Source organism: Bacillus sp. UMB0728, assembly GCF_002858875.1.
Classification (GTDB): Bacteria; Bacillota; Bacilli; order Bacillales; family Cytobacillaceae; genus Bacillus_AB; species Bacillus_AB infantis.
This window is the reverse complement of sequence record NZ_PKLA01000009.1, coordinates 1-56,857: the sequence shown is the minus strand read 5'-3', so window position 1 is coordinate 56,857 and position 56,857 is coordinate 1. Positions and strand designations below refer to the sequence as shown.

Here is a 56,857-nt window from a genome sequence, read left to right as displayed (position 1 = left end):
AAAGGTTTTCCCTATTTCCAACGGGTACTTGGGTTATTAACATTACAGGTTCATTTTTGCTTGGATTCATTGCGAACCTCCATCTGACACACCAAATTCATGATTCGTTATGGTTTCTTTTGGGAGTTGGCTTCTGTGGTGCATATACGACTTTTTCTACCTTTGGATATGAAACTATAACTTTAATCGGATCAGGAAAAATTAAAATAGCAATAATTTATGTAACAACATCAGTATTTTTAGGTGGTATTTCAGCAACGATAGGTTTAATTATTTAAACGGTTCTATGCCTTTTACCCTTATAAAGAATAAACAGAGAACCTCATGGTTGTATTTTTGTTAGAAATGCATTCATGGAGGTTTTTTTGTGTACTTTTTTACAAAGTCAAAAACCTATTTTATTTAGGGTAACAAGATTGAGAATAAAGTTCTCTTAAACTCATAAAAAAGATTGCTGAGGATATTGAATGTGTCTAGCCGGCCCGTTAGAATCGAGTTACTAAAAATTCACTAGAGTACTAGATACTTATCGCAGTAGAGGATGTGGAATATGACTAAACGTAATCAATCTTGGAGTGAGAATAAATATAATCGGTTTGTTAAAGAAGGAAGGGGACAAGGAGCAGGTAAAGAATATAAACCGTGGTTGACCATTCAGGATTTCCCTTCTATGGGAAGGGTATCTCGAATATTAGGGTGGAAGAGTGGTAGAGTACATCATTTATTTTCAGATTTGCAGGCTCGCTATTTTTATATGTTGGAGTGGCAAGATACAGTTGTAGACATACGAGAACATTTTCCCCTACTGGATCTTGAAGATACAATACAACAGAAATCAGATTTGAAATTCAAACTATTTACGGATAAGGAAAGTGGATACCCATATACACTAAGCACTAATTTCCTAATAACGATAAACAGAGCCGATGGTAATTTGTATTTAGCAAGAAGCATAAAGATGGCTTCGGAACTTGAAAAGAAAACGACATTGGAAAGGTTAGAGATTGAACGCCGATATTGGACGGAAAAAGGAATAGACTGGGGAGTTATTACTCAAAAGGAAATTTCTAATGTGCTTGCAAAAAATATTGAATGGGTGCATTCCTGCTTATATTCATATGCTGAAAGAGGCTTTACAAAGGATGAACTGATTTATTTAGGTAACGCCTTAGTAGAAAGATTAATAGATGCCAAGCATTCAATTAGAAAGATAACTTCCGAATTTGACAAGGAGTTTAATTACGATTCAGGTACAGGATTATTTGTGTTCAAGTTCTTAATTGCTTCAAAACAGATTGGAATAGATATGACTAATCAAATTGACGTAAATCTATCAAATCCAATTATTGAAGTAAATCCACGAATTACGCATGAGGAGGCTGTAAGAAAATGCTTGTAGTAAATAAACTTATTTCCTTTACTACGTCAGGAAACGAGAAAGTAGTTGAAAGGATATTATGGCTTAATAAAGCACATGATTATGGGTACTTTTTCAATATTTATTCCACCTCTCAACCCTATGAAAGGAATATTTCTGACGTAGAAGACGGGCTAAACAAGGGGAGCATAGTTATTGTTGAAAAGGACCCTTTCAGACGGCTGATAAATGAAAATGATATTCCTGAAAAGCATCTGTCCTTACGTGACTGTGCTTGGGAAATCATAAAGGACATTGTGAAATTGGAGCCATTTGTTTTCCACTCAACTGAAAGAAGAAAATTAATACTAAAAAAATGTGAAGCACACAATGTCCACGAGAGTACTGTTATACGCTATTTAAAAAAGTATTGGCAACGTGGTAAAACAAAAAACTCCCTTTTACCTGACTATTATTTGTGTGGAGGTAAGGGTAAGGAAAAGAAGGCTAGTGAAGTAAAAAGAGGGAGACCTAGAAAACATGGACAAGTAACTGGCGAAGGAATAAATATTGATGAAAATATCAAGAAAATATTTAGAACGGCTATAAACAAACATTATTACTCTTCTGCAGAAAAGTCCATAACCCTTACTTATGAATTAATGTTAAAAGAGTATTTTAGTATGGATAGTAAGGTGAAAGGGAAAGTTGAAATACCCATTATAAAATCCTTTGGAGATTTACCATCACTATATCAATTCAGGTATTGGTTTGAAAAGGAAAGAGATATCAAAAAAGAAATTAGCCAAAGAAAAGGTCGGAAAAATTATGATCAGAATCATAGAGCAATTATAGGTGAGTCAACAACAGAAGCACTAGGTCCCGGTGCAGTTTATCAGATTGACGCAACAATTGGCGACTTGTACCTGTTATCAAGATTTAATCGTGATTGGATAATTGGACGACCTGTAATTTATTCTGTAATGGATGTTTATAGCAGAATGATTGTTGGTCTATATATTGGATTGGAAGGTCCATCTTGGGCGGGTGCAATGATGGCTTTGGCTAATGCTGCTTCTGATAAAGTTAGTTTTTGTCGGGACTTCGGAATTGAGATTGAAAAACATGAGTGGCCTGCCGAACACCTTCCAGAATCTATTTTGGCTGATCGGGGGGAATTAGAGGGAAGTAAAGTTGAGCCCTTAATTAATAACTTCGGAATAAAAATTCTGAATACACCTTCTTACAGGGCTGATTTAAAAGGAATAATTGAGCAACAATTTCGGGTAACCAATACAAGAACGAAGGCCTTTCTACCGGGTGCTGTAAAGCCAATTAAAGAACGTGGGGATCGTGACTATCGTTTGGAAGCACAATTGGATATTTACCAGTTTACTCAAGTGATTATTAAATGTGTTTTATATCATAATAATCAACATTATCTTACAAACTATCAGCGAGAAGAAATGATGGTGGAGGACGAAATAGAGTCAATTCCAATACAACTCTGGGAATGGGGGATAAACAACAAATCAGGAAAGTTACGTCATGCTTCGGAAGATGTTGTAAAACTCAATCTCATGCCAACAGGCAAGGCTACTGTGACTGCAAAGGGAATTGCGTATAAAGGGTTACTCTATGGTTCAAAACAGTCATTAAAGGAAAGATGGTTTGAAAAAGCACGGAACCGGGGCACTTGGAAAATTGAAATAAGTTATGATCCAAGAAATATGGATTATATATACTTACGGGATGAAAATGGTTTGGGTTTTGATAAATGTTTTTTATTGGAACATCAACAACGTTATAAGGGCAAGGTAGTTGAAGAAATAAATTATTTACTAGAATACGAGAAACAAAAGGAAAGGCAACACAAGGAGAAAACAATACAGTCAAAAGTTGATTTGAATACTGAAATCGAAGAGATTGTAAAACAGGCCAAAATGGAAACATCTCAAAAACAAACGGATGTAAGCAGTAAAAGGAGCAGAATAGGCAGCATTCGGGAAAACCGTGCTGTTGAAAAAATGATTCAGCGTGAAGAAGAGGCCTTTGAATTAAATAAAGTTAATATAGAAAACACTAAGGTTGTTCCTTTTAATCAATCTGATAGTAACGAATTTATGGGGGATACAGGGTTTGATTTGTTGTTGAGAAAGCAGAAGGAGGCCTTAAATAAAAAAAATGAATAAAGTTATCATTCCAAACGGTTGTGATGCTGTTGTTGCTAGATACGGGGAACAGGTTATCAAGGAATATAGTGGGAATCCTTTCATTGAAGCACTTCCTTCAATCCTCTCTACAGAAGAAGCGATTGAAAAAATGGCTATATATGCTGAATACAATCCAAAAGAAAGAATGCTAGATAAACATTATCGAATTCATTTGGTTCAAAGATTATTCCAATGCTTTCAGCCGTTATGGATACACTTGGATTTGGAAAGTAGAATCTCTAGGGTAATTCGACAGGGATATTTGGCAAGAAATCCTTTTCGGCCCGGGTATGCGCAGGGCTTGCAGGAAGGACATCGAAATATCAAGGGCTTGCAAAGTGAATTAAGCAATAACAGTGTTTTTAGAACAACCGCAGCAGGTTTTACTATAATCGGTGTGAGTGGCATGGGAAAAACAACTGCTATAAATAGAATTTTATCCTTATACCCTCAAGTTATTGTCCACAAAGACTATAACGGAACAAATTTCAGTATGTATCAACTTGCATGGCTTAAACTCGATTGTCCTTTTGATTCTTCCTTGAGAGGATTAGCATTGGAATTTTTCCGTAAGGTAGACGATTTGTTGGGAACAGAGTATCACAAAAAATTTGGTCTAGGTAGAAAAACAATAAATGATATGCTGGTGATTATGTCTCAAATAGCAAGAAACACAGGGCTTGGTGTATTAGTTATAGACGAGATTCAGCATTTAAGCAAAGCCAAAAGTGGTGGAGATCAAAAGATGCTGAACTTTTTTGTAACACTAGTTAATACAATTGGAGTTCCAGTTGTATTAGTAGGAACACCCGCTGGATTGTCTATTTTGCAAAGTGAATTTAGACAGGCAAGACGGGGAAGTGGTCAAGGAGATATGATTTGGGATAGGTTGAAAAACAATCAAAACTGGGAGTTATTGATTAATGCACTTTGGGGTTATCAATGGACAAGGAAGCAGATTCCTTTAACAGATGATTTTAAAAATATCCTGTATGAGGAAAGTCAAGGTATTATTGATATCGCGGTAAAACTCTATGCCATGTCTCAAATTGAGGCCATTATGACTGGAAAGGAAGGAATAACACCGGAATCAATTAGTCAGGTGGCTAGTAAGCATTTACAACTTGTTAAGCCAATGATTCAGGCCTTGAAGTCGGGCGACATTAGTAAGATTGCAAAGTTTGAGGATATCAGTACAGTGGATGTAGATTTTTTAGGATTTATGGATAGAGAAAGGGCTTCTATTGATTTGCAAATGAGGATGGAGGCAATAAAAAGAACGCAAAAGAAAAAAGAACAAGAAATGAGTATTTCAATAAAAGAAAAGGCAATTTTGAAACTTATAGAATTGGATTTTGAACCTACCGAGGTTCAAAAGGTTGTAGAAGAAGTTACTGAAAAGGAGGCGAATTTGGATATCAACGAACTGGTTGTTAAAACCATACAGGGTATATCCGCTTCAACTAAACGAAATAAAAAGCGAAAGAAAGAAGAATCTTTTGTAGAGAATGATATAAGAATCTTAGTTGTGGAAGGTCGAAAGGAAAACAAAACAGCCTATGAAGTTCTTGGTAATGGTGGTTTTATCAAGAGTTATGAATGTGATTTTGGCAAGACAGGGTGATGTGAAATGATGACATTCTTTCCTGTGCCGTATAAAGATGAACTTTTATACAGTGTTTTGGCGAGATACCACGTTCGTAGTGGAAACGTCAGCATCAAAGCAACACAAAAGGATATATACGGAATAGACAGTATTACAGCAATAATGGACTTACCTTCTCATATATTTCGTATTATGGAAAACCTTCCTGTTGGACACCGCTATACTTCCGAATACTTAATTACAAACCATACACTGTATCCATTCTATGCTGCATTCCTTCCTGTTGGACATGCCGCTAAGGTTAAAGAGTCTATGATTGGGGACACTGGGGGCAGTATTTACAATAGGATTGGTTTAATGGCAAGTTCAGTTAAGTTTAATCAATACTTTAAATTTTGCCCCAAATGTGCCAATGAGGAGATGTATAATCTTGGTGAATTGTATTGGCATAGAATTCATCAAATACCGGGAGTTCTTGTTTGTCCAGAGCATAATATCCCATTGTATGATAGCCAAGTACCTGTTAGGGGTTATAACAAACATGAATATAGATTAGCCACTCCTGAGACTTGCAAAATAAATACACCTGAAATGAATTACGCTGATAAAATCACGGACAAGGTAATCAATTTTACAGAAGATATTGAATTTCTGTTAAATAATAGTGTGGCAAATAAGTCATTGAATTGGTTTAAAGAGCAGTATTTAACTAGGTTAAAAGAACTGGGTTTTGCAACTGTAAATGGTAGGATAAAACAAAAGGAGTTATTAAGGTCTTTCCTAGATTTTTATGGCCATAGATTACTGGAGATAATGCAATCGAGTATTGATAATTATAACAACAATTGGTTAAATGACATGCTCCGTAGAAACAATAGGACAAGCCATCCTATAAGACACCTATTACTTATTCAGTTCCTTGGAATATCTATTTCTGATCTTTTCAATAAAAAAGTCGAATATAAACCGTTTAGAGAGAAACCATGGCCATGTTTGAACCCTGCTGCTAGTCATTATTTAAAGCCTGTCATTACCGACATGGAATTAAAGTATGGCGTGGATAGTAAAAGTCCCATAGGGATATTTAGGTGCAATTGTGGCTTTGTTTATCTCAGAACAGGCCCTGATCACAATGATGAAGACAGATACAAAAAAACAAAGGTTAGGGAATATGGACCGGTATGGGAAGCCAAATTAAAACAACTTACTGAACAAAGGTTAAGTTTAAGGGAAACAGCAAGGCAATTGGGAGCAGATCCAGTCACAGTCAAAAAATATGCTAAGAAATTAGATTTAAAAACGTATTGGATAAAAAGAAGTGAGAAAGTGGAAAAAGGTAAAAGTCCCATTAAGCAGGATTCTACTGTTGAGAAGAGAGATGGATATAGAGGAGAATGGCTTAATCTAAAAAAACAGTATCCTAGCAAAAGTAAAACAGAATTACGACAACTTAATAATAGGGTCTTTACATGGCTGTACCGAAATGATAGAGACTGGTTGAATAGGAATTCTCCTAAATTAAAATCAATAGCCAATGATAATTATAGGGTTGACTGGGAGCGTCGGGATGAGGAAATTTACAATAATGCATTAGTCGCAGTCAATGATATGTTATCTGTCGGGAAGCCTATACGTATTACGATAAGTTCAATAGGAAGCAGAATAGGAATTAGACCATTATTGGAAAAACACCTCGATAAATTGCCAAAAACAAAATGGTATTTGGAGGGGAAAACCGAGAGTATTAAAGATTTTCAAATTAGAAGGTTACAATGGGCAGTAAAGGAGTTACAGGATGATGGAAAGGACTTATCTTTATGGAGAATCTTCAGGAAGGCTGGGATCAGGGAAAACTTTCAGAAAGAACTTATGGAAGAAGCCATAAAATTAGTTATTGGACAAAACGATATGTAATTATAGATTGACACATATCTTATCGTGATAATTCTGTAAACAGTAAATTAGCACAATGATAAAGAGCAGGATGGAAGTAAAGTAATTCTCTATCCTGCTTTTTTTTATTCCTTTTTTCCCTGTAAGCATCTTATTGCAATGTTCTCCTAACTTATATAAATCCCTTAAAAATGACGGAAAAAATGCCTTTGTAATCGAAGTTATGGGCTTTGCTATGTAATGGTATGGGCTTGAAATAAATCCCGTTTAAATGGCATTTTCTGCTACAAATAAAGGTCATTTGGTACTTACGGTCTAAGAGAGTATTATGCCCTGTGCTTAGATTGCATTTTTAAGGGAGAAGCATATTAGGTATCTTACAATGGCGTAATCCCCGACCGAGATTATTGTTTTTCGCATTTTCATATTCAGAAATCCCATTTATTGTAACTAGGCTCTACATATCTGGAATTTTACTTTAAGGAACATAGTATTTAAGAGTATAATAGAAAGGAGAAATATATATTTGAAGTGGGAGAGGTCGGTTTGCGTACAAATAAATACAGAACAAAACTGAAAGGTTTTAGGGGAATTTCAAATGAAAATATACCTAAGATGCATGAAGATATAGAATTAATAAAAGATACTAACGAACTCCTATCGGAATTATTTAATGAGATAGTGAAGAAAAATCAATACTATGGTATTCGTTGGTTAATGGGGCTAGAGAGATACGTAAAGGACCAATCTAAGCGTATATCTCACGTCTTTAGAAAAAACCTGTCGAGGGGCCATATAGTTGAAGTAGAATTGTTTGGGCATTTTAATAGAGAACTAACATTTTTACATCCAGCAGTGGTTCTTTATGATAATAATAAAGGGCAACTTCTTGTTGCACCGATTTCCTCAGGAAAACATGGAGATAACGATCCCCTTCATATAGATGTTGATTCTGCCGATGGATTGAAGCATGGAAGTGGTATTTGCTTAGAGGCTATTCGCGGAGTAGATAAAAATAGGATTTTATATCAACATGAAAAAGACGGTAAAAAGGCAAAGGTTAGACCAGAAGTGCTCGATAAGATTGATTTAGTAATCATGGAGCATTTTATGCCAAATATGTTTCATATATACTCTGAAACAAAAGGTAAGTTAGTCGAGGAGCAACAGAAAAATAAAGCGTTAATTGAAGAAATTGAAATATTGAAGGAACAATTAAAACAAAACGCTTATCAAACAACGGCTGCTACAAAAGAAGAATAAAGTATTGCAATTAATTGGAATATGTAGTACACTATTGGTGTATAATATAGTATGTTGTGCCTTAGCGCACCGCGTAATCGAACGCATTCAATGTTTGGGAACATTGAGTCCTAGCACTCCGCGCAACTGAGCGCACCGTTCCCATGGAACCCTCTTCATCATCGTATGAGGAGGGTTTTTACGTACATAGAAGTGTATTATTAGGGGGAACATTAAAGTGGAAGTTCAATGGAAGTCTAGAGAAGATGTATTTAATTACCTCGAAGAATACTCCCAAAGTACAAAAGAACAAATTGATAATTATAAAATGAAAAATACACTCTTAAAATCATATGTCTTTGAAACATTTGATGAGAGTCTTTTTGGTTCTGAGGTTGTTACAAAAGGGTTATTGGACTTAAAAAATTTATTTGCAGATAGCAATCACTCAATTCAGCAAATAGATGAGGAACTATTTTCCTTATACGAAAGTGATAAATTAATTGGGTTTATTGAACAAATAAATTCGCGTTTTTGTACATTATTTACAACAGAATCCTCTAAGTATTCAGATCATCTTGCACGGTCATATGTTAAAAAGTCCACAATTTTGGATTCATTATGGATCTCTGGAAAAATGTATGACAACTTTTTGGAGGAAATTACATCATACCATCATCCTGAACGCTTCACAAAAATGAAATTTGAGTTTAATGCTATGTTTGAGAAGAATCACCTGAATAAAGATGAAATCATTGAACATAAAGTCTCGTCAGTATCATTGGTAGAAGAGTTAGGTGGAATTGTTGATAAACTACAAGGAGTTAGACAATATTTTTCTTCTTTCCATTCAGTAGGAAGTTTAAGATTTCCAAGTCATGTTGGAAAAGGTGGTCATGATGTATATCAAAATGGAAAGTTTACAAATCGCTCTGATAGTTTTTCTGACCATCGTATGCAATTGAAACAAATTGTTTCAATCTATCAAAATATGACTGAGCGCTTGGAAAAGAAAACATGGGTAGAAGTAGAAAAAGTAAAGAGCAAAGATAGTCCAATCAATAATTCATTTAAGGCTAGTCCTGTTACAATTAGATTTAGTAAACCGTTAAGTACAAACGTATTTAATAATTTTGTAGAATTTACCTTTCCCAAAGGTAGAGAACCATTTAAAATTTATGGAGAAGTAAAAAGAATTAATGAAGAACGGGTTCATATTTACGGGGTAGACCTTCACCTTTGGCAAAACGTTGTTCTGGATTTAAGTCTCGTAGAATTTATTTTATTTCTACCAAAGGGTACATGCGGGAATACAATACATCGTTTAGTAACAAATATTCAGAAGTTCTTAGACCCACAAATTGATGTATTTATTGGTGACGTTCCCTATGAAAGCATACTAAACCAAGTAATAGGAGGTAAAGATTAATGAAAACGGAATTATCTCCATTATTTCAATTGAATTTATTAATACATTTAAGTTTGCCCTATCCTAACGGGTCTAATTTTTATCCGTATTTTAATAGACAAGGTTATACTTTAAAACATATTGAAAGGCCAATTCCTCTTGAACCGGTAAGTATAAAAAAACTTAGAGAAGTTTTTGGACAAAAAAAGGCAGTGACACCTGAGGTAATTTTATATAAAGATATTGATAAAGAGTACCTATTAATTGAATGTAAAGTTCGTACCTTTGATGTTGATTGGAGTCATCATGGAACAAGACAGGCTGCTGGATATTTAAGTCTTACACCCAATCATTTAAAGGACTTTTTTGGATTAGAAAGTAAGTCAAAAATAAATGCCAAAATTGTTTACGGTGTTACTCAGCAGAAACAACAAAAAATGTCTCATACATTGCAATCTATAAGCGAAACAGTTAAGGATAAGTTAGGACATGCTATGGACCATGAAATTTTTGGGATTGAAATTAAGTCTGATGGTCTATATCTTACTGTAAGAAAAGGGGAAAGAGTAGAGAGTTACAAGGTAATCAATGAAAAAACTTTGTTAAACAATGGTTTAATTTATATTGTCCCAGTTGATATTAATGGCCAGTTAGAGAAAGAGAATGAAGATATTTTACAAACACAGGTACGAAATTCTTTAAGGAGTGTTATTGGAAAAAATATTGGATCAAATCCTTTTTCTTTTAATAGCACAAACATTTGTGAAAAAATAAACCCCGTTTGGGGACAATTACCCGCTCCGTTTAAGCAGAAAATGAAGCGATGGGTCCATAATTATATAAAAGAAATTATCGAACAAATTGTTCAAATGGGGATAAATATTACAATTCATGAACAGAATTATACGTTTGGATCTGTTGAAGAGAAAAAGGTAAATAGTGTAAGGAGATACCTTCTTTCAGAAAGATTCCTTGAAACTGGGCAGCATATTTTTGAAAACTATGAGCAAATGACTATGGATGAATTTTTAGATGTTGTCTAAGATTGTATTATGATAAAAATGATTAGGTAAAACAATTCAATTATTTTATTAATACATTTTCGTGGAAATCAACAGGATATATAAAAGCCGTTAATTAACAAGTTCCCATACACTTGCTTATTAACGGCTTTTTCATACATCTATAAGAATGGTTTTTCAATAGTATTTAAATTACCAAAAGTCAGTGGTAAATAGCCTCTTAAATCAATTTTAGGGATCAAGGTAATACTAACCATTTGAAACATTTTTTCACTGTACGTCTACCAATAAAAGCAAGGTTTTTCCTTCATTATCTTGAAGAGTCGCATGTATAAATTTTCAAAAGATAATGGAGGAGATGAACATGCAACAAACAAATCACTCAAGAAAAGTAATGGAAAATGAAATTGTTGAATTCCATCATGAAGATTACCAATTTATTATTACACGCTTTAGAAAAATCAACTGGAAACAATACAAGGGGTTCGCTCAATATCAGTATTTTTTATTTGTATTCGACAAAAGGTTAGCAAAGGTTAATAAGGAGGACTCTTTAACCGAAGTTTTCAATACTGAGATTAGAGACAATGTTTTTGAAACCTTTGAAAACCTTACGCAAAATATAGATGCTATTTTGAGCGAGTATATTCTAGATGAGGATGCGATCTTAGAGTGTTTAAATGTAGTTGAAAAATTGAACCCCATTTATTTGGACAAAGACGAGGAGTGAAATCCTTGTCTTTTTGATTGCTTAAATTGCTAGATAAAATCAAAAAATGGCTTATAGTTTATTTATCTTAAAAAGAAATAATTGAATTTCACTATACCTCACAACCTAAGAATAGACCTAAATAAGGGGGAAATAGCCCCAAAATGGCCTCTAGAATGTGTTTTTTACAAGCCTTAGTGTGTTTGTATGTCCAAATGATTAATGATTGTTTAACCCCTTCTAAATATGTATATTAGCCTTCTAATTCTTTAGGAAAATCCCACCAGATTGAATATAATATAAATAATAAGTTCTTGTTAAACCATTCGGGGGTGGCGAAATGTCAATCAATCTTATTAGTAAGGATTTTGGGGAAAAGTTTTATAGTTTGCTAGATTCAACTGAAAAGAAAATTAATATTATTTCACCTTTTATAGGGCTTAAAACAGCGTTTGGTTTGGCTGAGTGGATAGAGGGTTTAGACGATATTAAGTGTTGTATAATTACTAGATTCAATAGGGAGGAATTTATAAGAGGTGCAAGTAGTATTGAGGGATTAGAGCATCTTGTGAGAGCAGGCGCTAAACTTTATGCATTACAGGATTTACATACAAAGTTATATATTTTCGATGATCAATCTGTAATAATGGGATCAGCAAATTTTACTTTTAATGGGTTTTATAAAAATCATGAATTTGGTCTATATATGGAAAATGAAAGAGATTTTACTAAACAATGCCAAGATTATTTTGATGGCCTACTTAATAAACTGACATCAAATGGAGATTGGCAAATTTCACTGGATAGAATTTTAAAAGAAAGACACTATGTGAATATAAGTGTAAAAAATCTTAAAGGCAAAAAGGGTATGAATGAGTATAATATTGCTAAATGGGGAGCAGTGTTAAATGATGTACCACAGCCAACACCAACTGATAGCAAAGAAAATGATATCCTAGAAGATGCTATTAGCGATATTTCGATTAGTAATGGAAAAACAGGGATATGGCTCAAGTTTGAAGGAACTAGTCAAGATAGAATACGTAATGATGAAATTTATCTTAATAGAAAAAGAAGAATAAATGAATATGTAAACAGAACATTTTTTCCAAAGAAGCCAACTGGTATTAAGACTGGAGACACTATCTTTTTAACTGTTGTTAGCAAAGATAAAGATGATAATGAAGTCCCGATTATTATTGGCTATGCGGAAGCCAGAGGTTTTACCGAAAACAATAAAATAGATGATACCGACAGTAGATATCTAAAATGGAATAAAAGATTTCCCTATTATATTGAATATACAAACGGAAAGTTTCTAAATGATAGAATTATGTATGGTATTTCATTGAACGAGTTATATAGGGAATTAAACCATAAGGTCTATCCCGCTACAGTTAATCAACCAAATATACGAATTGAAAACATAAAGAAAAGACACCATCAAAAATCACATTTACAAATAACAGAAATCGCAAAAGAATATTTAATAAAGAAACTTAATCTTTTATTTGGAAAACACGGGTATGAAGAACTATAAAATTTATATATTTCAGCCTCTAAAAGGACAGAAAAATTATTCTGTTCTTTTTGTTTTTCAGCAATATACATTGAAATAAAGGTATTTCTATTTTGCAAAGAACTGGTTTAAAGTTATGATAAAATAGTAGGTATATGGAAATATAAAGAAGTTTAGGTCGGAGGTTTCAAAATTGACTGTTAAAGCAGATATAGAGTTCCAGAAAGACTTATTTGATGCAGCAAATAAAATGAGAGGGAGTGTGGCTCCTTCTGATTATAAACATTATGTTTTACCTTTAATTTTTTTAAGGTATTTATCGAATAAATACGAGCAACGACGTAGCCAATTAGAACAAATGGTTAAAGATCCCGATAGTGATTGGTACACGGAAGACAATGATATACAGATGATAATTATTGAAGACCATGATCAATATAAGGCTGAGAATGTATTCGTTGTTCCAGAGGAAGCACAATGGTCTTATATAATGTCAAATGCAAAACAGCCCAATATTAAAGAAATATTGGATAATGCAATGAAACGAATTGAAGAGGAAAATCCCGAATTAGAAGGAATGCTACCAAGAACTTTTCATGGCTCTAATCTTCCTGCTGAAAACATTACAGGGCTAATAGAAATATTTTCTCGAGAAATTTTTAGTGCTAGAGCAAGTGAAAGTGTGGATGTATTAGGTCGTACTTATGAATACTTTATAGGCTCTTTCGCCTCTTCAGAAGGTAATCGTGGTGGAGAGTTCTTTACTCCATCAAGCATAGTAAAACTACTCGTAGCAATGCTTGAACCAATAAGTGGAAAAGTCTTTGATCCCGCTTGTGGTAGTGGTGGAATGTTTATACAGAGTGAAGAGTATTCCCCACGTAAAAACGCTCTCTCTTTCTATGGGCAGGAGAATGTGACAACAACTGTTCGATTAGGAAAAATGAACGTACTACTGCATGGAATAAATGCAGAGATTCGCTTGGGTGATTCTTTGCTAAACGATCAATTTCCAGATTTAAAAGCCGATTTTGTTATTGCTAACCCCCCATTTAACCAAAAGGACTGGGGAGCAGAGCGTGTCGCAAAGAACGATCCACGTTTAATTGGTCCAGTTACAAATAGCAATGCTAACTATATGTGGATGCAACACTTTTTACATCATCTTAATGATAATGGTACTGCCGGATATGTAATGGCAAATGGGGCAATGACTACAAGTGTTAAAGAAGAAAGGGAGGTCAGGGAACGTTTAATTGACGATGGGTATATTGACTGTATTGTTCAGTTACCTGAGAAACTATTTTTTACAACTGGGATTCCATGTTGTTTATTCTTTTTAAGTAAAAACCGTGATGGTAAAAGTGATTTCAGGAATCGTAAAAATGAAATTTTATTTATTGATGCCAGAAAACTTGGTTCTCAGGTTAGTCGTAAACAAAAAGCCCTAGCAAATGAAGAAATAAATAAGATTGCCTCTATATATCATTCTTTTAAGAATAAAAAATCAAATGGTTATGAAGATATTTCTGGTTTTTGTAGAGTAGCAGAATTAGAAGAAGTAAAAATGAAGAAGTATAAACTAACTCCGGGTATTTATGTAGGAACGGAAATTGAAGAAAATGATGATGTTCCTTTCGAAGAGAAATTTGTAGAATTAAATCAACAACTCTTAGAACATTTTGAGGAGTCTAATCGCCTGCAACAGTTGGTTAAAAGGGATTTGGAGGATTTACTTAATGAGTAACAATTGGATTAGAATGGAAATAAGAGATGTAATTCTAGACTTATTCGATGGTCCTCATGCAACTCCTAAACCTTCAGAAACAGGACCTGTATTTTTAGGTATTAAAAACATTACAGAAGAAGGAAGAATCGATCTAACTGATGTTAGGCATATCTCTTATGAAGAATTCCCCAAATGGACGAAACGAGTTACTCCAAAGGGTGGAGATATTGTGTTTACTTATGAAGCAACATTAAATAGGTATGCAATGATTCCTAAAGACTTAGAGTGTTGCCTAGGAAGAAGAGTAGCATTAATTCGCCCTGATAAATCAAAAATATATCCAAAGTTCTTATTTTATTACTTTTTTAGTCAAGACTGGAGAGAAACCATTGAAAAAAATCTTTTGATGGGTTCTACAGTTGATCGAATTCCCTTAAGTAATTTTAAAGACTTTAATATATCTGTACCAACATATTCGATTCAAAAACGAATTGGTGATATTCTTGGAAATATTGATGAGAAGATTCGAATTAATTTAAAAACCAATGAGATTCTAGAAAAATTAGGACAAACATATTTTCAAGGGTATTTTATTGATTATAAGTTAAACCAAAATTCAAATTTCAAAAATTCAGAGTTAGGATTAATACCTAATGGATGGAAAGTAATTAATCTTAGGGATATATTTCAATTTGAAAAAGGCAAGAAACCCAAGGAATTAAATACAGAAAAAGGTGAATCTAATTTACCATATCTAAATATTGAGGCATTAAATAGTGGAATTCCACAGCAGTTTGCCAAAGGTGAAAGACTAGTTTTTGCTGATCATAGTGATCTCCTTATGGTAATGGATGGTAATAGTTCTGGTACTATATACTCAGCCTATAAAGGTATTGTGGGTTCTACTTTATCTAAATTGAAAATTAAGGATAATAGTATATCTCCTTACCTATTATATTTTGTTATTAAATATCATGAAAGCAATATTAGATCAAATTTAACTGGGTCAGCAATTCCACATACGGATAAAGATTATGTATACTCCATTCAGTTTGCAGTTCCAACCGATGATTTGCTGATAAAAATGAATACGGTATTCAAAAATATACAATTACAGATTCAAAAAAATAAGAATGAAAATATTTATTTACTAAATCTTAAAAACCTTTTAATACCTCGATTATTTTCTGGTGAGATAAATTTTTAATGATATAAAAGATTTGAGTTTAAAGTTAATAATTTTGTTTTTATTACTAAGGAGGTGTATATCATCATGTCCAGACCTCTAGGTGAATCAGCATTTGAAGAAACTACAATAGAAAGATTGAAAAGGATTGGCTATGAATATCTTTATGCACAAGAATTGTTCCAGCGTGGCGAACGTGAACAACTGCAGGAAGTAATTTTATTTAATAGGTTTGAAGCCTTCTTAAGGAAGGCTTATCCTACTATACCAGAACAAGAAATAAGACGATTGACAGGCATATTTACTTCCCCAGATGGAGTGAATCTAATTCAGCGTAATCAAGAATTCCATCAAATGTTAGTAAAGGGAATAGAGTTTAGTTATGAATTGAATGGAGAGAGAGTTACTTATCACATTTTCCCTATTGATTGGGGAAACCCTGAGAACAATGATTTTCTAGTAGTTAATCAACTTTCAATTGAAGGAAGAATGTCGCGTAGACCAGATATAGTAATTTATATAAACGGTCTTCCGCTTATTGTTTTTGAATTAAAAAACCCTAATAGTGAACAGGCAACGGTCAAAGACGCTTATACACAAATTCAAAACTACACATATGATATTTCGCAATTATTCAATTTTAATACTTTTACGGTTGTATCGGATAATGTAGAGACTAAGCATGGAATGCCGTTTGCTGATTATGATTTCTTTGCTTCATGGAAATCAATTGACGGACGTAATGTAGATAATAATCGCGCTAATACAATGCGCACATTAATTGAGGGCCTTTTTCCTAAAGACCGTTTACTCAACTATATTCGGAATTTTATAGTCTTCCTTAAGGCAGGCGATAAAACTAAGAAAATCGGGGCAAAATACCACCAATTTTTCGGGGTTAATTTTGCAGTTAAGGAAACCGTTCGTGCTACAAGACCTGAAGGAGACCGTAAAATTGGAGTAATGTATCATACTACTGGATCTGGTAAATCACTTAGTATGCTTTTCTTTGCCGGAATATTAAGCAGACACCCTGAACTAAAAAATCCTTCCATTGTTATCCAAGTGGATAGAAATGATTTGGACGAACAATTGTACGATACCTTTGTTGAGGGAGAATCATTGATTGGCAAGGTTGAAAGGGCAAGCAGTACCGAGAAATTAAGGACAATCCTTAGAGGGGAAGCAACACCTGTTGTGTTTTCTACTATAGAAAAGTTCCGTTTGAAAGGTGAAGAGACAAAACACCCTGTGCTCTCAGAACGAAGAAACATTGTAGTGATAGCAGATGAAGCACACCGTACACAAGCAGGGTTTGAGGGTGGTTATGCAGCACAATTACGTTTTGCACTTCCTAATGCCTCTCATATCGGGTTTACGGGAACACCAGTTGATTTTGTTGGGAATAATACAGAAGAAATATTTGGTCACACCATTCACCGTTACGACATGGCTCAGGCTGTTGCTGATAAGGCAACATTACCAATATATTATGAAAGTCGATTAATTCCGTTAGATTTGACTGCTGAGGATATCGATGGTCAGTTAGAAGACATATTTGTTGATAATGGTGAAAATGATGACGCAGAAGGCTATAAAAGAAAATGGGCCGCTTTAGAAAAAGTCGTGGGAACTCCAAAACGGCTCAAACGCCTTGCAAACGATATCGTATCACATTTTAATTCATTGGCCAATCCTTTTCAAAAGGCAATGATCGTATGTATGAGCCGCCAAATTGCTGCTGACTTATATGATTGTTTAAAAGAAGTAGAAGGATGTCCTAGAATGGAAGTTATCATGACAGGTGATGTCTCGAAAGACCCACGGGAATGGAGAGAAATCCAAGAAGGAAGCGAGTATTCCCATATTAAGTCTAAGAAAGAACAAGAAGATGTTAAGGCTAAACTACGTAATCCAGAAGACCCGCTTAAGTTTGTTATTGTTGTTGATATGTGGTTGACTGGTATGGATGCTCAGCCACTGTCTTATCTGTATGTTGATAAGCCTATGAAGGGGCATAATCTAATGCAGGCTATTGCTAGGGTTAACCGCGTGTTCCCCGGTAAAGAAGGTGGAGTGGTTGTAGATTATATAGGGATTGCTACTTCACTTAAAGAGGCAACACATAAATATACTAATGGTGGAGGCACAGGTAATCCCGCTTATGATATTGCTGAAGCAATTCGGATTTTTAATGAGAATTTAGAATCAGTTAGAAATTATATACCTTCCAATATAAAAATAGACGGTTGGAGACAAAAAGGACAGATTGATAGAGAAGACTTTATAGCAGATATTGTAAATGTTTTATTAAACACAGATACAGAGGATTATATACAATATGCAACAAAACTAGAAAAATCATATCAACTTGTTAAAAGCCAGCCAGAAGTAATGGTACTAGCAGATGATGTAACTCTTTACTTAATGTTAAAAGCACAGTTAAGAAAACATCTACGTCCTCCGGGTGAAACTGCAGGAGGAAATAAAACTTTAGAGGAGCAATTATCGGTATTACTAGACCAAAATCTCCTTGCGAAAGAAACTGTGGATGTCTTTAAAGTGGCAGGAATTGAAAGACAAGATATTAGTATCCTTGATGAAAAGTTCTTAGCAGATTTAACAAAGAAAGAGCACGAGGATTTACGATTAAAACTTCTAAGAAAACTGCTTGAGGATAAAATTAAAGTTACATTTAAGCAAGGTAGTTCTCAATCTAAAACAATGCAAGAGTTATTGGAGAAAACGCTGACAGATTACCATAATCGTGTTATTCAAGCAGCAGATGTCGTTAGAATGATGATTAAAATGCGAAAAGAAATGGAAGAGGAAATTCGTCGACGTCAGGATTTAGGGCTTTCAGAAGAAGAGGTTGAATTTTACAAAGCCATTTCTTCATTAGAAGAAGGTGCCTTTTCAAACGAGTTCCTTGCCAACATAATTCATAAAGTTGTTAAGGAACTAAAAAAGAAATTAGACGTTGATTGGACTAGCCCGCACCGTCAAGATGTATATTCTAAGGTTAAACTTGCTGTGAAAATGGTTCTAATAAAAGAAAAAGTTAATGGCCAGCAATTGCAGTTTCTAACTAACCGATTTATGGAACAGGCTGAACAACAATATAAAGATTGGCCAATTGATGCATAGATAGTTATTTCAAAATCAGGGGAGGTGGTACTTACCGCTTGCTCTGATTTTGTTCTTAACAGAACAACAAATTTGTTAAATTTATTTTGGAGGAGAGCACTTAATGGATAATGAGTTTCTTTCTGCTTTTAAGATGTTTCAAAAAAAGCAAGACATGCTAAATAAGGCTCTAAGAAATCCAGCAATTGAAGCAATGCAAAGACAACAGGATAATATAAATAGATTAATAGGTAATTCAGCGACAGTGGGATTTGATCGATATCAGGGGATTGCCTCCATTATGAACAACCCGGCATTTAGGGAATTACAAAATCAACAAGATACTTGGAATAGACTAATTGGGAATTCTGCTGCAATTGGATTGAAAAAGTACCAGAGTGTTGCAAGTGTAATGCATAGTCCAGCATTTGATAATTTAGTTAAACATCAAAGTACTATAAATGGGATTTTTAAATCCTCAGCATTTGAAGCAATACAAAAGCACCAAGATACTTGGAGTAGGCTAGTAGGTAACTCAGCATTTACTGGATTAGAGAAGTATCAGGGGATCACTAGTGTAATAAGTAATCTTGGTTTAGATAATTATCAAAATAGCATAACTCAAGTCATGAATAATTCCACTTTTGAGATATTACAAAAGCACCAAGATAGATGGAGTGAACTTTTTAACAAGATTTCAGATTTAGGTATTAACTCAAGTACTTTTTCAGAAATGGTTGAAGAATTACAAGAGGTATATGACGAAATAGACAGTAGTTCATCAGTTTCTGAAGAAGAGAATATAAATGACAAGGAAATCAAAGAAGTTATTCAAGGGATTATTTCGTATTGTATGCATATTGTTACAGTCTTCCATGTGGTCGATACAAAATATATTTGGGATATTCTAACTAAAATATCAGTATTAATGACAATTCTATTGCCTCTCGTACCTGTGGATGAACCGAATACGCAAGAGGAAAAAGTTCAGATAATAAACGTTAATGGGGATAATAATACAATTAACATTGAAAATACCGATTCTGGAACTATTATCATTAACACAGGTGATAGAGAAACTGATGTGAATGTTATTAAAGATAATACCGAAAGTGTAGAGGAACATGGAAATAAAGTTGAAGAACTGGAAAAGGACAAACTTGATATTTCAGCAGGGCTAAAAACATAGACAAAGAGTGGGACTGTTTACTAATTTAAATTGATGCCAGAAGTAGGCTCTAGTAAGTTACGTTTTCACTAGAGCCTTAAATATTCCTAAATACTGGGTAATTGCTTAGAATACCTATCCTAAGATATATAGTCTTTCTTATGAGGAACTAGGACAATGTCCGCTACTTCGTATCTAGCATTTATGTTTTTTTGATCCCAATTCAAGGGCATCACCCTTCTAGATAATGATTTGTGTTCTTGTGAAGTTACTGTCGCTGTCCATAAATATCGATCTAATAAACTCCTAATAAATTCCTCTGTTAAAGTTCCGTCTTTTGCTTTTTGTTCACAAATATCTTGTATGTATTTTTTCTTAGGTATAAGATGTTCGTATTCTAACCCAGTTACCGTGTTAGTCTTTAATACTTCTAATGCAGTAGGAGTTGCAAAGTCAGTTGAATAGCGCTTGTCATTCCACTTCTTTGGCAAGTCCTTTGTGGCTAAATAGATATGGAGGTTAGCAAGAAACTTACCTTTTCCTTCATGAATTCCCTTCATAAAGAGCGTATCATCAAATGGCAGTGTATTTAAAAAATAATAATATTTGCTGGCTAATGTATTAATAATAACTTCTCTTCTTTTATCCACTAAAAATCATCTCCCTCTTAAATAAAGAAAAGCCAATTAACATTATACAGTATAAATCTAGTACCTTTATTTTTATGTTGATTTATAGCATCCTAATTGCATCCTAGTTGTAAAATACTAGAAAGGTTTTATGATAAAATAAGAATAAAATTGCTCGTGTTAATATTATTTTGAGGTGATTCCATTTGGTAGGTAAGAAACAAAATTTTATAGGTTCTCCAAGTTCCGTAGGAGAACAAGGCAATTGGCAACTTAAGCCTTATACACCAAAAAAGATCGTAAAAGAATTAAATGAGTACATGGAGCATGAAAAGCCTGAACTACCAATAAAAGAAATAGAGTTAGCAGAACTAGATTTTAAAGCATTCTATAATATTGAGAAATACCTATTCGATACCGTACATGAAAGATTTAAAGATCAAGGCCATTTAAGTGCTCCTGATTTTTTCTTGATTGTCATTTGGAAATCAAACCGTTCAAAATCGAAAATTGCCAAACGCTTATTAGAGATGGGTTATTCTAGCATACAGGAGGCTGTAAAGTCGATAACGGCTGAAGTTAATAAATTGAATGATTCAAAACAAAGATTAAAATTTCTAATGGCAAATTGCGAACTCAGGCTACCGATGGCAAGTGCTATTTTAACTGTGTTATTTCCCGAATCATTTACTGTCTACGATATTAGGGTGTGTGATGTTCTTCAAGAAATGGGGTACCATTTTCATAGTTTAACGGACCGAAAGTTTTCAGAAGGATTATGGGATGATTACACGGCTTATATAAATGCCGTTTCAGTTACCGCTCCTGAAAAATATTCTTTAAGGGACAAAGACAGATACCTATGGGGTAAATCCTTTTATGAGCAGTTAGTAACAGACATCAGCAACAATTTTAATGTATGCAATGAGGGTGAGTAATGAATATCGATACGATAAAGACAATAGATAATGCTATAAAAGAAATCTGGTGCAATAATATAAAATATGACTATGAAAATTTTAGTTTACTCAAGGAGGACACACTAAAGAATTCATTTTATTTCCATCTAAGAAACAAGTTGACTGATAAGTTCTTAGAAGAAAATATGCTGAAAATATATACTGAATACTATCATGATGGATTACGAGCAGATCTAGTCATAGCACAGTTATGTGAAGAACCCGGTTTAAATGGGCATTTAAGGAATGATGTGGTTGATATTTTAGCAGTGGTTGAAATGAAATATAAGTACGATACTAATGATGATCCTTTCAAGCAGGATATTGTGAAAGTACAAAACTACATTAAAAACCTTAACTATAAAAATTGCCTGTATTATCTAGCGTTTATACATGAGGTTATTAACCCCGATAAAGAATATACATGGTTAACTCAAAAAGACTTGAAGTGGGCCGTGGGTAAAGTAACGGAACTTAATGGCTATTTTATTGAGGGAAACGATGCTCCATTATTCCAAGTTACTTCCTATTAATACTTCAAGATGATATTCCCGGATTTAACCAAAATAATTCAAAGGATTAATAAAGATATATTTGTAAACTTGTGAAAAAACAATGAAAAATTAAATAGCCACATTTCATAGGGTAGGCAAATAATTTCTACTCTTTGAAATGTGGGCTAAAAGGAAAGTGATTATTGACATGATTAAATATGACTGAATTAATTTACATACAAGTACTTAATTATTATTCTTTAGATTGTTTTTCCAGCGCTATATTCAATAACTCACTAATATTCCACCATTCATTATTAGGGAATAACTTCAAGATGAGTTGAATTCGCATATTACGATAGGACTTTACATTATCCGCCATGACACTAATAGAAACTTCCTTATCTACATTTAGCCAATTAAGATTTAGTTCATAAATATTTGGATGGCTTTCAAGTTTGTTTCCTCTTACATATATAGGTGATCTTGTAACCCTAATAATGCTTTCTTGCTCAAGTAACTTAATATGGTTTATGGCTGTTTTGATGGAGCAATTAGCAGCCAACGCGATTTGTTCGTAAGTCATAAAAAACTCATTATTTCTATCTGCAAACCGTTTTGAATGAATAAATAAAGCAGTAAGAGTTTTTTGAAATTTTTTTGGATACTGACACAGTGTTAACAATTCACTTCTAGATATAATAATTTCTGATAATCCTTTGGAGAGCACAACATTTTTTTTATAAACTAAATTAACGATTCTAGTAATTTCTTCAAAGCATTCTTCAATTGGGGTCTTAAAAAAGACCTTATTCTGTCGTCTCATCCAGTCCCTTAATTTTTGTTCACATTCATATTTGTTTTCATTTAAGGTATTAAAATAAACTGCCAGTTTACAAGTAACAGCATTTCTAGTGCCCGGCTTCCTTAAGCCATTTTTGTATAAATCCTCTAGGGAATCTAGTGTATCCTCCGACAAATCTATATTTCCAAAAGCAGAATTCTCTAATTTTCTACCTTCACTGTCTGTATCTGGTAGGTTCTCGTCATCTTCCTGTAAATCCAATATTAAACTCTTCACAATATCAGCATTCATGGGTTCAATGCCTAAAAAGTAATCAAAGGATTGAATATTAGTAAAATTATTTTGCACGTCAACATACCAGCAGATGTTATTACTCTTATCTTTATTTTTGTAATTAATACTGAGTGGAAGTTTCAACCCCTGTGTGGGTGTTGGACGGAGTTCAATTTTCCCATTTATTTTTCCATCTAGTAAGTTATATGCTTCTGAAACTGCTGCATTAAAAAGTACCCTCATTAAGTTGTAAGGGATTTCCTCTGAGAAATAAACATCAACGTGATATCCCTTTGTACCGCTCCAACTAGTGAAAATTTTATCCGAAGGTATTCCGATAGTGTTTAAAGACTCATGGAGAGCCAATACTACTTTTTTAGCCTCAGGTATATCTGGAACGTCTACATCAAAAGTGACAAATTTAGTGTGAGTTTTTCTGCAAAAAATACCGTAAGTGCTTTTTCGTAGTATATGTGATGTTATAAACCCATTGTGAAGAGAATCGTGATTCTCGTTATTATATTTATTAAATGTGTAGTAATTACCATCTTCATTAAGTTTAATATATTTGTATCTAGTAGTAATAAACAATTGATTCACTTTTTCAACAACTTGATTTATATTGTCTTTCATTAATCATCCTCTCCTTTCACATGCCAAATTAATTGGCTTATATTTGTTATAGCATAAAAAGAAAAAGACGAGGTGAGCATGTTGCGAGATTATTGTAGTGAAAAGTTAAGAAAATATGAAAATCATAATTACACATGATATTCTTATATAAAACCTATTTAAAGAATAGTAAATAATAATAATTAAGTACTTGTATGTAATTTTTTTCAATTATATTAAACATATTTATATTGTATTGTGTAAAGGAATTGATCGAAGCCGAATAAAGGGATTTCTGATGAGTTCTTTCTCTTTGTATTGTGGAAGACATGAGTAGGGTATACGGAAATTAATGTTACTAAATAAATGAGGTAAAAGTGCTGGCAAAGGGTTTCAAACGCGCTATAATACGACCAAATAAGTTTTGTCAGATAATATGGTTTATGCGACATGATTACTTCATTTTTGTATTTTTTCTCGTCGCATAACACCTATAAAAGAAACACTGTTTTCGTCGTATAACATAGTAGGGAGGATTATTATAATGAACTCGGTTCCAGCCACTATTTCACAATCACTTGAAAGTTTCAAAACATATCTTTTAGAAAATGACAAAAGTTTAAATACCATTAAAAGTTACTCGCAGGATTTAAGCCACTTCTTTAAATGGATTCATCAAAGATATGAACCACCACATTTAATTTCGATGCTTACTTCTACTGATTTGAAAGATTATGAACGACAACTTAAATCAGATACTTCAATTGCACCAACCACTGTCAATAGAAGATTGGTTTCATTAATGAAATGGTCAGAATTTCTATTAATTATTGGATCAACAAGCATTAATCTTTCCAATAACATTAAAATCAAAAAGATCCAAAAACAGAATAACATACGTTGGCTTACAAGAAAAGAAGTTGGGAAATTACTACATGCAATTGAATTGACTAAGCAACAAAATTACAAAAAAGGCATGCTTCATCAAATGATAGTGTATTTGGCTGTAAATTTAGGTCTTCGTGTACAGGAGATTTGTAACGTCAGACTTTTGGACGTAGATATAAAAAGGGAAATTCTTAGAATAAATGGCAAGGGTGATAAATATAGGGTGATCCCTTTGACCGAAAATACTAAAGAGGCAATTCTTAACTGGTTAGAGGAAAGGGATCAAGAATCTGATTTTTTACTAGTGAGCAGCAAAAGTAACCATATTACTACAAGAGCAATTCAGCATATATTTAAGAAATATAGTAATCAACTAGGGATTGAGATAACTCCTCACTCATTACGGCATACATACTGTAAACAGTTGGCACAGCATGGCGTAGATATCCAATCTATTGCCGAACTTGCTGGCCATAGCAGTATTGAGACTACAAGAGTTTATGTAACACCTTCAATTCAGGAATTGCAAAATGCTCTGAAAAGAACAGAGTTTTGAATAAATAGGAAAGAAGGATATTTATGATTGAAAAAGTATGGGATAGAATATTAGATTGTGAGGGGAATACTTTTAGACAGATAAAAGGTGGGGAATTTACATACACCATTAAAGGAAATGCTATTCATTTAAGTAGGACTAACCGTTTAGTATCTAAAAGTACAATTAATGAAGCGCTCAAATATGTGCCTATTAAAAATACAGTTCCTCTTCAGAATTTACAAGCACCTTCATATCTTTATGCCATTTTAATGGATGAAAGAATTAGACAGAATGATTGGTAAAACAAATGCAATACAAATATTCAATGAAATTATAGATATATATAAAGTAAAATCCCCTCTTTTCTATAACTTAACTATAGAGAGGAGGGGATTTGTTTTGGGTGATTATATATTGTTAAAAGATATTGAGTTACATGGGCAAAAATATCGATTTGCTATTTTCGACAAGCAGGAGAATGGTGTTTTGTGGTATTATACGGCTTTTGCGGAAATTTTTGAAGAAGATGATTTTGAACTGATTCACGGGGGACAATTTAAAACATTAAAAGAAGCCGAAAACGATATCAAAGCATTAATAGACCTTTTGATAAATTGAAATATCTTTGCAGGAATTATTAACGGGTGAATTTATTAGGAAGAATTACAAGGGGGAAAGGATTCAAGAGTCTTTCTCCTTTTTATTTTTCAGCAGGTTACGATTTATATGCTTTCGAGTATTGATTATCAATGATTATTAATAATTATTACTGTTATTTCCATTATAAATCATTATTATCATTATAACTATTATAACCACTAGGAACTGTTAATGTTATTTATAACTGTTATTAATCATTCAGTTTTGTTATTAACTAACCTAGCCATTCTACACAAAGCATTATGAAAGTTTGATTTGAATCATCAATAATTTTTGGAAAATATTCAGGTGAAAAAAATAAATTTCTTCAAATGAAAAAAATCCATACATAGTAGTAAGAAATAAATAGTTGCTACAGGAAAAATGGAGAAAATAGAATTAATTAGATTTAGAACGACATTTAATCTAAATCACCCGACAGGGCCTAAAATCGTTGAAGATAAGAGATTCTGGGGAATTTAGAAATGACATAATTTAAGTGGCATGAAAATCCTATTTTCATAATTACTTTTGGTGCCTCTCCATTTTAATAGATGTAAATCATAAAATTCATGTGTAATTGAACAATCTTTTATCACTATTCCTCTTTATTTTAAAAATTCTAGCAAAAAACTTGCGGATGATTAGATTCGCGCTATAGTTATCATCAAACTAAATTGGAAGGTGATCTTGTGGGAATGTACTTTGGTTTAACATTCAATGGAGAGAGGTATCCAGAGGAAAAGTTCAAATGGTTTTCCAATTTATGGGGGAATTATGACTTGGAATATAGCATCATTAAAAAACATTAATCTCCACAGTGACATTGAAGTCCCCATTTATTACCTTACAAGCATTATCTAAAAGAAGACAAAAGACAATACTAGGACAAAAGACAAGGTGTTGATCATAAAATGGAAAATCAATCAGAGTATACAAAAGAACGAGTGGAAAAAACAAAAAACTTGGTGCAATTGCTAGAGTTGCTGCAAGAACTGAGAAAGAAATATGCTCCATTTTTAATGATAATGAAATATTATTTGTAAAAGATATTTGGTGTGGCAGTGAGAATCCAATTGGTTTGTCATTTAGAAACCTATTGCTATATAAAATTGTGGATTCTAAACATAAGGAAGTATTGAGCACTAAATGGGATGTTATCAAAAAATAATTTCGCGAAAAATTAATGACCTAACTGATTATCAGGCTTTTACACTAATTCGGATTTCGGTTCAACAACTGAATTCTTAAAGATGACGCCTATCTGATCGTTAGGATTCATACTTCCTCAGAAGGATGTCGCAAATTTAACGATATGAACACCGTAAAGTAGAAATAAACGAAGAAAAAGGGAATGAACATATTGGGGATCGTAGTAGAGAAGCAATGGCATAAAATAACCTTAATAGCAATAACGATTTATTTTTCTTTAATTTTTACAACTATATTCTTGCCAGCAATGTGGATACATTATAGGATTCCAACCATTGACTACTATCTCAACTCATTTGTCATAATGCTTTTAGGAGGAGTACTTTTTAATATCGTGTTATCCACCAAATATCATGCGGCAAAGAGAGATTTAGATAATGGCATTCCTAGAGGTTTTGTAATAAAAGTATTTGGTGGTAAGTTGATTGCATATATGTTGCTATTTGTTATTATGGCTTCTTTAACTGGTGATATAATACCTTATTTATATTTGATGATTTTTCTTATGAGTGGAGGATTTGTCTGGTTTTGTACTCTTCGAGGTTACATACATGCTAAAAATAACAAAGAAAAGGGTGAAAACGAAGAATATTATAATCCTTGGCTAGGGAGGTTATTATTCTCAGGTATTGCTTTGTCATTACTGTTGGGGTATCTGTACTTAACCTTAATTGAATAAGTGTTCTTATATAAACACTTAAAATTCTGTTTTATTAAAAGTTTCCCCTTAGACTCTTAGTTGTACCTCTAAATATCTTATGTTGATCCTTTCTAGGATGTCGAAAAGACCAAACAGTTTAAGATGTTTGGTCTTTTCATATAAAGTGAAGGACTCTATTAAGAAATGAACAGTAAATAACCATTTTTAACAGTTAATCGTCTTCGGAAAGTTCCTCTAACATTCTTAGTGCTTTCTGTCCATTAGCAACGTTTATCCCTATATAACTTTTTAATAATTTTATTTTCTCCTTACGTGTTTTGCTGCTATGTTCTTCTAATTCTTCAAGAGTTATTGTATCTCTAAAACTATACTCCCCATGAACGGATTCAGTTAACCTTTTTGATAGTGCCTGCAATTCATCCCTATTATTGTTTTCTTCATTTTTTGCGAGAGTAATCGCACTAAAAAATATTGTGATTAGCAATTCATATATTTTCCTTCTTTCCTCCCTTTCGTTAATTGAAAGATCCTCCAAAGATTTATTGAACTCTTCTTGAAATATTGCTTCGAGAATTCCAAATAGCGATTTAGAATGTATGGTTTCTTCAGAAATATCAATAGTGTATCTTTCCTTAAAGTGATCCTCAATCTTATCAGAAGAATATTCAAAGAACTCTTCTAAAAATTTATGATCAAAAATGTCCAGTGCGTATTTCGAATTGCCAATTAAATAATCTACCGATGTAAAAAAGTGATTTGCTATTTTTACAATATCCTCCAATGTAGGTCTTCTAATGTCATTTAAGTATTTTTGCAAAGTAGAACGATTAAAACCGAATTCCTCCACTAGGGTATCTTTGGCAACATTGAATCCATTATCCTCCAATAGTTTCTTCAATTGCTTTCCAATCATTATTTTTGATTCATTACTCAAAACAAAATCACCCTCACAGTTAATTTTCTTATATGTACATTCTAGTTCACTGAGCCAAATTGTGCAAACCAAATCACATTTTGGCTTTACATGCAATTTTTTGTGTGATATCATGATCACAAGTTGTTAGTCACAAAATGTGAATGGATAATCACAAATTGACTAAAAAATAAATCCGGGGGGAATCATAATGGATAAGAAAGTCAGGGAAATAGGATTTTTGAATTTGATTGAACTAGTCACAAATGGTGATGGAGATACTGCTGAGGGTTTAGTGATGTTAGGTTGTGGAGGAGACTTGAACGATTGGGTTGATGGTGTGTCTGAAGAACTTCATAGTGCTGGAGTAACAAATACAAACGATCCCAGAATCCTTTGGGGAAATATCTATAAGACCATTACTAAAGATCAAAGGATTGATTTAATCTTTATGTTTAATAAAGACTTTAAAGAAACATTCAATGTATCGAAATTAGCAATTTGGAGAATCAATTGGGGTGGCGCTAGTTGGTTAAGTGATTATTTAAGAAACTTTGCAAGTGATCATGAGGATGATGAAATGTCAGGGGGAGAATTAGATGTTCACATTAGATGAAACGAGTGAATTAAGAAAGATGTTTCCTAATAACGATGATGTACTAACAGATGAGGAATTCAAAGTAATGGGGTGGTACATTTATTCTCTTTGGGGTAAGAACGATTTTAAGAATGAAGAAATTATCTACCGTAAGGAAACAGGTGATATCTTCAACTACTTCTTTGAATATGATAATCAACTCTTCATGCTGTCAGACGAGTCCATTTACTGGGGGCAAGGTGAAATTAGTTTAAGGAAAGTTTGTGACACTAAAGGGGAAATAAGCAAGAATTACATTAAGAAGTTTATAAGGAATGTGGAATGGGCTAATGAATATGACTACTTTGAAGGCAAAGAGGACGAATTTGACTTTGATTTGCACGGAGAAGGGCATGAACACCATGTTGAGATGGCATATGGTCTTATTGAAATTCTAAGAAACAAGGGCTATAAAATTTCAGATTAGAAATTGCAAATCAGATACGAGAAGGGCAGTATGTAATCCTTTAAGGGAATTTGATTGATATTTCAAAGGGGGAAAATCAGGGCCAGATCATGTAATTCCCCTTCAATAAGGAGGGATTTTTGTGATAAGCAATGAGGAGAACAAATTCCATGTTGGAGAAATAACTGCAAGTTTTGGTGTGAATATTGCAGGGATAGATGTTTGGCATAATCAGGGTACTTTAGTTTATGTCCTCGCAGAAGTTTTTGACGAGGAAGATTCTGATTTTATATTGTGGTATGTCATTATGAAACCTGACAGTAAAGTGGTTCAGAGAATAAATTCTGACTACATCAATATTAAAAGCCGTGGTATTATACCAAGATTTCCACATTTTGTAGAAGATTAGTATTGCAGGTGCTCGTTTGCCGGAGCATCATCTGAAATCAATTAGCATTAGGATTTTTAATAATAGGAATTCAAATGATCTAATGGGAGGTAATTTCATTGTACAAGAGTCTAGAAAATTATGTATGTAAAGGTTTAAATGGCTGCCTTAATCATGCGGTTCCGTTTGGTTATAGGTTTGATGAAAATAAAATTCTTCAGGTTCATGAAGATGAGGCGATGATAGTTAGGGAGATTTACAGATTGTATCTAAAATGGTGCTCGTACCAAAAGGTGAGCAAGGAAATAAATAAAACTTCATTGAGTTGGTTTGATTTAAAAGTACGATTCAGTCCATATGAAGTGAAACAGATTCTTCGGGATATTGTATATACGGGTGACTATATCTACAGGGAGTATTCGCACGGAGGAAAAATAACATTTGAAAAGTATTTTCCCTTTCACCATGATTCCATTGTTCCTAGAGAAATCTGGAATAGAGTTAATAATTCTTATCTTTATTTCTAAAATATTGTTAAGTCATGGAGGAAAATGTATGAACTGGCTTCGAAAAACAATAATCGAAATGAATTATAAAGGAATAGCATTATATTCACTCATAATGGGAGCAATATTAGGATTAGCATCAAACTACATAGTGGATAAGAAACCCGGCCTTGCTATTACGTTTCTTATACTTTTAATCGTATCCTCACTAAACACAAGTGCGGAACGCTGGACAAAAGCAAATGAAAAACGGGAGGTAAGAAAATGATAAAACCACGGTTCAAGAGTGAAAAAACTGCAAAGTTCGTCTTGCTAATTGGAAAAATCGTTACAATGATGTTCACAACCGTTCTAACTTACCCACTCGTACTTTTTTTAGGCGAGTTTCAAATGACACAAGAAAGTTGGCTTTTATACATCGGGGGCACGGCTGCGGGAGTTCTGTCAGGGAAGTTAATACTACATGGAGAGGTAAATATAAAAAAGACCAGATGGATTATATTCTTGTCGTGTTTAACCATGATACTTGTGGTTAATATTCTAATGAATATTGATGACAAAGCGCTTATCACTATTTTAGGATTACTTGTTGGAATTCCAAATTATGCAAGTCTTAAATACCATTTTAGTGATCTTGAAAAGGAAGTAAAGAATTATTTTAAAAGGAAAGATTATAGAAGGTATAGGGTATTCCGAATCTGAATTAGAATCGATGAAAGCATTATTTTTTAACTATGTCGAACTTCAAAAAAATTATTAGGAGCGTGTTAATATGAAGGAAATCAGAGCACTATCTGTATTGATTAGAAAGAACAATACTGAACATGAAGTTCAAGAGGAGTATAGTGAACATAAGCATGAACTGATTAAATTTTCGGAAGAGAAGGGACTTGCCATCAGCAAGTTTGATATTTTCTCTAAACCACTGCAAGAACTCATCTATTACTATAAGCCGCAGGATATGACGGAATATGTTACATCTTTAAGGTTTAATGAAACTATACTTATATTCAGCCCAATTTTCTTAAATGTGTTTAGTTTACAGACACTTGAAAGAATGTCTATGAAAAATATTGACTTCATATTTGCTTTCTATGGCGAAAATAAGTCAATGATAATGAAAGAGATGACAGCGAAAGAGTATGTGAAGTTAAGGAAAAGAAATAAAATCCCGAATCTTTGTTACTTCCCAATTAGTATAGCAACTAATGAGGGGGTGGCAATATGAAAACAAAATATAGTAGACCAATTATAAAAATCGATTGGTCAGGTCCAGAGGGAAATGTCTACCATGTAATGTGGAAGGCGGAAGCGATGCTTGAATATTTAGAGGAATTTGATAAGAGTGAGGAACTTAACTATCGGTTTCAACATGATGGTTTGAAAAGTTATGAGGAAGTTCTGGATTTGGTCAATGAGTATGTAACAATTGAAAATATGGATGCCTATTATTCTCTTAGAGCCCAACTTGATGGGGAGGAGAATTATGATGAGTAAATTGTATTTAAAATTGGTTTCAATGGAAGACAAGCGTGTGGAGTTTAGTGTTAATTTTCATCGTGTTTCAGAGTTATGTTGTGAATTGCAGTTAGTTGATGGAAGGGTAATTGACATCATAAAGAAAATTACAAATGAATTATCTAATATAAATATTAGAACTGACGAAGATGCAGAACGTGCTATGAAAGTATTAAGGAAATACGTGGAATTTGAATAGATAAGAGGTAGGGAGATAAACTCCTTACCTTTTTGTTGTATTGAAACAACACAAGCATTTAAAGGTGGGGATGGGCAAAGGTGGACTAACATTTCTCACGAATGTCTATCGTTACGATAGGTTAAGATGGAGAAAAGTTATTAACACACAGATTTTAAATTTTCTGAGTGTTTTTGTTTGCTATTTATAATAAAGACTTCTTACCATAATTTTATAGAGGTTGGCTGCTTATTTATGCTAATGTTAAATGGTGGATATTTCTAGGGCTATTGGAGGATTTTGTTTGGTGATCCTACCTACTTACTAATATAAGCAAACTTTATTCTAATTAAACACTTCCCCATATGCATTAATTAAGTTCTGCCTGAACATCTGCAACAAGATTGTCAATTTGCTTATACGTAAGGTTATGATTAAAAATACGATTAATTATTCTTACAGGAGTTTCCCCGTCTTGTTCACCAATATAACTACTTGTTACTAAATCCCACTCTCCACTTTTCCAAACAATAATCTTGTCATAGTCCTCACCTCTTAAAATACGTTTTAATTGTGTAATATCTTTCAACTTAATCATATAAATCACTCTCCATTTCTTCTTCATTGCATTGTTAGTTTGCTTGTCCCTTTTTTATCTTGATAATTTCTAGATAAAATTTTAAATTTAAAGGAGCAGAAAACCGCTCCTTTAAAGAAAATAAGATAAAATGAAATTAATATATTTGTATACTTCAGTGAACCCACTTATCCTATTAATCTTTTGGGGTTCGATTCCTTGTTTTTAGTCAAAAATTTTATTTTTTGATAGTATTTTCTGCTCTTCAATTCTGGCTGCATTGGCTGCTAATCTTGCAATTTCAGAACGAACATACTCCTTTTCTTTCTCAAAATCTACCTTTGAAAAAGATGGAGTAGAAGTACCCTTTACCATTTCTTCACCTCTTCCTTTAAAAATCAGCGCGTTTATATCGTTCATAATATAATTTTACCGTACATAAAAAGACCATTAAAGCATGGAAAAATATAACGGTAAAAACAAATACAGGTTTTACCTCCTCTATCTTTAAGTGTACCAGTGTAATATTAATTTTTAGGATAAGGGGAGAATACTCATGAAAGCCAAAGAATTATTTAGTTTCGTAAAGAAAGATGAGTTTGAACCAGCATTTGTAGAGTTTTATAGTGCGGATCATAATATAATTTTAACCCGCTTTGAGAGGGTATTAAAAACGGATAAGAACAAGGACCAATGGATGTACTTTGTATATATTTTCAAAAGAGAACCAACAAAAGGGAAAAAGGACAATCTTGGAATTTCCGTTTATAACAAAATTTTTCACTCTTATGAGGAATTTATGGAAAATCTATATTTTATATTAGGGGAATATTTAGTAGACAGTCATGAACTCATAAAGTGCATGAATTTAGCAAAAAAATTAAATCCAAATTATTACGATGGACAGGGGATATAATTCCCTGTTTTTTTACTTATCTGGGGCTCTAAATAACCCTAACCTACGTTATCATATCTGTATAAATTAATTATCAGGGAGGAAATATTACTATGATTATAGATGTATATTTAAAACATAACGTTCCCACTATTGCAGCAGTAAGACTTGCATTTATGCACCTATACAAACAAATCCAATTAGGTATTGCAGATCCCGTTCAAGTTGAAGAAATGATGTTTAATATCATGAATAATGAGGATTTTTATTTAGAATTTAAAAAAGATGACTTAATGTGGGGTAGGCTGGTTTCATTTGAAAAATATTTATTTCGATTTGGTGTAATTTAAGTGTGAAACCCTACTTATTAACTATCATATTTTAAAAATGTTGAAGGAATTAGACCTTAAATGTTTAACTGTGATTCATATAACTTCCCCTCCAATGACAGTAAGTCATCAATGATAGTTCGAGTTATAAAGGGGGTGGGATACTATGGAAGAAATGAGTATACAGAATTTGATTGAGGTAAACAAAATGTATAAATCTGCAGCAAGTATTAGGGAATTAATCCAGAATGATTGCGTTATTATTACATTGTACGACAAATTGGGTTATGAAGATGATGCAACTGTTCTTACTTTTGAAGAATATGAACTTGTTAAGAATGATTACTATATTCACTTAAACTGAAATGTATATCCTTTAGAATATAAGTTGCATTATTATTTTATGAAGACAATCCTTTGGTTCTCGTGACAAAAGGAAAAGACCATTCAGTTCATAAAGGCTGACTGGTCTTTTTGTATGTAAAATATCTAATTAAAAAGATTCTTGGATGACAATCCCTTGATCGCTAAGTACTGCCCTAGCCAAAAGGGATGTCGCAAATTAAACTATATAAAAAACACGATTTCAGATAATTTTAAGGAAAAAACGAGAATTATGGAAAACACATAAGAAGAAAGTACAGGCGGGAGCACATACTAAGAAAGATCACTATAAACTACTTTCTAGTAAAGTAAATGTCAGGGAAATACCCAATTATAAAATTTTTTTAATCATGGCATAGTATTTATTTCATTATTTGATGATATATTTTAGTGGATTTAATATTCTTATTGGGGTTGGAAAAATGAAGATTTTAATATATAAAAACTCCGCGTTTTGGATTCTAGTTGTTTTCTTTTTGATTTTACCCATTATTTTAGAAAGTTTTTTACCGATACACTTCTTTAGCAGTTATTGGTTCTTAAGTTTCCCTTCGATTTTCATTGTTTTATTTAGGTTTGGTCCCAAATCAGGTATTACAATACTATGTATATCTTCGGTTATACACGTTTTTTGGGAAGTGTTTGAGTTTTTTGGAACGGGAAAGTTATTATCCAAAGAAGAATTTGAAATGATTACTATAGTTAATTTGGTTAAAGTTTCCGTTACTGTACTTACCACTGTCTATTTGATGAAGATAAATCGACAAAAGAAAGAATTACAAATATTAAATGATAAATTAGCAAAGTTGGCCCATATGGATCACCTGACCGGCCTACCCAATCGATTAATGTTGCAGGACTACATTAATCAGGAAATAAAGAATAGTAAAAAATACAACAAGAAATTTTCTGTAATGTTCTTGGACCTAGATCGATTTAAGGAAATCAATGACACTTTGGGACACGCTACTGGCGATTCTTTATTAATTCAAGTTGCTGAAAGACTTCAAAGAAGTGTGCGAAAAAATGATGTCGTTTTTCGATTAGCAGGAGATGAGTTCGTTATAGTTTTGGAGGATATAACTAGGGAGGAATGTATAAATGTGGCGGAGAGAATAATTAACGTAATGTCCGATTCATTCATATTGGAAGGAAAGGAATCGAATATTTCCCCTAGTATCGGAATTAGTTTTTACCCTGAAAATGGTGAAAGTTATCAGGTGATATTAAAAAATGCCGACAAAGCCATGTATATCGCCAAAATGAAAGGAAAAAACAATTTCCAATTTGTTTAACTAATAACAATTAAAGGGGTAAAACTCCTTTTTTATTTATGTTACATAAAAATACAACATTAAATTTTTTTAATCCTTCCATACTTAAATTTTCATTTTTACTTGTTACTCTCATTAGGTATCCAGAACACTATTTTATTGATAAATGAAAGTAGGAGTTATCGAAATGAAATTAAAAGGGCATTTATTAAGTGCTTTTCTCATAGGCCTTGTTTCACTAATTGGTTTTAGTTGTATGGCGATTCTAATTAGTGCTCAGAAAATTGAACGGTTTGATCAAACGTTGATTTCTTTTATTCGGGGTTATGAATCACAAGCATTGACCACAATCATGAAGTTTTTTACATTTATAGGGTCATTTCCTGTGGTGCTGGTTTTATTTTTGATAGTGTCATTTATTTTATATAGTGTACTAAGATGCCGGGCCGAAGTTTTTTTGTTAGGAACGGTCATTATAGGAACGCAAGTAATAAATCAGACTTTAAAAGTAATTTTTCACCGGGCCCGTCCTGATTTCCATTTGTTAATTGACGTGGGTGGGTATAGTTTTCCAAGTGGACATGCAATGAGTGCCTTCGCCGTTTATGGTATTTTGGCATTTATATTTTGGCGGCATATTCTCAATCGTTTTGGGCGAACAACAATTGTGATATTTAGCAGTTTACTTATCCTCATAATTGGTACTAGCCGTATTTATCTAGGGGTACACTATCCAAGCGATATTATCGGAGGATATTTTGCAAGCAGCGTCTGGTTAACAGTTTCTATTTGGTTCTTCCAAAGGTATAAAGAGAAAGAATATACAAGAACTAACCTATATAAGAACAAAGGAATTTACTAATTTAATTTTCCTTAGCAGGACGAACATAGGGGATTTACCAATAAACAAGGAGTGTTTTTAATGGAAAATTGGATTACGGAAATAATGAATAGTTTTGGTTACATGGGGATTTTCCTCCTAATTATGTTGGAAAATATTTTTCCCCCTATTCCATCTGAGGTCATACTAACCTTTGGAGGATTTATGACAACAACCACAAATATGAGTGTTACAGGTGTTGTGATAGCCTCGACTGCCGGCTCAGTAGCAGGTGCAGTTGTTCTTTATGCGATTGGGACCCTTCTTAATGTAAACCGTTTAGAAAGAATTGTTGATAAATGGGGTCACATATTGCGTCTTACTAAAAAAGATATTCATAAGGCACAGTCTTGGTTTGATAAGTATGGTGTTTGGACTGTTTTCTTTTGTAGATTTATCCCCTTAATCAGAAGTTTAATATCGATTCCAGCAGGTATGGCACGTATGAACTTTTGGTTGTTTTTCCTTTTAACGACAGTTGGAACAATGATTTGGAATATAGTCTTAATTAAAGTTGGTGCAGCGGTTGGTTCTTCGTGGCATGATATAGTCAATTTTATGGATGTTTATTCTAAAATTGCTTATATCATCTTAGCCTTCATTTTCATTATTTTATTAGGAATCTATGTAAAAAATAAACGGAAAAAGAGCAGGGGCTAAGGAGGTATGATTGCGCATGGATTCAGGGAATGTGATTGAACTATTAAAATATTTATTTTTAGGACTTGTTCAGGGGATTACGGAACCAATCCCTATTTCATCGAGTGGGCATCTAGTATTATTTGAACATTTTTTTGGCTTAGAAATTTCGGGATTAAGTTTTGAGGTTCTGGTCAACTTTGGTTCTTTACTAGCCGTATTATTCATTTACCGGACAGATTTAATACAATTAACAAAAAATAGTGTATCCTATTTAGTCGTTTCAGATAAAACCGAAAGTATGAAGAAAGACTTTTATTTTGTCCTTTATCTGATTATCGGTACCATCCCTGCTGGAATTATAGGAGTCCTATTTCAAGACCAGATAGCAGCCATCTTTAAAGGAGTAAGGGTTATTGGCTTTACTCTAATACTAACGGGGATTGCTCTTTGGCTAATCCGAAATTTAAAGGGTAGTAAAGGCGATGGTGAATTAACTCTCAAGGATTCTATTATAATTGGGTTATCTCAGGCAGTGGCATTAATACCGGGGATCAGTCGTTCAGGTGCAACCATTGTATCTTCTATGGCCCTAGGAACAAAACGCGAGACTGCACTTAAGTTTTCCTTTTTTCTCTATATTCCTGTTAGTTTAGGTGCGATGATATTATCGTTTACCGATTTAATTCACGATCCAAATATGGGACAACTTTTCCTTCCATATACACTAGCATTTATTGCTTCTTTAGTTGCTTCCTATTTTTCGTTAAAGTGGTTCATTAATATTATGAAAAAAGGAAAACTTGGTTATTTTTCAATCTACTGTTTTGTAGTTGGAATTGCAGTCATTATTTTAGGGTAAATAAATTCTTGTATTTCTACTCCACTTAAATGGTGGAGTATTTTATTTTGTTGATTATGAAAATATTTTCATCAAAATTTTATGTTGTGTTTTTTAATCCTTCGGAAGCCGTTCATAGTCTTCCTTTATGTTAAGGATGTACTTAAAAAGTTGGGTATTAAGGGAGGGTTTAGAATGATTAAGGCAACAAACTTAACAAAACAATACGACAATGGTTTTGTGGCTGTTGATTCTTTGAATCTTCAGGTAAATAAAGGCGATATATACGGATTCTTAGGACCAAATGGTGCAGGGAAAACGACGACTATCCGAATGTTAAATGGATTAATTGAACCTAGTGACGGGTCCGTAACCATTGAAGACAAGGAAGTTAAGAAAGAGAACGCATCGGTGAGCAGATTAATTGGGGTATTGCCAGAATCGCATGGTTATTATAATTGGATGACTGGGAGAGAGTATTTAAAATTATTTGCCGAACTTTATGGTGTTGATAAGAAAAGGGTTAAGTCAAGGGTTGAAGAGGTTCTTGAGTGGGTAGGCATGGCCGGGAAGGCAGATATTCCAATTGGACAATATTCACGGGGGATGAGGCAGCGGATCGGTATTGCGAAAACCATTGTACATGAGCCCTCTATTATCTTTCTTGATGAACCTACGTTAGGTTTGGACCCACAAGGGCAAAAGGATATACAATCGATTATCACGAGATTAAATCAAGAACAGAATGTTACTGTTTTTATCACATCACATTTATTAAAGGAAATATCGGAAATCTGTAATCGTGTGGCCATTGTAAAACAAGGGAAACTGCTTGAAGAAGGGTACTTAGACGAATTAATAACAGGGTATCGTTTAGTCTTAAAGAATGAGAATCCTACATTAGAGGATATATTCTTTAGTCTAACATCCGATGAAGTTGGGGGGAGCATCTAATGACTAGTTTGATAAAAAAGGAGATTAGGGAACATGTCTTTTCCCGAAAAGGAGTTTGGATTTTCCTTGCCATTTCCATTTTGTTCAGTGGTTTAACCTATAGTTTTATATCAGTGAAGGAACTGAGTTTACTTGCTCAGGTCGAAGTAAATATGACTTTTATGAAAGCATTAATTGGTATCAGTATTTTAGTATCCATCATATTAGGGTCAACTATGGTTTCCGGTGAAAGGGAGCAAGGAACTTTAGAAAGTCTTTTATTAACCCCCCTATCAAAAGTGAAAATAATCCTTTCGAAGGTAGTAGGAATTTTAGTTTTCTGGCTGATCATCTCAATGATTTCTATCCCCTACTTCTATGCATTGACATATGGAACGAATATGTTGCCTACGATTTTAGGTTATTTATATCTAATTGGATTACCGTTGGTAATTAGTTTTTCATTACTGTCATTAGCCTTTTCTTCATGGATAGCATCAAGTAAAAATGCAACCCTTTTGTCGATTGTCCTATTTTTGGTGACGGCCATACCAATGTTTCTTTCAACAACAATGAAAAAATCTGGATTTGCTCATTTAGTTGATCTGTTGAGCCCTGTTTCCGCTAGTATGCTGACTTTAAAGGATTGGTTAGTAAATAAATTAAGTGTTTCCTCTATCTTTATGGATAGTTTGCCTGTGTTATGTTTCTTGGCTATATCCATCATTTGCTTATTCTATGCAAGTAAAAAAATGGACTTTTTAGGAGGGGAGTAATTTGCTAAAAAAAGCAGGAATCGTTTTAGCGCTACTTCTAGTATTTGTAGTAACCGGGCAAAATGCTTTTGCTATGGAACAACCAAACGTTGAGGTGAAAGTAATCTCGCCTAACCAAGTAAAAGATTATCCGGGGAAAGAGACAACGGTTAAAGCGCAGATAACGAATCATACCAACCAATCTATAAAGGATTTAGTCGTTTATATCACTATGGCTGATATGGGTAAAAAATGGACGGTTAATTTAGAAGACTATAGTGCAGATAAACCGGAACAAGTGAAAGAATTAAAGCCGGGGGAAACTAAGGAAATTTCACTGCCCATACGCTTTGTGTATACCAGCAATTATTATCTATACGTAACGGCTGCTAGTGCTGATAGTTTAGATATTAATTCAAGTAATGGAATTCCTATCGAAATTATGGGTAATACAAAGATTAATCCGACGATTATACAAGTTGTATCAATAGGAACCCCACTTATTATTTTGGTCTTTGTGGTATTGAATTTTACAAAAAATAGAAGGAAGAGAGTTGCTTAAGGAATAATATATGGTTCTGGAAAAAGACTCAATTTTACTAAAACAGGATATTGAAAAAATGATGGTAGAAAAGCAACAAGAGTTAAATAATGTAGTGTTGAAATATGGGTTAAGAAGTAAAGAGGCCCTATATATAAGTCAAGAATTGGACATTATGATCAATCAAGTAATGAAGGAAAAAGCACTCACATAATTACTTATAAGAAAATGAAAATTTTTTCACGTAAAGGTTAATTAAATTTTAAATTCAATTCAGACTTACTTCATGGTAGGGGCTTAAGATAAGGATGTACCACAGTTTAACAATATGAGGAGGAAGACAAATGAAGAAAAAGTTTATAGTACCAGCATTGGCAGCAGCAATTATTGGAGGAGGAATAGCAGGGACTGCTATAAATACCTCGGTATTTGCAGCAAGTGCAGACACTAGTAATAGTAAAGTAGAGGTAACAGATGAACAGGAGCAGCAGCAATTGGCGAAAGAAGCAACCATCACTAAGGAAGAAGCGATTTCAGCCGCATTAAAAGAGGTTGCTGGAAAAGCAGCAAAGACAGAACTTGAAGACGAAGATGGAACCGTTGTTTATGGTGTTGAAGTTACTGACGATCAAGGAAAGAACCAAGATGTAAAAGTAGACGCCAAAACAGGCAAGGTTTTAAAAGTAGAGGCAGATGACGAAAATGAAAAGGCTGATAAGGAAGAAAAAGAAGATAAGGATAGTGAAGTTTCCGATAAACAAGAGCAGCAACAATTAGAAAAGGAAGCGACAATTTCGGCTGAAGAAAGTACAACCATTGCTTTAAAAGAAGTAAAAGGCCAAGTAACGGATACTGAACTTGAAGATGAAGATGGAACTGTTGTTTATGGAGTTGAAATAACAGACGACCAAGGAAAGAAACATGATGTAAAAGTAGACGCCAAAACAGGTAAGGTCTTAAAAGTTGATTTGGATGATGAAAATGATTCCGAAAGTGACAGCGAACAAGAGTAAAAAAGTAAATTGAAATAAGTCCTACTTGCTTGTAGCAAGTAGGACTTATTGATTTTATATGAACCACTAATTTCAATTAAAATGCATTTTGTATCATAACCTTACTTTTTGGTTTAAGATAATAGTGTCATTTTAATCAAATCTTGAAAGTAACGCAAAATAGACAAAGAAACATTTGGAGGTCATGAATTTGGATATTTTAGTGATTGAAGATGAAGAAGCACTATCAGAATTTATCGTTCTTGAGTTAACGCATGAAGGATACAATGTAACGGCTGCTTATGACGGTAGAGAGGGGCTTGAACTTGCATTAGAAAGTAATTGGGATGTGATCCTTTTAGATCTAATGCTGCCAAAGTTAAACGGTATCGAAGTTTGCCGAAGATTAAAGGCAGTAAAGGATATTCCGATTATTATGATAACGGCAAGAGATAGCGTAATGGACCGGGTATTAGGGCTGGATAGTGGCGCTGATGATTATATCCCAAAACCATTTGCGATTGAAGAATTACTAGCGAGAATTAGAGTCATTATGAGAAGAGAAGAAAAACGAAATGATTTGCCTACCCTGCTTTTATCATTTAAAGATTTAGAATTAAATATTGAATCAAGGTTATTAAAAAAAGGCGAACAATTGATAGAATTAACGAAAAAGGAATATGACTTATTGTTTATGTTTATGAAAAATATTAATCGTGTCCTAACAAGGGAGGTTCTCCTAGAGAATATTTGGGGTTATGATGCAGAAATTGAAACAAACGTCGTTGATGTTTATGTAAGACATCTTAGAAATAAACTAGATTCTGTAGATAAGGAAAGTTATATTCAAACGATGAGAGGGATGGGGTATGTGATGAGAGAATGAGAAACGTAAAAGATTTAATTCCAAAAAGCATTAACATTAAATGGAAATTAACCTTATGGGCTGCCCTTTTAATGCTATTTTTATTTTTTTCTTATAATATTTTGCAGTATTTTGTCATTCAGAACTGGGTAGTTAATCAAGAAAAACAAACCATTCAAAAAAAGATGGACGAAGTAACCGCGTACATTCAAGATTCAAATTTTAAGGGGAATGTTTCGGAAAGTGAACACTATTTAGACGTTCTGAACGAAAAATATCAACTGATAAGGATTGTGAAGGAAAACAATTCTCCACTATTTACGATATCAGACGAGGTACCACAAGGTTGGGTATCTCCGAAAAACGTAACAAAAGAGGAACTGGTGGAATTTTCTCCAAAAGGAGATCGTTTGTTGATATTTAGGAAGCCAATCGAAGTAAATGGTTTTAAAGGAACAGTAGAAATAGTTCGTAACTTAGAAAACTTTGATAGTTTGATTAATCAAATATTTATGTTGGTTATCGTAGCAGGACTGGTTGCTATTCTCCTTAGTTTAATCGGCGGCAGACTTATTTCTTTTCAACTACTAAAGCCAATTAATTCAATGATAAGAACAATGAAAGGAATAAAAGAAAATGGTCTAAAAGAAAGGGTTCATATTAACAAGCAACGAGATGAAATGACAGAGTTAGGGATTATGTTTAATGAATTAATGGATAACTTAGAAAAGTCATTTCAGCAGCAACAACAATTTGTGGAAGATGCCTCCCATGAATTAAAAACACCGTTGTCCATCATACATGGGCACTTATCGCTTATCAATCGTTGGGGAAAGGATGACCCAAAAGTATTGGAACGCTCCATTCATTTAAGTTTACATGAAACCGACAGACTTATTCACCTTGTTTCGGAATTATTGACTCTATCAAGAGCGGAAGAATCCACTACAAATACAAACTCATTGGAAGAAGTCAAAATGAAGGAGATTATGGAGGATATTGTTGAAAACTTCCAAACAATAAATAATGATTTTAAAATATCCTCCACTATAGATATTGAAACGGATTTTACTATAAAAATACTGAAGAGCCACCTTGAACAAATTATGATCATTTTATTAGACAATGCCACTAAATATTCAACAGATGAAAAAGTCATACAGATTAATGTAAGACATTCAGACAGGCAATTGATGATTGAGGTAAAAGATTATGGAGTGGGTATCCCAAAAGAGGAATTGCCTTTTGTGCTTAATCGCTTTTATCGTGTGGATAAAGCAAGGAGTAGAAAACATGGTGGGAATGGGCTAGGACTATCGATTGCAAAAAGGATACTGGATATTTATCGAGGAACTTTAGAAATTGATAGTGTGTATGGGAAATGGACGAAGGTTCAGATTACCTTTCCATTAGATTGATAAGAAATGAAATTTTTGTTTCTATGTTGTGTCTGGAAAATAAAATGAGCAAAGCATCTATTTCGAAATTACAATGTTATGAAACGAAGGTAGTAAGTCCATTGATTATTATAGACTTTTCTGGAAATCTAATTATATAAGCACCCCTATAGACAAAGTAAAAACAGAAGCATTATGCTACTGTTTTATTTTGTCTTACTTATTTATTCTACTTTTCTTGAAGAATTAAAATAAAAGGGGAGGTCTATTTAACTGGTATATTGTTTATTTAATTCCTTTTCATCGGGTTCAACGTGAATATGGACATAATTAATATCCTTTTCCTTCTTTAACTTATCTTCAATCAAATCTGCAATTTTGTGTCCATCTAAAATTGAAATGTGTGGATTTACTTCAATAATGACGTCAATTAAAGGACTACTTCCATGATACCTTCCTTTAATATCTTTTAATGAGACTACTCCGGGTGTTTCAGTTATTAAATCTTCTATATCTTTTAGGTCCGCCCCTTCAAAACTGTCTGTAAGTGAAAGTGAGGAATCTTTGAAAATTTCCCATGCAGTTTTACATATCAAAATTCCAACAATAAATGCAGTAATAGTGTCAATCCACGCAAAACCAACTTGAGAGCCTATTATACCTATAAATGCACCGATACTTACCAAGGCATCTGACTTATTATCTTGTGCTGCTGCCATCATGGCATGACTTTTAATATTTTTTGCTAATTTAAAATTATATTTATATACACCAAACATTACAAAGGAACTAAATAAAGCAGTCCAAGCAGCAATAATATCAGGTGATTGATCCTTTGGACTAATAGCAGATATGAACGCATCATAAAGGACATGCAAGCCCACGGCCATCATGATAAAGGATGCTAATAGGGCAGCAACTGTTTCTGCGCGGAAGTGACCATATTGGTGATTATGATCAGGTGGTCTTCTTGATATTTTAAGCCCAATTAAAACAGCAATTGAGGCAATAATGTCAGTAGAGTTATTCAAACCATCAGCCGTTAGTGCTTCTGAGCCAGCAAAATAACCAATTATTAATTTTAAACTGGAAAGGATTATATAGGCTATAATACTCAGCCAAGCACCACGTTCCCCTAATTTTAAATTTTCAGTTTCCCCCATGTATGGTGTTACTCCTTTCAATTAAAAATTACTCTTACAAGGTTAACATTTGGAAATCGAGTGTGTCTATTGAAAGATTTTTTCCTTTAGGAAAAACAGTTAGTATGAAATTGAAATATGTTGTTAGGTTTTTATACCTATATAAACCAAACTTCAAAATTTCATAATACAGGGTGGTTCTAGTTTAGAATGTTTATTTCAAAACTACAAATTTTCTATGTTACAATTACAATTGAAAAAAATACTTTTTTGGGAGGTATGTATGTCTAATAATGTACAAGCATTAAACCCTATAGCAATTGAACTCGGACCAATATCCGTTCATTGGTACGGTATTATCATTGCTTGTGGAATTATACTAGGGTTATGGATAGCGACACGGGAGGCTAATCGTTTAGGATGGGATAAAGATATTATAATTGACTTCATTATGATTGCCGCACCAGTTGCAATCATTTGTGCACGAATTTATTATGTAGCATTTGAGTGGGAGCATTATTCACAATATCCGTCTCAAATTATTGCCATATGGCAAGGTGGAATTGCTATACACGGTGCGTTGATTGGTGCCGTTTTAACTGCAATCATTTATACAAGAAAGAAAAATATTTCTTTTTGGAAACTTGCTGATATTGTTGCACCAAGTTTGATTCTTGGACAAGCAATTGGTCGATGGGGAAATTTTATGAACCAAGAGGCGCACGGCGGGGAAACAACAAGAGCATTTTTGGAAAGCCTCCATCTACCCAAATTTATTATTAATCAAATGTTTATTGATGGAACTTATTATGTACCGACCTTTCTTTATGAATCTTCATGGGACCTTTTAGGATTTGTTATTTTGTTCTTTGTACTTAGAAAGTTAAAGTTGAAGAATGGTGAGTTATTCTTAAGTTATCTTGTTTGGTATTCCATCGGAAGATTTTACGTTGAAGGTTTACGAACTGATAGTTTAATGCTGACATCACAACTACGTATTGCCCAAGTGGTCTCTTTGGTGTTAATTGGAATTGGTGTAATCGTATTTGTGTATCGAAGACTCAAGATACGTACTTCAGGGTAATGATATGAGTATAAAGCAAAAAGATAAGCAAGAACAAAAGTACTTAATAAATGAAAATAATCAATTAAAGTATGCCCAACAGCATTTAGCGAATGAAAGAACATATTTGGCATGGATAAGAACCGTAGTTTCAATTGTTGGCGTAGGGTTTCTAACAACAAGTTTGCATTTTACGATTGGTGTTAGAAGGAATCCAACTATAGATATGATCAGTATAATTTTAGGGATATTTGCATGTATTCTTGGAATTGCAGTCATTCTTTTAGCAACAAAAAATTACACTAAAAAGAAACGCCAGATTTTAGAAGAAAGGTTCAATCCTTCGAATACTCAAATAACGATGGTCTCTACTCTAATGATTACATTAATAATTATGGTTATAATCTACTTCTTATTGATAAAGTTTTAAAGTGCTAAGGGTTTTAATAATCATTATTAATCTTCTATAGTTAAGTAATGGGAAATATGATAAGAGGGGGCTTCCCTACAAGTTATTTGTTATGACTTATGGGAAAGCCCTATTTGTTTTAAAATTAAAGGAACTGTACATTTTGTTTGTACCTATAAAAAATACTTCCTTTACCTTGTTCTATATGGGACATAGTTCCCCCTGTCTCCAATGGTCATTTATTTAAACATTTAGTTCTGTAGATCTAACCCATTTATTATTGTGAATTTTAAGGAAAAGCAGAATTGCCCTGAATAGGTTGTCTAAACCTATTGCGATCCATATTCCAGCGATACCCATTCCAAGCCATATACCTAATACATAAACACCAACTGTCCGAAGAAGCCAAATGCCAATTGTTGTGAGATAGAAGGGATATTTAGAATTTTCCGCTCCTTGGAATGCCCCTGTTAGGATAAGAACAATGGCTAGAATTGGTTGAATAAATGCGTCAATCTTTAATGCGATTGTAATTTGTTGAATTACAAAGACATCATTGGTAAAAAATGAAGCAGTCCACTCCCCAAATACAAATAAAAACAATCCGAAAATTGACATGACACCTACACCTAGTAAAGTAGAATAATAGGCTATTTTTTTTGCTAATTCATATTGCCTAGAGCCTAACACTTCACCAATTAAAGTGGTTGCTGCTGTTGCAAACCCATAACCTATCATATAGGAAAAAACCTCTATATTACCTGCAATTTGGTGAGCCGCAAAAGTATTAGTCCCAAGTTGGACTATAAATCCAAAGTACAAGACCTGCCCAATTCTCATTGCTAGACGTTCAGCCATGGCTGGTGTCCCCAGTTTAATAAGTTCTTTTTGTTGTTCTTTATCCCAAGACCATTTTGATAAATTTATTACACTCCCGACTTTTGATCTTTTTAGATGGAATAAAAGTAGTATTACTCCTATTAGTCTAGCGATAACTGTTGCCCACGCGGCTCCAGCAAGACCAAAGGAAGGAATCAACCAAAAGCCAAAGATAAAGACGTAGTCCAAAATAATGTTAACAATATTGATAAATATAGTTACTTTCATTGGTGTTTTGGTATCTTTAGTCCCTCTTAATATACTACTTAAACCAAACATTAATGAAATTAGTACAGAGGGTATAGCAACGATTTTAAAATACATAACACCTTGGTTTAATACAGAGTTTTCTATTCCCATAAGTTTCAAAAGTGGTGCAGCAAAGAAGAAGGTGATGATTCCAAATAATAGTCCTATAATCACACTTAATAAGATTGATTGTTGGGCTATCTTACCTGCTTTCTCAATTTGATTTGAACCTAGATATTTTGCAATATAAACATTAGTAGACACTCCAATTGACATAAATATTGCTAAATAAATTGCAAGTATGGCATTTGTCACTCCTAGTGCAGTAACTTCATTAATCCCAATTTGGGCAACAAAAAATGTGTCAACAAAACCTAAAATAGTTTGAAAGAAGTTTTCGATTATTGCAGGTATAGCGAGAACCATAATCATTTTTAAAATATCTTTTTGTGAGTATTTAATATTCTCAACCATTAAGTTTCTCCCTATCTAATAAATTTGTCTATTGCATCATTTAAATCCTTTAATACCTCTTTATCCCCCTTAATTATGGCTTCGGTGACACATCCTTCTAAGTGATCTTTTAATATCAGTTTTCCGCAATTATCTAGAGCCGAACGTATAGCCGCTATTTGTATAAGCAAATCGCTACAATCACGGTCATCCTTGGCCATTTCCTTTACAGAACGAACATGTCCCTCAATTCTTGCAAGACGGTTCACAATACTTTTTCTATGTTTATGATGATCAGACATTTCTTCCTCCTTTTAACCCCCTAGGGGGGATATTTTATATAAAAAAGTTTAAGTGATTATACAAAAAAGGTCAATTGAATATTTCCAAACTTTCAAATATCCAACAGTGAGTAAACTAAGGGTTGGCCAATAGTTGAGACGGGAAATATTATAAATCAAACGTTATTTTAAAACCGTGTGGAATGGTTAACTGTTAATTCTCTAAAAGGTTACTATCATTAATAAATATTGGCCCGTGTCTTTTTTTAAAAATGAAGAAATTCATTATAAATTTACTTTAAAATGATAATATAAAAACAAAGAAGTTAAACAAGTATGGGGGTCAAAATGGAAGAGCAAGTACTTTTTTACTTTGAGAAGTATGCTAGTTTTGCAATTATAATAAGTTTGTTAATTAATATTTTTATTAGCCTTGCTGGTGTTATCCCAAGTGTGTTTTTAACCGCTGCAAATATTATTTTTTTCGGTTTTTGGTACGGTCTGGCTATTTCATTTGTGGGAGAGGCATTAGGTGCAATTGTTTCTTTTTATGTGTATCGGCAGGGTTTTAAGAAATTACCGAAGGCAATTTCTATGGCGGGGATTCCAAAGGTCAAAAGATTATTAGAGGCAGAAGGAAAAAAAGCCTTTCTTCTTATTCTTTCCTTGAGGTTGCTCCCGTTTATCCCATCGGGGGTAATTAATTTATTTTCGGCTATGGGAAAAGTATCTTTAATACTATTCTCACTTGCTAGTTCACTTGGGAAAATACCTGCATTAATTATTGAGGGATACTCAGTCTTGCAAATTACTGAATTTACATGGCAGGGGAAAATCATATTAACTGGGATTTCCATATACCTTTTGTTGTACCTGTTAAGGAAAACCATTAAGGCTAATTCATGATAAGTTTATTTAGTATCTCTAAGGGAAACAAATCATTATATGTGAACATGAATTGGTAGAAAACCCTGAGATTTAAAGTGTGATTATAAAAAAAGAGCAGTTCCATTTGGAATATGCTCTTTCTATTGCATTTATTAAAACATTACTCGTTTTCAAGTGGTGATAGTTCGCTTTCTGTTACCCATTTATGATTGGTCACTTTTTCTCCACCAGTAGTTGGAGTATAGTCAATCATATAAACAGTTGTCTTTTCGGCTGAATCAATTTCAGCAGTTGCACCATCCATTCCTGACATATGTGAAGCCTCTAGCGTAACTTCTGTGCCGGGTTGTAATGGTTTTGCACCTGTCTCTGGAGTTTCTTCATGGATAACCCATTTGTGATTTGTTACTCTTTCTCCGCCAGTTGTGGGATTGTATGAAACTGAGTATGCAACGGTATCATAGGCACCGACAACTGTTGCCTCTGCACCCTTCATGCCTTCCATATGCCCTTCTTTAATAATCACTTTACTTCCTATCTTATATGTTGGGTTTTCTGCTGTTTTTAGTCCATTAGGAACTTCACCTGAACTAGAGTGATCCATATTTGCATGATCCATTTGAGTACTTTCATCTGAAGTTGTCCCTTCATTTGCCTTTTCCTTTTCAGTGTTACCACCACATGCAGATAGAGAAAACGCAATAATCAAAGAAACAGCAATAAACATTATATTTTTTCTTTTCACTATTACTCACCTCAAAGATAAATATTAATGAACTTAGCAATGAATGTCAAAAATATGAAATAAAAAACCTCATATCTTTCTTAAAAGAATGTTAGTTATTTAATCTTTTATGTTGTGAACTACAATTAGTTTATAGAAGGGTATCTGACATCATTAAGAGAATTTAAATGAACTATCAGATATAAGTATTAGAATCAATAAAGATACACAATTTCCAAATTGGGATTGTAAAGTTTGTATATAAAATCACCTACTTCTTATCCTTAGAAAATGCCCTTTTTTCTTTGAATAACAATCTTCTTTGTAACTCACCATTAGTAAATATCTTAAATCAATTCTAATGTGTATTTTAGACCGATTTTTAGCCAAATATAAAAGAATCGGCCTCATATAAGCCGGTTTTATATCGGTGGGAGATCCGGGGAATAAAAACCTTTATTATGCCTTTCTTTCTCGTCAATGTTTTTAGTGTAGCAGTTTTTAGAGAGACAATATAAGGAGGTAATGCCATGCAATTTGACTACACTGTTGAAACTAAGAATGATATCCAAACAGCCATAACCTCATTGGAGGAAACTTTAAAGGAAGAGAAATTTGGTGTGCTATGGGAATTTGATATTAAAGGCAAGTTACAAGAAAAGGGATTAGAATTTAAACAGGATTATAAAGTCTTAGAAGTATGTAATCCACATGAAGCCCAACGAATACTTAGTGAAAATCAGATGGTTGGGTACTTTCTACCTTGTAAAATTGTTGTTTATTCTGATCAGGGTAAAACAAAAATTGGTATGCCGAGGCCTACAGCATTAGTGAGTATGGTGAATGACGATAAGATAAAGGAACTTGCCAAGGATATCGAGCACCGTTTAATTGGGTGCATTGATAAGAGTATCGTATGAAATAAATAAGAAATGAAGGAGATGTAAAACCAGTTTATATCTCCTTTTTAATTGACAATATACTATAGGGGGTATAAAATGTGACTTGTTAATTGCTCCTTGTCAAATAAGGGAGAGTGTGAGTATCTTGATGAATTTTGTTTTTATATTATTAGGTATACCTATCTTGATAGGTTTATATAATAGATACATTCCTGTTCTGCGTATGTCATATCTTGAAATAAGTGATATTAGTAAGGATAGTAGCAGGATAATAATTGATATTAGGGATTATAACGTTACCTATAAACAACCAATAAAGGGAGCAATTAACATTCCAGTTGGTTATTTAAATAGATATTATGAGGACATTCCTTATCAAACGATTCACCTAATATCGTCAAATGCTCTGGAGAAAAATGTTGGAACTCGTATATTACGCAAAAAAGGATTTAAAGTAGTCAGTTATTCGTTATTCGAAGAGATATGTGATAAGAGTTACAATCGTAATAACATAGAGCAGTTTTGTTAAGGTTTAGATGTTAGGTAGAAAAATAAACATTGCCTTGTTGACAATATACCTAGTGGGGTATATGATAGGTCTATCGAATCACAAACCTAGTTTCTACAATGGCTAGAAACATATGAATAAAAGGATTTTGCTTATATTACAAAGAAATGGAGGTGCCACTATGGAATATGATGTTCAGACGAAGAATCGTTTAAAAAGAATTGAAGGTCAAATAAGAGGTATCTTACGGATGATGGAAGAACGAAAAGACTGCAAGGATATCATTACTCAGTTGTCTGCTAGTAGAACAGCAATTGACCGTACAATCGGAGTTTTAGTGAGTACCAATTTGATTGAGTGTGTAAGAAGAGCAGAAGAAAATGGAGAAAATAGTGATGATTTAGTAAAAGAGGCTGTCAGCATGCTTGTAAAAAGCAGATAATAAATGTTGACATACTTTTTTATTTACAATTAACTATACCCATGTGGGTATCATGAAAATAAAACCTTTAAGGAGGAAAATATAATGAAAGTAGAAAAAGTATTAGACGCAAAGGGGTTAGCGTGTCCGATGCCTATTGTTAAAACAAAGAAGGCAATAAATGAAATTGAATCAGGCCAAATATTAGAAGTTCATACAACAGATAAAGGTGCTAAAAGTGACTTAACGGCTTGGGCAAAATCTACTGGACACGAATTACTTGATTATAAAGAAGAGAATGATGTACTTATCTTCTTGATTAAGAAAGGCTAAATTCTTTTAAAACAAAATATACACATTTGGGTATTTTGAGTATAAACGAGGAGGAATCACAATGTCAGATAAAAAGAAAACAACGATTGTTCTATTTAGTGGAGATTATGATAAAGCGATGGCAGCCTATATTATCGCTAATGGAGCAGCCGCTTATGACCATGAGGTAACAATTTTCCATACATTCTGGGGACTAAACACACTTAGAAAAGATCAACAAGTACCTGTGAAAAAAGGATTTTTAGAAAAAATGTTTGGTAAAATGATGCCACGTGGTGCTGATAACATGGGACTTTCTAAAATGAACTTTGCGGGAATGGGTCCAAAAATGATAAAACATGTCATGAAAAAGCACAATGCTATGCCACTTCCACAATTAATTGAAATGGCACAGGAGCAAGATGTGAAGTTAATTGCATGTACAATGACAATGGATCTTCTTGGATTACAAGAGAAAGAGTTAATTGATGGACTCGATTACGCAGGAGTTGCTGCCTACATCGGTGATGCTGAAGAAGGCAATATAAATCTGTTTATCTAGTAACAATAAGATTTGGAGGTTGTGAGATGAATTTCTTTAGTGTGGACACGATGATTATATCAATTGTTGTTATTTTTATCATCCTACGTTTTATCCCAGTTAAAGGCGTGAAGCAAATCAATACAAATGAATTAAAAGAGTTATTGAAAGATAAAGGTCTTCAATTTATTGATGTACGGACACAAGGAGAATTTGGCCGTTACCATATTCAAGGATTTAAAAATATTCCGTTACATCAACTCTCAAAGAAAGAAAATATGTTGAAAAAGGACAATGAAGTTGTTGTCATTTGCCAAAGTGGAATGAGAAGTAAAAAGGCTAGTAAGGAATTAAAGCAGATGGGGTTTAAGAAAGTAATAAATGTAAAAGGTGGAGTAAGTACTTGGAGAGGATAAGGAGGTTTTATTAATGAAAGAATATTCTACAACACAGGTTCAGGAATTACTTGATGAAGGTTTAAATCTAATTGATGTTCGTGAAGTCCATGAAGTTGCACAAGGGAAAATTCCCGAAGCAGTAAACATTCCGCTTGGATTATTGGAATTCCGTATGAATGAATTAGAAAAGTCCAAACAATATATTATTGTGTGTCGTTCGGGTGCTCGAAGTGCCCAAGCAACAAAGTTTCTAGAAAGTCATGGTTTTAATGTGATCAACATGTCTGGTGGAATGCTAACATGGGAAGGTCCAATCGAATAAATTTTTTTAGAAAAACCAATACCCTAATGGGTAATTTAAATTAGGAGGTTGTTTTAACATGGAAATGATAAAAACTGATTTTGTTTTAGATGCAAAGGGATTAGCATGTCCGATGCCGATTGTAAAAACTAAAAAAGCAATGAATAACCTAGAGGCCGGTCAGGTACTAGAAGTTCAGGCAACAGATAGAGGTTCAAAAGCAGACATTAAAGCATGGTCAGAAAGTTCAGGTCATCAATATTTAGGAACAGTAGAAGAGAGTGATGTGTTAAAGCATTATCTTCGTAAAGCAAATGGAGAAGAAAAGTTAGAAAAGAACCATCCTCATGTTATTACTAACGATGAATTAGAGCAAAAACTTTCTTCCAATGAGGAATTGATCGTACTAGATGTGAGGGAACATGCAGAATACGTCTTTCGTCACATTCCAAAGGCAAAATCAATCCCACTTGGTGAGTTAGAAAACCGATTAGATGAATTAAATCCCGAAACTCCAATTTATGTCGTTTGTCGAACTGGAAATCGTAGTGATTTAGCAGCACAAAAACTTACTGATAAAGGATTTAAACAAGTAGTAAATGTAGTACCGGGTATGAGTGGTTGGGAAAGTCAAACTGAAAATGCACTAAATTAGTGGGTGCTAGTCTTCGATCCAAGTACTATCATGAGTTTATTAAAATAATTCAAAAGAATCAGGAGGAATAATAGATGTCAAAAAAAGTAGCAATTATTGCAAGTAATGGTGGATTGTTTGATGCGTATAAGGTATTTAACATTGCGACTGCGGCTGCGGCAACAGATCAAGAAGTGGCAATATTCTTTACCTTTGAAGGATTAAATCTTATTCATAAGGAAGGATACAAAAGCCTTCCAATGCCGGAGGGGAAAGAACATTTTGCAGAAGGATTTTCTAAAGCAAATGTTCCTTCCATCCCAGAATTAGTGGACGTGGCAAAAGAGATGGGTGTTACGTTCATTGGGTGTCAGATGACAATGGATGTTATGGGATTAGAGAAAGATGCTTTCATTGATGGAATTGAAGTAGGTGGAGCCGTAACGTTCTTAGAATTTGCAAAAGATGCTGATGTAACATTGACGTTTTAACTAATAATAAAATTAATTTATATTTTAACTTAAATTTTTTTTAACGAAAATTATACCATTGGGGGTATTTATGATGGCTGTAAAAGAAATGACTTCAAGAGAAGTGACACAAAAAGTGATCAATAAAGAGGAGTTATTTATCTTAGATGTCCGTAATCAAAGTGACTTTAATGATTGGAAAATTGAAGGTTTAAACTTTAATTATTTAAATAAACCATATTTTGAGTTATTAGATGGTGTAGAAGGTATTTTAAATAAACTACCATCAGATAAAGACATATTAGTTGTTTGTGCAAAAGAAGGTTCATCTATCATGATTGCTGAGATGCTTTCTGAGGAAGGGTTAGAAGTGTCCTACTTAAAAGGTGGTATGAAAGCATGGAGCGAACACTTAGAACCTATAAAAGTAGGGAACTTAAAAGATGGCGGAGAGATTTATCAATTTGTTCGTATTGGAAAAGGTTGTCTATCATACATGGTCGTTTCAAATGATGAGGCTGCAATTATAGATGCAACAAGAATGACAGATATCTATACTAAGTTTGCTGAAAATATTGGTGTAACAATTACACATGTATTTGATACACATCTACATGCGGATCATATTTCAGGCGGTAGAACAATTGCTGAAAAAACGAACGCTACGTACTGGCTACCTCCAAAGGATGCAACAGAAGTCACATATGAGTATCAATCGTTAGAGGCTGGCACAGATGTAACTATCGGTAATACAACAATCAATATTCACGCTTTATATTCTCCCGGTCATACGATTGGATCAACGTCTTTTGTTGTGGATGAAAAGTTCTTACTTTCAGGAGACATTTTATTCATTGATTCTATTGGTAGACCCGATTTAGCCGGTAAGGCAGAAGATTGGGTAGCCGATTTGAGAGAAAGTCTTTACAAACGTTATAGGGAATTATCAGAGGAACTTATTGTTCTTCCCGCTCATTTTATGATCATTGACGAATTAAACGAAGATGGCAGTGTTTCAAAAAAATTAGGTACTCTCTTTGAACAAAATCATGGTTTAAATATTGAAGATGAAAATGAATTTAGAAAATTAGTGACTGAAAATCTACCACCACAACCAAATGCATATCAAGAAATCCGTGAAACAAACATGGGTATAATCAGTCCAGATGATGAAAAACAACGTGAAATGGAAATCGGACCAAACCGTTGTGCGGTTCGATAAAAATATGAATCTATTAGGAGTTTTAACATGAATGTAGCAAAAGTATTAGACGCAAAAGGTTTAGCGTGCCCTATGCCAATTGTAAAAACTAAAAAAGCAATCAATGAATTAGAAGTAGGAGATATTTTAGAAATTCATGCTACAGATAAAGGAGCAAAAAGTGATCTTGCTGCTTGGGCGAAATCAGGTGGCCATGAATTGTTGAAGGATTCAGAAGTTGATGGCGTGCTAAAGTTCTGGATTAAAAAAGGTTAATACAAATTTGGAAGGGGACTAAGATGGTCCCCTTTTCTACTACAGGAGGTGTAAGAATGGACTTCATATTTATAATGACTATTTTTCTCCTTGGATTTTTAGGATCATTTATATCGGGAATGGCTGGTATTGGGGGAGCGATTATCAATTATCCAATGTTATTATATATACCTCCGCTAGTAGGTGCAGGTGTATTAAGTGCTCACGAAGTAGCAGGGATAACTGGAGTGCAAGTGTTTTTTGCTACCATTGGTGGAGTATGGGCTTATAGGAAAAGTGGATATTTGAATCGAACATTAATCACGTATATGGGGATAAGCATATTATTAGGTAGTTTCATAGGAAGTTATGGGTCAAAAATGCTGACAGAGGAAACCATTACTCTTGTATATGGGATATTAGCCTTGCTAGCAGCCTTTATGATGTTTCTACCTAAAAAGGGCAAAGAAGACATACCTCCAGAACAGGTTTCATTCAATAAATGGTTGGCTGGGATAGCCTCGCTAATAGTTGGTACCGCTGCAGGAATCGTAGGTGCTGGAGGGGCATTTTTACTAGTGCCAATTATGCTCGTTATTCTTAAAATTCCAACCCGTATGACAATTGCTTCGTCGCTGGCCATTACTTTCATTTCTTCTATTGGTGTTACCGTAGGTAAAGTATCAACTGGACAAGTAAATTTGTTTCCTTCTCTGATTATGGTTGTTGCAAGTCTAGTCGCTTCTCCATTGGGTGCAAAATTGGGTCAAAAAGTAAACACCAAAGTTCTCCAATGGATATTGGCCCTACTAATCTTGGGTACTTCAATTAAAATTTGGGTAGATATTTTATTCTAGGGTTTGGAAAAGGCAGGTTACCTCTCCTTTCCTTCTAGAGTAACAGATACTTAGGTATTAATAACTTTCACCTGCTAATAAAATGCTATAATTCGAAGTAAGGGGACTAAAAACTTGTATTTTATTTGAGAATTGTTAACATGTTATTATTTGTATCTATGTCAAATCAAAATAATGTTTGCAGAATGAGAAGAAAGTCTGCTTAAGAAGAAAAAAGTTTGCACGAAGCCTCA

Annotated in this window: 66 protein-coding genes and 1 pseudogene (1 of these 67 cut by a window edge); 58 read left to right on the top strand and 9 right to left on the bottom strand. The window is 33.5% G+C overall.

The genetic code is table 11. The features are described from left to right. The 14 genes from crcB to CYJ37_RS25015 form a co-directional block, all read left to right on the top strand. Positions 1-278, top strand: partial view of a fluoride efflux transporter CrcB gene (crcB, locus tag CYJ37_RS25080; RefSeq protein WP_101552798.1) — the 3' portion only. The gene continues 82 nt to the left of window position 1, outside the view; the window shows 278 of its 360 coding nt (coding positions 83-360); its start codon lies off the left edge, out of view; it ends in the stop codon at positions 276-278. Between the two features lie 272 nt (positions 279-550). After that, a complete protein-coding gene (locus tag CYJ37_RS25075) occupies positions 551-1,399 on the top strand; it encodes a TnsA endonuclease C-terminal domain-containing protein (RefSeq protein WP_101552796.1) in 849 nt (282 codons plus the stop codon). After that, complete coding sequence (locus tag CYJ37_RS25070) at positions 1,390-3,549, top strand: Mu transposase C-terminal domain-containing protein (protein WP_101552794.1); 2,160 nt, start codon at positions 1,390-1,392, stop codon at positions 3,547-3,549. Before CYJ37_RS25075 ends, CYJ37_RS25070 begins: the two co-directional genes overlap by 10 nt. Further along, positions 3,542-5,194 carry an ATP-binding protein gene (locus CYJ37_RS25065; RefSeq protein ID WP_101552792.1) on the top strand — a complete coding sequence of 551 codons (1,653 nt, stop codon included), beginning with the start codon at positions 3,542-3,544 and terminating at the stop codon, positions 5,192-5,194. Before CYJ37_RS25070 ends, CYJ37_RS25065 begins: the two co-directional genes overlap by 8 nt. Before the next feature lie 6 nt (positions 5,195-5,200). Next, complete coding sequence (locus CYJ37_RS25060) at positions 5,201-7,090, top strand: TnsD family Tn7-like transposition protein (protein ID WP_101552790.1); 1,890 nt, start codon at positions 5,201-5,203, stop codon at positions 7,088-7,090. A gap of 525 nt (positions 7,091-7,615) precedes the next feature. Continuing rightward, the gene (locus CYJ37_RS25055; RefSeq protein ID WP_101552788.1) at positions 7,616-8,332 is read left to right on the top strand and encodes a type II toxin-antitoxin system PemK/MazF family toxin; all 717 of its coding nucleotides are present in this window, start codon (positions 7,616-7,618) and stop codon (positions 8,330-8,332) included. 217 nt (positions 8,333-8,549) lie between these two features. Continuing rightward, on the top strand, positions 8,550-9,740 hold the full coding sequence (locus tag CYJ37_RS25050) for a hypothetical protein (RefSeq protein ID WP_257964307.1): 1,191 nt from the start codon (positions 8,550-8,552) through the stop codon (positions 9,738-9,740). Then, positions 9,740-10,762, top strand: coding sequence for a hypothetical protein (locus CYJ37_RS25045; protein WP_101552784.1), 1,023 nt, complete (start codon positions 9,740-9,742; stop codon positions 10,760-10,762). The genes CYJ37_RS25050 and CYJ37_RS25045 overlap by 1 nt, the downstream gene beginning before the upstream one ends. 343 nt (positions 10,763-11,105) lie before the next feature. After that, positions 11,106-11,471, top strand: coding sequence for a hypothetical protein (locus CYJ37_RS25040; RefSeq protein WP_101552782.1), 366 nt, complete (start codon positions 11,106-11,108; stop codon positions 11,469-11,471). A gap of 319 nt (positions 11,472-11,790) precedes the next feature. Further along, complete coding sequence (locus CYJ37_RS25035; protein ID WP_101552780.1) at positions 11,791-12,990, top strand: phospholipase D family protein; 1,200 nt, start codon at positions 11,791-11,793, stop codon at positions 12,988-12,990. 172 nt (positions 12,991-13,162) lie between these two features. Continuing rightward, positions 13,163-14,716: a type I restriction-modification system subunit M gene (locus CYJ37_RS25030; RefSeq protein ID WP_101552778.1), complete on the top strand. Its 1,554-nt coding sequence runs from the start codon at positions 13,163-13,165 to the stop codon at positions 14,714-14,716. Then, positions 14,709-15,905, top strand: coding sequence for a restriction endonuclease subunit S (locus CYJ37_RS25025; protein WP_101552776.1), 1,197 nt, complete (start codon positions 14,709-14,711; stop codon positions 15,903-15,905). Before CYJ37_RS25030 ends, CYJ37_RS25025 begins: the two co-directional genes overlap by 8 nt. A 66-nt stretch (positions 15,906-15,971) precedes the next feature. Further along, positions 15,972-19,031, top strand: coding sequence for a type I restriction endonuclease subunit R (locus tag CYJ37_RS25020; protein ID WP_101552774.1), 3,060 nt, complete (start codon positions 15,972-15,974; stop codon positions 19,029-19,031). 103 nt (positions 19,032-19,134) lie between these two features. Further along, on the top strand, positions 19,135-20,199 hold the full coding sequence (locus CYJ37_RS25015) for a hypothetical protein (protein ID WP_101552772.1): 1,065 nt from the start codon (positions 19,135-19,137) through the stop codon (positions 20,197-20,199). A 119-nt stretch (positions 20,200-20,318) separates the two neighbouring features. On the opposite strand, the gene CYJ37_RS25010 is transcribed toward CYJ37_RS25015, so the two are convergent. After that, on the bottom strand, positions 20,319-20,828 hold the full coding sequence (locus CYJ37_RS25010) for a hypothetical protein (RefSeq protein ID WP_101552770.1): 510 nt from the start codon (positions 20,826-20,828) through the stop codon (positions 20,319-20,321). A gap of 185 nt (positions 20,829-21,013) precedes the next feature. On the opposite strand from CYJ37_RS25010, the gene CYJ37_RS25005 reads away from it, so the two are divergent. Then, positions 21,014-21,745, top strand: a complete 732-nt coding sequence (locus CYJ37_RS25005) for a hypothetical protein (protein ID WP_219620060.1) — start codon at positions 21,014-21,016, stop codon at positions 21,743-21,745. After that, positions 21,745-22,299 (top strand): hypothetical protein, encoded by a 555-nt coding sequence (locus tag CYJ37_RS25000; RefSeq protein ID WP_101552768.1) that lies wholly within the window; start codon positions 21,745-21,747, stop codon positions 22,297-22,299. The genes CYJ37_RS25005 and CYJ37_RS25000 overlap by 1 nt, the downstream gene beginning before the upstream one ends. A gap of 214 nt (positions 22,300-22,513) precedes the next feature. On the opposite strand, the gene CYJ37_RS24995 is transcribed toward CYJ37_RS25000, so the two are convergent. Then, positions 22,514-23,971, bottom strand: coding sequence for a TOTE conflict system archaeo-eukaryotic primase domain-containing protein (locus CYJ37_RS24995; protein WP_101552766.1), 1,458 nt, complete (start codon positions 23,969-23,971; stop codon positions 22,514-22,516). A gap of 523 nt (positions 23,972-24,494) precedes the next feature. On the opposite strand from CYJ37_RS24995, the gene CYJ37_RS24990 reads away from it, so the two are divergent. The 4 genes from CYJ37_RS24990 (at position 24,495) to CYJ37_RS24975 (ending at position 27,906) form a co-directional block, all read left to right on the top strand. Next, the gene (locus CYJ37_RS24990) at positions 24,495-25,394 is read left to right on the top strand and encodes a tyrosine-type recombinase/integrase (RefSeq protein ID WP_101552764.1); all 900 of its coding nucleotides are present in this window, start codon (positions 24,495-24,497) and stop codon (positions 25,392-25,394) included. 23 nt (positions 25,395-25,417) lie between these two features. Then, positions 25,418-25,678 carry a hypothetical protein gene (locus tag CYJ37_RS24985; protein WP_101552762.1) on the top strand — a complete coding sequence of 87 codons (261 nt, stop codon included), beginning with the start codon at positions 25,418-25,420 and terminating at the stop codon, positions 25,676-25,678. Continuing rightward, on the top strand, positions 25,668-25,994 hold the full coding sequence (locus tag CYJ37_RS24980) for a hypothetical protein (RefSeq protein WP_101552759.1): 327 nt from the start codon (positions 25,668-25,670) through the stop codon (positions 25,992-25,994). Before CYJ37_RS24985 ends, CYJ37_RS24980 begins: the two co-directional genes overlap by 11 nt. Positions 25,995-27,378: 1,384 nt before the next feature. Then, positions 27,379-27,906 (top strand): hypothetical protein, encoded by a 528-nt coding sequence (locus tag CYJ37_RS24975; RefSeq protein WP_142385321.1) that lies wholly within the window; start codon positions 27,379-27,381, stop codon positions 27,904-27,906. Positions 27,907-28,099: 193 nt separating this feature from the next. On the opposite strand, the gene CYJ37_RS24970 is transcribed toward CYJ37_RS24975, so the two are convergent. Next, positions 28,100-28,822, bottom strand: a complete 723-nt coding sequence (locus tag CYJ37_RS24970) for a helix-turn-helix domain-containing protein (protein ID WP_180827447.1) — start codon at positions 28,820-28,822, stop codon at positions 28,100-28,102. Between the two features lie 190 nt (positions 28,823-29,012). Between CYJ37_RS24970 and CYJ37_RS24965 the strand changes: the two genes are divergently transcribed. The 9 genes from CYJ37_RS24965 (at position 29,013) to CYJ37_RS24925 (ending at position 32,455) form a co-directional block, all read left to right on the top strand. Beyond that, positions 29,013-29,417, top strand: coding sequence for a hypothetical protein (locus CYJ37_RS24965; protein ID WP_101552753.1), 405 nt, complete (start codon positions 29,013-29,015; stop codon positions 29,415-29,417). After that, entirely contained in the window at positions 29,401-29,865 is a 465-nt protein-coding gene (locus tag CYJ37_RS24960; RefSeq protein WP_101552751.1) for a hypothetical protein, read from the top strand. Before CYJ37_RS24965 ends, CYJ37_RS24960 begins: the two co-directional genes overlap by 17 nt. 121 nt (positions 29,866-29,986) lie before the next feature. Beyond that, on the top strand, positions 29,987-30,253 hold the full coding sequence (locus CYJ37_RS24955; RefSeq protein ID WP_101552749.1) for a hypothetical protein: 267 nt from the start codon (positions 29,987-29,989) through the stop codon (positions 30,251-30,253). Positions 30,254-30,351: 98 nt separating this feature from the next. Next, the gene (locus CYJ37_RS24950) at positions 30,352-30,759 is read left to right on the top strand and encodes a recombinase family protein (RefSeq protein WP_101552747.1); all 408 of its coding nucleotides are present in this window, start codon (positions 30,352-30,354) and stop codon (positions 30,757-30,759) included. A gap of 28 nt (positions 30,760-30,787) precedes the next feature. Then, positions 30,788-31,006, top strand: a complete 219-nt coding sequence (locus CYJ37_RS24945; RefSeq protein WP_101552745.1) for a hypothetical protein — start codon at positions 30,788-30,790, stop codon at positions 31,004-31,006. Next, positions 31,003-31,440, top strand: a complete 438-nt coding sequence (locus CYJ37_RS24940; RefSeq protein ID WP_101552743.1) for a hypothetical protein — start codon at positions 31,003-31,005, stop codon at positions 31,438-31,440. The genes CYJ37_RS24945 and CYJ37_RS24940 overlap by 4 nt, the downstream gene beginning before the upstream one ends. A gap of 70 nt (positions 31,441-31,510) precedes the next feature. Next, positions 31,511-31,966: a hypothetical protein gene (locus tag CYJ37_RS24935; protein WP_101552741.1), complete on the top strand. Its 456-nt coding sequence runs from the start codon at positions 31,511-31,513 to the stop codon at positions 31,964-31,966. Further along, positions 31,963-32,235: a hypothetical protein gene (locus CYJ37_RS24930; RefSeq protein ID WP_101552739.1), complete on the top strand. Its 273-nt coding sequence runs from the start codon at positions 31,963-31,965 to the stop codon at positions 32,233-32,235. Before CYJ37_RS24935 ends, CYJ37_RS24930 begins: the two co-directional genes overlap by 4 nt. Further along, positions 32,225-32,455 (top strand): hypothetical protein, encoded by a 231-nt coding sequence (locus CYJ37_RS24925; RefSeq protein WP_142385319.1) that lies wholly within the window; start codon positions 32,225-32,227, stop codon positions 32,453-32,455. The genes CYJ37_RS24930 and CYJ37_RS24925 overlap by 11 nt, the downstream gene beginning before the upstream one ends. A gap of 349 nt (positions 32,456-32,804) precedes the next feature. On the opposite strand, the gene CYJ37_RS24920 is transcribed toward CYJ37_RS24925, so the two are convergent. Then, on the bottom strand, positions 32,805-33,032 hold the full coding sequence (locus tag CYJ37_RS24920; RefSeq protein ID WP_101552736.1) for a hypothetical protein: 228 nt from the start codon (positions 33,030-33,032) through the stop codon (positions 32,805-32,807). 204 nt (positions 33,033-33,236) lie between these two features. Beyond that, complete coding sequence (locus tag CYJ37_RS26950; protein WP_142385318.1) at positions 33,237-33,431, bottom strand: hypothetical protein; 195 nt, start codon at positions 33,429-33,431, stop codon at positions 33,237-33,239. 136 nt (positions 33,432-33,567) lie between these two features. On the opposite strand from CYJ37_RS26950, the gene CYJ37_RS24915 reads away from it, so the two are divergent. The 14 genes from CYJ37_RS24915 to CYJ37_RS24850 all read left to right on the top strand — a co-directional run bounded on the left by CYJ37_RS24915 (position 33,568) and on the right by CYJ37_RS24850 (position 43,757). Beyond that, entirely contained in the window at positions 33,568-33,927 is a 360-nt protein-coding gene (locus CYJ37_RS24915; RefSeq protein ID WP_101552734.1) for a hypothetical protein, read from the top strand. A 92-nt stretch (positions 33,928-34,019) separates the two neighbouring features. Next, positions 34,020-34,256 (top strand): hypothetical protein, encoded by a 237-nt coding sequence (locus tag CYJ37_RS24910; protein ID WP_101552732.1) that lies wholly within the window; start codon positions 34,020-34,022, stop codon positions 34,254-34,256. Between the two features lie 145 nt (positions 34,257-34,401). Continuing rightward, entirely contained in the window at positions 34,402-34,599 is a 198-nt protein-coding gene (locus CYJ37_RS24905) for a hypothetical protein (RefSeq protein WP_101552730.1), read from the top strand. A gap of 442 nt (positions 34,600-35,041) precedes the next feature. After that, positions 35,042-35,914: a GGDEF domain-containing protein gene (locus tag CYJ37_RS24900; protein ID WP_180827445.1), complete on the top strand. Its 873-nt coding sequence runs from the start codon at positions 35,042-35,044 to the stop codon at positions 35,912-35,914. A 166-nt stretch (positions 35,915-36,080) separates the two neighbouring features. Continuing rightward, positions 36,081-36,755 (top strand): phosphatase PAP2 family protein, encoded by a 675-nt coding sequence (locus tag CYJ37_RS24895; protein WP_101552726.1) that lies wholly within the window; start codon positions 36,081-36,083, stop codon positions 36,753-36,755. A gap of 60 nt (positions 36,756-36,815) precedes the next feature. Next, positions 36,816-37,433, top strand: coding sequence for a DedA family protein (locus tag CYJ37_RS24890; RefSeq protein WP_101552724.1), 618 nt, complete (start codon positions 36,816-36,818; stop codon positions 37,431-37,433). 16 nt (positions 37,434-37,449) lie between these two features. Beyond that, positions 37,450-38,274: an undecaprenyl-diphosphate phosphatase gene (locus tag CYJ37_RS24885; RefSeq protein WP_101552722.1), complete on the top strand. Its 825-nt coding sequence runs from the start codon at positions 37,450-37,452 to the stop codon at positions 38,272-38,274. Between the two features lie 174 nt (positions 38,275-38,448). After that, positions 38,449-39,207 (top strand): ABC transporter ATP-binding protein, encoded by a 759-nt coding sequence (locus CYJ37_RS24880; RefSeq protein WP_180827444.1) that lies wholly within the window; start codon positions 38,449-38,451, stop codon positions 39,205-39,207. After that, positions 39,207-39,962, top strand: coding sequence for an ABC transporter permease (locus tag CYJ37_RS24875; RefSeq protein WP_101552719.1), 756 nt, complete (start codon positions 39,207-39,209; stop codon positions 39,960-39,962). The genes CYJ37_RS24880 and CYJ37_RS24875 overlap by 1 nt, the downstream gene beginning before the upstream one ends. Position 39,963: 1 nt before the next feature. After that, complete coding sequence (locus tag CYJ37_RS24870) at positions 39,964-40,503, top strand: DUF2393 domain-containing protein (protein ID WP_101552717.1); 540 nt, start codon at positions 39,964-39,966, stop codon at positions 40,501-40,503. Positions 40,504-40,513: 10 nt separating this feature from the next. Continuing rightward, positions 40,514-40,696, top strand: a complete 183-nt coding sequence (locus tag CYJ37_RS24865) for an aspartyl-phosphate phosphatase Spo0E family protein (protein ID WP_257964306.1) — start codon at positions 40,514-40,516, stop codon at positions 40,694-40,696. A 130-nt stretch (positions 40,697-40,826) separates the two neighbouring features. Beyond that, positions 40,827-41,495, top strand: coding sequence for a PepSY domain-containing protein (locus CYJ37_RS24860; protein WP_101552715.1), 669 nt, complete (start codon positions 40,827-40,829; stop codon positions 41,493-41,495). A gap of 184 nt (positions 41,496-41,679) precedes the next feature. Continuing rightward, positions 41,680-42,360, top strand: coding sequence for a response regulator transcription factor (locus CYJ37_RS24855; RefSeq protein WP_101552713.1), 681 nt, complete (start codon positions 41,680-41,682; stop codon positions 42,358-42,360). Continuing rightward, the gene (locus tag CYJ37_RS24850) at positions 42,357-43,757 is read left to right on the top strand and encodes a HAMP domain-containing sensor histidine kinase (protein WP_101552711.1); all 1,401 of its coding nucleotides are present in this window, start codon (positions 42,357-42,359) and stop codon (positions 43,755-43,757) included. The genes CYJ37_RS24855 and CYJ37_RS24850 overlap by 4 nt, the downstream gene beginning before the upstream one ends. A 248-nt stretch (positions 43,758-44,005) precedes the next feature. Here the strand turns inward: CYJ37_RS24850 and CYJ37_RS24845 are convergent, their stop codons facing one another. Next, positions 44,006-44,899, bottom strand: a complete 894-nt coding sequence (locus tag CYJ37_RS24845; protein WP_101552710.1) for a cation diffusion facilitator family transporter — start codon at positions 44,897-44,899, stop codon at positions 44,006-44,008. A gap of 262 nt (positions 44,900-45,161) precedes the next feature. Here CYJ37_RS24845 and lgt point away from each other — a divergent pair, with 262 nt between their 5' ends. After that, the gene (lgt, locus tag CYJ37_RS24840) at positions 45,162-45,962 is read left to right on the top strand and encodes a prolipoprotein diacylglyceryl transferase (protein WP_101552708.1); all 801 of its coding nucleotides are present in this window, start codon (positions 45,162-45,164) and stop codon (positions 45,960-45,962) included. A 4-nt stretch (positions 45,963-45,966) separates the two neighbouring features. Further along, a complete protein-coding gene (locus CYJ37_RS24835) occupies positions 45,967-46,371 on the top strand; it encodes a YidH family protein (RefSeq protein WP_101552706.1) in 405 nt (134 codons plus the stop codon). 222 nt (positions 46,372-46,593) lie between these two features. On the opposite strand, the gene CYJ37_RS24830 is transcribed toward CYJ37_RS24835, so the two are convergent. Both CYJ37_RS24830 and CYJ37_RS24825 read right to left on the bottom strand, forming a co-directional pair. Continuing rightward, positions 46,594-47,952: an MATE family efflux transporter gene (locus tag CYJ37_RS24830; protein ID WP_101552704.1), complete on the bottom strand. Its 1,359-nt coding sequence runs from the start codon at positions 47,950-47,952 to the stop codon at positions 46,594-46,596. 11 nt (positions 47,953-47,963) lie between these two features. Continuing rightward, positions 47,964-48,233 (bottom strand): metal-sensing transcriptional repressor, encoded by a 270-nt coding sequence (locus tag CYJ37_RS24825; RefSeq protein WP_101552702.1) that lies wholly within the window; start codon positions 48,231-48,233, stop codon positions 47,964-47,966. Between the two features lie 327 nt (positions 48,234-48,560). On the opposite strand from CYJ37_RS24825, the gene CYJ37_RS24820 reads away from it, so the two are divergent. Continuing rightward, the gene (locus CYJ37_RS24820) at positions 48,561-49,118 is read left to right on the top strand and encodes a TVP38/TMEM64 family protein (RefSeq protein WP_101552700.1); all 558 of its coding nucleotides are present in this window, start codon (positions 48,561-48,563) and stop codon (positions 49,116-49,118) included. Between the two features lie 142 nt (positions 49,119-49,260). Here CYJ37_RS24820 and CYJ37_RS24815 read toward each other — a convergent pair whose 3' ends face one another. Then, a complete protein-coding gene (locus CYJ37_RS24815) occupies positions 49,261-49,827 on the bottom strand; it encodes a YdhK family protein (protein WP_101552818.1) in 567 nt (188 codons plus the stop codon). Positions 49,828-50,354: 527 nt separating this feature from the next. Between CYJ37_RS24815 and CYJ37_RS24810 the strand changes: the two genes are divergently transcribed. The 12 genes and pseudogenes from CYJ37_RS24810 (at position 50,355) to CYJ37_RS24755 (ending at position 56,624) form a co-directional block, all read left to right on the top strand. Then, a complete protein-coding gene (locus CYJ37_RS24810; RefSeq protein ID WP_101552698.1) occupies positions 50,355-50,744 on the top strand; it encodes a DUF302 domain-containing protein in 390 nt (129 codons plus the stop codon). A 127-nt stretch (positions 50,745-50,871) separates the two neighbouring features. Continuing rightward, positions 50,872-51,255 (top strand): hypothetical protein, encoded by a 384-nt coding sequence (locus CYJ37_RS24805; RefSeq protein ID WP_142385316.1) that lies wholly within the window; start codon positions 50,872-50,874, stop codon positions 51,253-51,255. Positions 51,256-51,415: 160 nt separating this feature from the next. Then, entirely contained in the window at positions 51,416-51,676 is a 261-nt protein-coding gene (locus tag CYJ37_RS24800; protein ID WP_101552694.1) for a metal-sensitive transcriptional regulator, read from the top strand. An 84-nt stretch (positions 51,677-51,760) separates the two neighbouring features. After that, a complete protein-coding gene (locus tag CYJ37_RS24795; RefSeq protein WP_101552692.1) occupies positions 51,761-51,988 on the top strand; it encodes a sulfurtransferase TusA family protein in 228 nt (75 codons plus the stop codon). 61 nt (positions 51,989-52,049) lie between these two features. Then, positions 52,050-52,529, top strand: coding sequence for a DsrE/DsrF/DrsH-like family protein (locus CYJ37_RS24790; RefSeq protein ID WP_101552690.1), 480 nt, complete (start codon positions 52,050-52,052; stop codon positions 52,527-52,529). A gap of 26 nt (positions 52,530-52,555) precedes the next feature. After that, on the top strand, positions 52,556-52,924 hold the full coding sequence (locus CYJ37_RS24785) for a rhodanese-like domain-containing protein (RefSeq protein ID WP_101552688.1): 369 nt from the start codon (positions 52,556-52,558) through the stop codon (positions 52,922-52,924). 13 nt (positions 52,925-52,937) lie between these two features. Continuing rightward, entirely contained in the window at positions 52,938-53,228 is a 291-nt protein-coding gene (locus tag CYJ37_RS24780; RefSeq protein WP_101552686.1) for a rhodanese-like domain-containing protein, read from the top strand. A 58-nt stretch (positions 53,229-53,286) separates the two neighbouring features. Beyond that, complete coding sequence (locus tag CYJ37_RS24775) at positions 53,287-53,862, top strand: sulfurtransferase TusA family protein (RefSeq protein WP_101552685.1); 576 nt, start codon at positions 53,287-53,289, stop codon at positions 53,860-53,862. Between the two features lie 74 nt (positions 53,863-53,936). Beyond that, positions 53,937-54,332: a DsrE/DsrF/DrsH-like family protein gene (locus CYJ37_RS24770; protein ID WP_101552683.1), complete on the top strand. Its 396-nt coding sequence runs from the start codon at positions 53,937-53,939 to the stop codon at positions 54,330-54,332. A gap of 66 nt (positions 54,333-54,398) precedes the next feature. Beyond that, positions 54,399-55,533: pseudogene (locus CYJ37_RS24765) on the top strand (MBL fold metallo-hydrolase). A gap of 27 nt (positions 55,534-55,560) precedes the next feature. Next, positions 55,561-55,788 carry a sulfurtransferase TusA family protein gene (locus tag CYJ37_RS24760; RefSeq protein ID WP_101552678.1) on the top strand — a complete coding sequence of 76 codons (228 nt, stop codon included), beginning with the start codon at positions 55,561-55,563 and terminating at the stop codon, positions 55,786-55,788. A gap of 56 nt (positions 55,789-55,844) precedes the next feature. Further along, the gene (locus CYJ37_RS24755; RefSeq protein ID WP_101552676.1) at positions 55,845-56,624 is read left to right on the top strand and encodes a sulfite exporter TauE/SafE family protein; all 780 of its coding nucleotides are present in this window, start codon (positions 55,845-55,847) and stop codon (positions 56,622-56,624) included. Positions 56,625-56,857 lie beyond the last annotated feature (233 nt).

What these genes read in the sequence shown, in the direction of transcription:
- CYJ37_RS25075 (WP_101552796.1), top strand. Translation starts at nt 551, where the DNA reads ATGACTAAACGTAATCAATCTTGGAGTGAGAATAAATATAATCGGTTT.
- CYJ37_RS25070 (WP_101552794.1), top strand. Translation starts at nt 1,390, where the DNA reads ATGCTTGTAGTAAATAAACTTATTTCCTTTACTACGTCAGGAAACGAG.
- CYJ37_RS25065 (WP_101552792.1), top strand. Translation starts at nt 3,542, where the DNA reads ATGAATAAAGTTATCATTCCAAACGGTTGTGATGCTGTTGTTGCTAGA.
- CYJ37_RS25060 (WP_101552790.1), top strand. Translation starts at nt 5,201, where the DNA reads ATGATGACATTCTTTCCTGTGCCGTATAAAGATGAACTTTTATACAGT.
- CYJ37_RS25045 (WP_101552784.1), top strand. Translation starts at nt 9,740, where the DNA reads ATGAAAACGGAATTATCTCCATTATTTCAATTGAATTTATTAATACAT.
- CYJ37_RS25040 (WP_101552782.1), top strand. Translation starts at nt 11,106, where the DNA reads ATGCAACAAACAAATCACTCAAGAAAAGTAATGGAAAATGAAATTGTT.
- CYJ37_RS25035 (WP_101552780.1), top strand. Translation starts at nt 11,791, where the DNA reads ATGTCAATCAATCTTATTAGTAAGGATTTTGGGGAAAAGTTTTATAGT.
- CYJ37_RS25025 (WP_101552776.1), top strand. Translation starts at nt 14,709, where the DNA reads ATGAGTAACAATTGGATTAGAATGGAAATAAGAGATGTAATTCTAGAC.
- CYJ37_RS25020 (WP_101552774.1), top strand. Translation starts at nt 15,972, where the DNA reads ATGTCCAGACCTCTAGGTGAATCAGCATTTGAAGAAACTACAATAGAA.
- CYJ37_RS25015 (WP_101552772.1), top strand. Translation starts at nt 19,135, where the DNA reads ATGGATAATGAGTTTCTTTCTGCTTTTAAGATGTTTCAAAAAAAGCAA.
- CYJ37_RS25000 (WP_101552768.1), top strand. Translation starts at nt 21,745, where the DNA reads ATGAATATCGATACGATAAAGACAATAGATAATGCTATAAAAGAAATC.
- CYJ37_RS24995 (WP_101552766.1), bottom strand. Translation starts at nt 23,971, where the DNA reads ATGAAAGACAATATAAATCAAGTTGTTGAAAAAGTGAATCAATTGTTT.
- CYJ37_RS24990 (WP_101552764.1), top strand. Translation starts at nt 24,495, where the DNA reads ATGAACTCGGTTCCAGCCACTATTTCACAATCACTTGAAAGTTTCAAA.
- CYJ37_RS24985 (WP_101552762.1), top strand. Translation starts at nt 25,418, where the DNA reads ATGATTGAAAAAGTATGGGATAGAATATTAGATTGTGAGGGGAATACT.
- CYJ37_RS24980 (WP_101552759.1), top strand. Translation starts at nt 25,668, where the DNA reads ATGATTGGTAAAACAAATGCAATACAAATATTCAATGAAATTATAGAT.
- CYJ37_RS24965 (WP_101552753.1), top strand. Translation starts at nt 29,013, where the DNA reads ATGGATAAGAAAGTCAGGGAAATAGGATTTTTGAATTTGATTGAACTA.
- CYJ37_RS24960 (WP_101552751.1), top strand. Translation starts at nt 29,401, where the DNA reads ATGTTCACATTAGATGAAACGAGTGAATTAAGAAAGATGTTTCCTAAT.
- CYJ37_RS24945 (WP_101552745.1), top strand. Translation starts at nt 30,788, where the DNA reads ATGAACTGGCTTCGAAAAACAATAATCGAAATGAATTATAAAGGAATA.
- CYJ37_RS24940 (WP_101552743.1), top strand. Translation starts at nt 31,003, where the DNA reads ATGATAAAACCACGGTTCAAGAGTGAAAAAACTGCAAAGTTCGTCTTG.
- CYJ37_RS24935 (WP_101552741.1), top strand. Translation starts at nt 31,511, where the DNA reads ATGAAGGAAATCAGAGCACTATCTGTATTGATTAGAAAGAACAATACT.
- CYJ37_RS24930 (WP_101552739.1), top strand. Translation starts at nt 31,963, where the DNA reads ATGAAAACAAAATATAGTAGACCAATTATAAAAATCGATTGGTCAGGT.
- CYJ37_RS24925 (WP_142385319.1), top strand. Translation starts at nt 32,225, where the DNA reads ATGATGAGTAAATTGTATTTAAAATTGGTTTCAATGGAAGACAAGCGT.
- CYJ37_RS24920 (WP_101552736.1), bottom strand. Translation starts at nt 33,032, where the DNA reads ATGATTAAGTTGAAAGATATTACACAATTAAAACGTATTTTAAGAGGT.
- CYJ37_RS26950 (WP_142385318.1), bottom strand. Translation starts at nt 33,431, where the DNA reads ATGAACGATATAAACGCGCTGATTTTTAAAGGAAGAGGTGAAGAAATG.
- CYJ37_RS24915 (WP_101552734.1), top strand. Translation starts at nt 33,568, where the DNA reads ATGAAAGCCAAAGAATTATTTAGTTTCGTAAAGAAAGATGAGTTTGAA.
- CYJ37_RS24910 (WP_101552732.1), top strand. Translation starts at nt 34,020, where the DNA reads ATGATTATAGATGTATATTTAAAACATAACGTTCCCACTATTGCAGCA.
- CYJ37_RS24905 (WP_101552730.1), top strand. Translation starts at nt 34,402, where the DNA reads ATGGAAGAAATGAGTATACAGAATTTGATTGAGGTAAACAAAATGTAT.
- CYJ37_RS24900 (WP_180827445.1), top strand. Translation starts at nt 35,042, where the DNA reads ATGAAGATTTTAATATATAAAAACTCCGCGTTTTGGATTCTAGTTGTT.
- CYJ37_RS24895 (WP_101552726.1), top strand. Translation starts at nt 36,081, where the DNA reads ATGAAATTAAAAGGGCATTTATTAAGTGCTTTTCTCATAGGCCTTGTT.
- CYJ37_RS24890 (WP_101552724.1), top strand. Translation starts at nt 36,816, where the DNA reads ATGGAAAATTGGATTACGGAAATAATGAATAGTTTTGGTTACATGGGG.
- CYJ37_RS24885 (WP_101552722.1), top strand. Translation starts at nt 37,450, where the DNA reads ATGGATTCAGGGAATGTGATTGAACTATTAAAATATTTATTTTTAGGA.
- CYJ37_RS24880 (WP_180827444.1), top strand. Translation starts at nt 38,449, where the DNA reads ATGATTAAGGCAACAAACTTAACAAAACAATACGACAATGGTTTTGTG.
- CYJ37_RS24875 (WP_101552719.1), top strand. Translation starts at nt 39,207, where the DNA reads ATGACTAGTTTGATAAAAAAGGAGATTAGGGAACATGTCTTTTCCCGA.
- CYJ37_RS24865 (WP_257964306.1), top strand. Translation starts at nt 40,514, where the DNA reads ATGGTTCTGGAAAAAGACTCAATTTTACTAAAACAGGATATTGAAAAA.
- CYJ37_RS24860 (WP_101552715.1), top strand. Translation starts at nt 40,827, where the DNA reads ATGAAGAAAAAGTTTATAGTACCAGCATTGGCAGCAGCAATTATTGGA.
- CYJ37_RS24855 (WP_101552713.1), top strand. Translation starts at nt 41,680, where the DNA reads ATGAATTTGGATATTTTAGTGATTGAAGATGAAGAAGCACTATCAGAA.
- CYJ37_RS24850 (WP_101552711.1), top strand. Translation starts at nt 42,357, where the DNA reads ATGAGAAACGTAAAAGATTTAATTCCAAAAAGCATTAACATTAAATGG.
- CYJ37_RS24845 (WP_101552710.1), bottom strand. Translation starts at nt 44,899, where the DNA reads ATGGGGGAAACTGAAAATTTAAAATTAGGGGAACGTGGTGCTTGGCTG.
- lgt (WP_101552708.1), top strand. Translation starts at nt 45,162, where the DNA reads ATGTCTAATAATGTACAAGCATTAAACCCTATAGCAATTGAACTCGGA.
- CYJ37_RS24835 (WP_101552706.1), top strand. Translation starts at nt 45,967, where the DNA reads ATGAGTATAAAGCAAAAAGATAAGCAAGAACAAAAGTACTTAATAAAT.
- CYJ37_RS24830 (WP_101552704.1), bottom strand. Translation starts at nt 47,952, where the DNA reads ATGGTTGAGAATATTAAATACTCACAAAAAGATATTTTAAAAATGATT.
- CYJ37_RS24825 (WP_101552702.1), bottom strand. Translation starts at nt 48,233, where the DNA reads ATGTCTGATCATCATAAACATAGAAAAAGTATTGTGAACCGTCTTGCA.
- CYJ37_RS24820 (WP_101552700.1), top strand. Translation starts at nt 48,561, where the DNA reads ATGGAAGAGCAAGTACTTTTTTACTTTGAGAAGTATGCTAGTTTTGCA.
- CYJ37_RS24815 (WP_101552818.1), bottom strand. Translation starts at nt 49,827, where the DNA reads ATGTTTATTGCTGTTTCTTTGATTATTGCGTTTTCTCTATCTGCATGT.
- CYJ37_RS24810 (WP_101552698.1), top strand. Translation starts at nt 50,355, where the DNA reads ATGCAATTTGACTACACTGTTGAAACTAAGAATGATATCCAAACAGCC.
- CYJ37_RS24800 (WP_101552694.1), top strand. Translation starts at nt 51,416, where the DNA reads ATGGAATATGATGTTCAGACGAAGAATCGTTTAAAAAGAATTGAAGGT.
- CYJ37_RS24795 (WP_101552692.1), top strand. Translation starts at nt 51,761, where the DNA reads ATGAAAGTAGAAAAAGTATTAGACGCAAAGGGGTTAGCGTGTCCGATG.
- CYJ37_RS24790 (WP_101552690.1), top strand. Translation starts at nt 52,050, where the DNA reads ATGTCAGATAAAAAGAAAACAACGATTGTTCTATTTAGTGGAGATTAT.
- CYJ37_RS24785 (WP_101552688.1), top strand. Translation starts at nt 52,556, where the DNA reads ATGAATTTCTTTAGTGTGGACACGATGATTATATCAATTGTTGTTATT.
- CYJ37_RS24780 (WP_101552686.1), top strand. Translation starts at nt 52,938, where the DNA reads ATGAAAGAATATTCTACAACACAGGTTCAGGAATTACTTGATGAAGGT.
- CYJ37_RS24775 (WP_101552685.1), top strand. Translation starts at nt 53,287, where the DNA reads ATGGAAATGATAAAAACTGATTTTGTTTTAGATGCAAAGGGATTAGCA.
- CYJ37_RS24770 (WP_101552683.1), top strand. Translation starts at nt 53,937, where the DNA reads ATGTCAAAAAAAGTAGCAATTATTGCAAGTAATGGTGGATTGTTTGAT.
- CYJ37_RS24760 (WP_101552678.1), top strand. Translation starts at nt 55,561, where the DNA reads ATGAATGTAGCAAAAGTATTAGACGCAAAAGGTTTAGCGTGCCCTATG.
- CYJ37_RS24755 (WP_101552676.1), top strand. Translation starts at nt 55,845, where the DNA reads ATGGACTTCATATTTATAATGACTATTTTTCTCCTTGGATTTTTAGGA.